48 protein-coding genes and 14 pseudogenes (2 of these 62 running past the window's edge) are annotated in these 57671 nt (G+C 67.5%); 36 read left to right on the forward strand and 26 right to left on the reverse strand.

Annotated features, from left to right (window positions below; translation table 11 throughout):
* Together OG747_RS49040 and OG747_RS49045 are read left to right on the forward strand one after the other, a co-directional pair.
* A protein-coding gene (locus tag OG747_RS49040) for a YafY family protein (RefSeq protein ID WP_331744402.1) crosses the window boundary here: on the forward strand, positions 1-374 show its end. Its footprint begins 616 nt before the window's first position; the window shows 374 of its 990 coding nt (coding positions 617-990); its start codon lies beyond the left edge, outside the window; it ends in the stop codon at positions 372-374.
* Between the two features lie 161 nt (positions 375-535).
* Complete coding sequence (locus OG747_RS49045) at positions 536-1363, forward strand: transposase family protein (RefSeq protein ID WP_331744400.1); 828 nt, start codon at positions 536-538, stop codon at positions 1361-1363.
* A 209-nt stretch (positions 1364-1572) separates the two neighbouring features.
* On the opposite strand, the gene OG747_RS49050 is transcribed toward OG747_RS49045, so the two are convergent.
* Complete coding sequence (locus OG747_RS49050) at positions 1573-3255, reverse strand: hypothetical protein (protein ID WP_331744398.1); 1683 nt, start codon at positions 3253-3255, stop codon at positions 1573-1575.
* Positions 3256-3816: 561 nt separating this feature from the next.
* Here OG747_RS49050 and OG747_RS49055 point away from each other — a divergent pair.
* Both OG747_RS49055 and OG747_RS49060 read left to right on the forward strand, forming a co-directional pair.
* A complete protein-coding gene (locus tag OG747_RS49055) occupies positions 3817-4191 on the forward strand; it encodes a hypothetical protein (RefSeq protein WP_405886266.1) in 375 nt (124 codons plus the stop codon).
* A gap of 212 nt (positions 4192-4403) precedes the next feature.
* Entirely contained in the window at positions 4404-5171 is a 768-nt protein-coding gene (locus tag OG747_RS49060; protein ID WP_405886535.1) for an NmrA family NAD(P)-binding protein, read from the forward strand.
* Positions 5172-5417: 246 nt separating this feature from the next.
* Here the strand turns inward: OG747_RS49060 and OG747_RS49065 are convergent, their stop codons facing one another.
* Positions 5418-6278, reverse strand: coding sequence for a hypothetical protein (locus OG747_RS49065; RefSeq protein WP_331744390.1), 861 nt, complete (start codon positions 6276-6278; stop codon positions 5418-5420).
* Positions 6275-6715 (reverse strand): hypothetical protein, encoded by a 441-nt coding sequence (locus OG747_RS49070; protein WP_331744387.1) that lies wholly within the window; start codon positions 6713-6715, stop codon positions 6275-6277. Before OG747_RS49070 ends, OG747_RS49065 begins: the two co-directional genes overlap by 4 nt.
* Before the next feature lie 16 nt (positions 6716-6731).
* Here OG747_RS49070 and OG747_RS49075 point away from each other — a divergent pair, with 16 nt between their 5' ends.
* A complete protein-coding gene (locus OG747_RS49075) occupies positions 6732-7568 on the forward strand; it encodes a S41 family peptidase (RefSeq protein WP_331744384.1) in 837 nt (278 codons plus the stop codon).
* 42 nt (positions 7569-7610) lie between these two features.
* Here the strand turns inward: OG747_RS49075 and OG747_RS49080 are convergent.
* Positions 7611-7850: pseudogene (locus OG747_RS49080) on the reverse strand (transposase); the annotation flags it as partial.
* Positions 7851-8041: 191 nt separating this feature from the next.
* On the opposite strand from OG747_RS49080, the gene OG747_RS49085 reads away from it, so the two are divergent.
* Positions 8042-8968, forward strand: a complete 927-nt coding sequence (locus tag OG747_RS49085) for a S41 family peptidase (protein WP_405886536.1) — start codon at positions 8042-8044, stop codon at positions 8966-8968.
* 65 nt (positions 8969-9033) lie between these two features.
* Here OG747_RS49085 and OG747_RS49090 read toward each other — a convergent pair.
* Positions 9034-9144 (reverse strand): annotated as a pseudogene (locus tag OG747_RS49090) (IS5/IS1182 family transposase); the annotation flags it as partial.
* 224 nt (positions 9145-9368) lie between these two features.
* On the opposite strand from OG747_RS49090, the gene OG747_RS49095 reads away from it, so the two are divergent.
* Positions 9369-10604, forward strand: coding sequence for an IS256 family transposase (locus OG747_RS49095; RefSeq protein WP_331744379.1), 1236 nt, complete (start codon positions 9369-9371; stop codon positions 10602-10604).
* A 34-nt stretch (positions 10605-10638) separates the two neighbouring features.
* Here the strand turns inward: OG747_RS49095 and OG747_RS49100 are convergent.
* A pseudogene (locus OG747_RS49100) lies at positions 10639-11241 on the reverse strand (transposase); the annotation flags it as partial.
* Positions 11242-11500: 259 nt separating this feature from the next.
* Between OG747_RS49100 and OG747_RS49105 the strand changes: the two are divergent.
* On the forward strand, positions 11501-11623 hold the full coding sequence (locus OG747_RS49105) for a hypothetical protein (protein WP_331744377.1): 123 nt from the start codon (positions 11501-11503) through the stop codon (positions 11621-11623).
* A gap of 126 nt (positions 11624-11749) precedes the next feature.
* Here OG747_RS49105 and OG747_RS49110 read toward each other — a convergent pair whose 3' ends face one another.
* Entirely contained in the window at positions 11750-12544 is a 795-nt protein-coding gene (locus tag OG747_RS49110; RefSeq protein ID WP_331744375.1) for a tail fiber protein, read from the reverse strand.
* Between the two features lie 128 nt (positions 12545-12672).
* Here OG747_RS49110 and OG747_RS49115 point away from each other — a divergent pair.
* Both OG747_RS49115 and OG747_RS49120 read left to right on the forward strand, forming a co-directional pair.
* A pseudogene (locus OG747_RS49115) lies at positions 12673-12951 on the forward strand (IS5/IS1182 family transposase); the annotation flags it as partial.
* A 148-nt stretch (positions 12952-13099) separates the two neighbouring features.
* Positions 13100-13338: pseudogene (locus OG747_RS49120) on the forward strand (IS30 family transposase); the annotation flags it as partial.
* 27 nt (positions 13339-13365) lie between these two features.
* Here the strand turns inward: OG747_RS49120 and OG747_RS49125 are convergent.
* The gene (locus OG747_RS49125) at positions 13366-14235 is read right to left on the reverse strand and encodes an NmrA/HSCARG family protein (RefSeq protein WP_331744372.1); all 870 of its coding nucleotides are present in this window, start codon (positions 14233-14235) and stop codon (positions 13366-13368) included.
* 54 nt (positions 14236-14289) lie between these two features.
* Between OG747_RS49125 and OG747_RS49130 the strand changes: the two genes are divergently transcribed.
* Positions 14290-14739, forward strand: a complete 450-nt coding sequence (locus tag OG747_RS49130) for a MarR family transcriptional regulator (RefSeq protein WP_331745044.1) — start codon at positions 14290-14292, stop codon at positions 14737-14739.
* 204 nt (positions 14740-14943) lie between these two features.
* Here OG747_RS49130 and OG747_RS49135 read toward each other — a convergent pair whose 3' ends face one another.
* The 3 genes and pseudogenes from OG747_RS49135 to OG747_RS49145 all read right to left on the reverse strand — a co-directional run bounded on the left by OG747_RS49135 (position 14944) and on the right by OG747_RS49145 (position 18234).
* A complete protein-coding gene (locus OG747_RS49135; RefSeq protein WP_331744368.1) occupies positions 14944-15756 on the reverse strand; it encodes a transposase in 813 nt (270 codons plus the stop codon).
* A gap of 58 nt (positions 15757-15814) precedes the next feature.
* Positions 15815-16818 (reverse strand): annotated as a pseudogene (locus OG747_RS49140) (IS5 family transposase).
* A 369-nt stretch (positions 16819-17187) separates the two neighbouring features.
* Positions 17188-18234 carry a sigma-70 family RNA polymerase sigma factor gene (locus OG747_RS49145; protein WP_331765047.1) on the reverse strand — a complete coding sequence of 349 codons (1047 nt, stop codon included), beginning with the start codon at positions 18232-18234 and terminating at the stop codon, positions 17188-17190.
* A gap of 179 nt (positions 18235-18413) precedes the next feature.
* On the opposite strand from OG747_RS49145, the gene OG747_RS49150 reads away from it, so the two are divergent.
* From OG747_RS49150 to OG747_RS49160, 3 genes are read left to right on the forward strand one after another with little or no spacing between them, the layout of a single operon-like run.
* Entirely contained in the window at positions 18414-18713 is a 300-nt protein-coding gene (locus OG747_RS49150) for a hypothetical protein (protein ID WP_331744362.1), read from the forward strand.
* Positions 18710-18880: a hypothetical protein gene (locus OG747_RS49155; RefSeq protein ID WP_405886270.1), complete on the forward strand. Its 171-nt coding sequence runs from the start codon at positions 18710-18712 to the stop codon at positions 18878-18880. Before OG747_RS49150 ends, OG747_RS49155 begins: the two co-directional genes overlap by 4 nt.
* A 31-nt stretch (positions 18881-18911) precedes the next feature.
* Positions 18912-19511 (forward strand): dihydrofolate reductase family protein, encoded by a 600-nt coding sequence (locus OG747_RS49160; protein ID WP_331744359.1) that lies wholly within the window; start codon positions 18912-18914, stop codon positions 19509-19511.
* Here the strand turns inward: OG747_RS49160 and OG747_RS49165 are convergent.
* Complete coding sequence (locus OG747_RS49165) at positions 19508-19654, reverse strand: hypothetical protein (protein WP_331744356.1); 147 nt, start codon at positions 19652-19654, stop codon at positions 19508-19510. The two genes, OG747_RS49160 and OG747_RS49165, sit on opposite strands and share 4 nt — an antisense overlap.
* Positions 19655-19852: 198 nt before the next feature.
* On the opposite strand from OG747_RS49165, the gene OG747_RS49170 reads away from it, so the two are divergent.
* The 3 genes from OG747_RS49170 to OG747_RS49180 all read left to right on the forward strand — a co-directional run bounded on the left by OG747_RS49170 (position 19853) and on the right by OG747_RS49180 (position 22295).
* Positions 19853-20164: a transposase gene (locus tag OG747_RS49170; RefSeq protein ID WP_331744353.1), complete on the forward strand. Its 312-nt coding sequence runs from the start codon at positions 19853-19855 to the stop codon at positions 20162-20164.
* 266 nt (positions 20165-20430) lie between these two features.
* Positions 20431-21828, forward strand: a complete 1398-nt coding sequence (locus OG747_RS49175; RefSeq protein ID WP_331765050.1) for an IS110 family transposase — start codon at positions 20431-20433, stop codon at positions 21826-21828.
* 2 nt (positions 21829-21830) lie between these two features.
* Entirely contained in the window at positions 21831-22295 is a 465-nt protein-coding gene (locus OG747_RS49180; RefSeq protein WP_405886273.1) for a transposase, read from the forward strand.
* Between the two features lie 221 nt (positions 22296-22516).
* Here the strand turns inward: OG747_RS49180 and OG747_RS49185 are convergent, their stop codons facing one another.
* Together OG747_RS49185 and OG747_RS49190 are read right to left on the reverse strand one after the other, a co-directional pair.
* Complete coding sequence (locus OG747_RS49185; RefSeq protein WP_331744344.1) at positions 22517-24577, reverse strand: glycosyltransferase family 39 protein; 2061 nt, start codon at positions 24575-24577, stop codon at positions 22517-22519.
* Between the two features lie 94 nt (positions 24578-24671).
* On the reverse strand, positions 24672-24926 hold the full coding sequence (locus OG747_RS49190) for a hypothetical protein (protein ID WP_405886275.1): 255 nt from the start codon (positions 24924-24926) through the stop codon (positions 24672-24674).
* A gap of 195 nt (positions 24927-25121) precedes the next feature.
* Here OG747_RS49190 and OG747_RS49195 point away from each other — a divergent pair.
* Positions 25122-25448: pseudogene (locus OG747_RS49195) on the forward strand (transposase); the annotation flags it as partial.
* Positions 25449-26051: 603 nt separating this feature from the next.
* Here the strand turns inward: OG747_RS49195 and OG747_RS49200 are convergent.
* Positions 26052-26873: an IS5 family transposase gene (locus tag OG747_RS49200; RefSeq protein ID WP_405886277.1), complete on the reverse strand. Its 822-nt coding sequence runs from the start codon at positions 26871-26873 to the stop codon at positions 26052-26054.
* Between the two features lie 453 nt (positions 26874-27326).
* On the opposite strand from OG747_RS49200, the gene OG747_RS49205 reads away from it, so the two are divergent.
* A complete protein-coding gene (locus tag OG747_RS49205; protein ID WP_316732935.1) occupies positions 27327-28091 on the forward strand; it encodes a hypothetical protein in 765 nt (254 codons plus the stop codon).
* A 253-nt stretch (positions 28092-28344) separates the two neighbouring features.
* Here OG747_RS49205 and OG747_RS49210 read toward each other — a convergent pair.
* The 3 genes and pseudogenes from OG747_RS49210 to OG747_RS49220 all read right to left on the reverse strand — a co-directional run.
* Positions 28345-28488: pseudogene (locus OG747_RS49210) on the reverse strand (transposase); the annotation flags it as partial.
* A gap of 40 nt (positions 28489-28528) precedes the next feature.
* The gene (locus OG747_RS49215; protein ID WP_405886279.1) at positions 28529-30067 is read right to left on the reverse strand and encodes a transposase; all 1539 of its coding nucleotides are present in this window, start codon (positions 30065-30067) and stop codon (positions 28529-28531) included.
* 97 nt (positions 30068-30164) lie between these two features.
* Positions 30165-31454: pseudogene (locus tag OG747_RS49220) on the reverse strand (NF041680 family putative transposase); the annotation flags it as partial.
* Positions 31455-31849: 395 nt separating this feature from the next.
* Between OG747_RS49220 and OG747_RS49225 the strand changes: the two are divergent.
* Positions 31850-33895 (forward strand): hypothetical protein, encoded by a 2046-nt coding sequence (locus OG747_RS49225; protein ID WP_331744333.1) that lies wholly within the window; start codon positions 31850-31852, stop codon positions 33893-33895.
* Positions 33892-34416, forward strand: coding sequence for a DUF6262 family protein (locus tag OG747_RS49230; RefSeq protein ID WP_405886281.1), 525 nt, complete (start codon positions 33892-33894; stop codon positions 34414-34416). The genes OG747_RS49225 and OG747_RS49230 overlap by 4 nt, the downstream gene beginning before the upstream one ends.
* 44 nt (positions 34417-34460) lie before the next feature.
* Here the strand turns inward: OG747_RS49230 and OG747_RS49235 are convergent, their stop codons facing one another.
* Positions 34461-35228 carry a MerR family transcriptional regulator gene (locus OG747_RS49235; RefSeq protein ID WP_331745040.1) on the reverse strand — a complete coding sequence of 256 codons (768 nt, stop codon included), beginning with the start codon at positions 35226-35228 and terminating at the stop codon, positions 34461-34463.
* Between the two features lie 32 nt (positions 35229-35260).
* On the opposite strand from OG747_RS49235, the gene OG747_RS49240 reads away from it, so the two are divergent.
* The 3 genes and pseudogenes from OG747_RS49240 to OG747_RS49250 all read left to right on the forward strand — a co-directional run bounded on the left by OG747_RS49240 (position 35261) and on the right by OG747_RS49250 (position 37046).
* Entirely contained in the window at positions 35261-35728 is a 468-nt protein-coding gene (locus OG747_RS49240) for a DUF6194 family protein (RefSeq protein ID WP_331745037.1), read from the forward strand.
* Positions 35729-35830: 102 nt separating this feature from the next.
* Positions 35831-36040: pseudogene (locus tag OG747_RS49245) on the forward strand (transposase); the annotation flags it as partial.
* Between the two features lie 361 nt (positions 36041-36401).
* Positions 36402-37046 (forward strand): dihydrofolate reductase family protein, encoded by a 645-nt coding sequence (locus OG747_RS49250; RefSeq protein WP_331744326.1) that lies wholly within the window; start codon positions 36402-36404, stop codon positions 37044-37046.
* 238 nt (positions 37047-37284) lie between these two features.
* Here OG747_RS49250 and OG747_RS49255 read toward each other — a convergent pair whose 3' ends face one another.
* Positions 37285-37536, reverse strand: coding sequence for an LPXTG cell wall anchor domain-containing protein (locus OG747_RS49255; RefSeq protein ID WP_331744324.1), 252 nt, complete (start codon positions 37534-37536; stop codon positions 37285-37287).
* 11 nt (positions 37537-37547) lie between these two features.
* Positions 37548-38504, reverse strand: coding sequence for an alkylmercury lyase family protein (locus OG747_RS49260; protein WP_331744321.1), 957 nt, complete (start codon positions 38502-38504; stop codon positions 37548-37550).
* 75 nt (positions 38505-38579) lie between these two features.
* Between OG747_RS49260 and OG747_RS49265 the strand changes: the two genes are divergently transcribed.
* Positions 38580-38978: a MerR family DNA-binding protein gene (locus tag OG747_RS49265; protein WP_331744319.1), complete on the forward strand. Its 399-nt coding sequence runs from the start codon at positions 38580-38582 to the stop codon at positions 38976-38978.
* Positions 38979-39238: 260 nt separating this feature from the next.
* Here the strand turns inward: OG747_RS49265 and OG747_RS49270 are convergent, their stop codons facing one another.
* Entirely contained in the window at positions 39239-39643 is a 405-nt protein-coding gene (locus tag OG747_RS49270; protein ID WP_331744316.1) for a hypothetical protein, read from the reverse strand.
* Between the two features lie 41 nt (positions 39644-39684).
* Positions 39685-40110 (reverse strand): DUF4259 domain-containing protein, encoded by a 426-nt coding sequence (locus OG747_RS49275; RefSeq protein WP_331744312.1) that lies wholly within the window; start codon positions 40108-40110, stop codon positions 39685-39687.
* Between the two features lie 311 nt (positions 40111-40421).
* On the opposite strand from OG747_RS49275, the gene OG747_RS49280 reads away from it, so the two are divergent.
* Complete coding sequence (locus OG747_RS49280; protein ID WP_331744308.1) at positions 40422-41528, forward strand: hypothetical protein; 1107 nt, start codon at positions 40422-40424, stop codon at positions 41526-41528.
* Positions 41529-41639: 111 nt separating this feature from the next.
* On the opposite strand, the gene OG747_RS49285 is transcribed toward OG747_RS49280, so the two are convergent.
* Complete coding sequence (locus OG747_RS49285) at positions 41640-43034, reverse strand: Mucin-2 (protein WP_331744305.1); 1395 nt, start codon at positions 43032-43034, stop codon at positions 41640-41642.
* A gap of 297 nt (positions 43035-43331) precedes the next feature.
* Between OG747_RS49285 and OG747_RS49290 the strand changes: the two are divergent.
* A pseudogene (locus tag OG747_RS49290) lies at positions 43332-43433 on the forward strand (LexA family protein); the annotation flags it as partial.
* Between the two features lie 123 nt (positions 43434-43556).
* Here the strand turns inward: OG747_RS49290 and OG747_RS49295 are convergent.
* Together OG747_RS49295 and OG747_RS49300 are read right to left on the reverse strand one after the other, a co-directional pair.
* A pseudogene (locus OG747_RS49295) lies at positions 43557-43751 on the reverse strand (MFS transporter); the annotation flags it as partial.
* A pseudogene (locus OG747_RS49300) lies at positions 43751-44110 on the reverse strand (transposase); the annotation flags it as partial. The pseudogenes OG747_RS49300 and OG747_RS49295, both read right to left, overlap by 1 nt.
* Positions 44111-44288: 178 nt before the next feature.
* Here OG747_RS49300 and OG747_RS49305 point away from each other — a divergent pair.
* The 9 genes and pseudogenes from OG747_RS49305 to OG747_RS49345 form a co-directional block, all read left to right on the forward strand.
* A complete protein-coding gene (locus OG747_RS49305; RefSeq protein WP_331744303.1) occupies positions 44289-44708 on the forward strand; it encodes a ribonuclease domain-containing protein in 420 nt (139 codons plus the stop codon).
* A 1012-nt stretch (positions 44709-45720) separates the two neighbouring features.
* Positions 45721-47421 carry a carbohydrate binding domain-containing protein gene (locus tag OG747_RS49310; RefSeq protein ID WP_331744298.1) on the forward strand — a complete coding sequence of 567 codons (1701 nt, stop codon included), beginning with the start codon at positions 45721-45723 and terminating at the stop codon, positions 47419-47421.
* 549 nt (positions 47422-47970) lie between these two features.
* On the forward strand, positions 47971-49422 hold the full coding sequence (locus OG747_RS49315) for an amidase (protein ID WP_331744296.1): 1452 nt from the start codon (positions 47971-47973) through the stop codon (positions 49420-49422).
* 456 nt (positions 49423-49878) lie between these two features.
* Positions 49879-50712 (forward strand): PIG-L family deacetylase, encoded by an 834-nt coding sequence (locus tag OG747_RS49320; RefSeq protein WP_331742995.1) that lies wholly within the window; start codon positions 49879-49881, stop codon positions 50710-50712.
* A gap of 67 nt (positions 50713-50779) precedes the next feature.
* The gene (locus OG747_RS49325) at positions 50780-51106 is read left to right on the forward strand and encodes a transposase (protein WP_405886539.1); all 327 of its coding nucleotides are present in this window, start codon (positions 50780-50782) and stop codon (positions 51104-51106) included.
* Between the two features lie 769 nt (positions 51107-51875).
* Entirely contained in the window at positions 51876-53660 is a 1785-nt protein-coding gene (locus tag OG747_RS49330; RefSeq protein ID WP_331744292.1) for a reverse transcriptase domain-containing protein, read from the forward strand.
* Between the two features lie 447 nt (positions 53661-54107).
* The gene (gene ltrA / locus OG747_RS49335; protein ID WP_331744290.1) at positions 54108-55535 is read left to right on the forward strand and encodes a group II intron reverse transcriptase/maturase; all 1428 of its coding nucleotides are present in this window, start codon (positions 54108-54110) and stop codon (positions 55533-55535) included.
* A 138-nt stretch (positions 55536-55673) separates the two neighbouring features.
* Positions 55674-56498, forward strand: a complete 825-nt coding sequence (locus tag OG747_RS49340; RefSeq protein ID WP_331744288.1) for an IS3 family transposase — start codon at positions 55674-55676, stop codon at positions 56496-56498.
* A gap of 74 nt (positions 56499-56572) precedes the next feature.
* Positions 56573-57671: pseudogene (locus OG747_RS49345) on the forward strand (IS30 family transposase) (it continues 103 nt past the right edge of the window).

Here is a 57671-nt window from a genome sequence, read left to right on the forward strand (position 1 = left end):
TCACTGACGCACGGACCCTGCCCGGCTCATTCGAGGCGCCCGTGGGTCCCGATCCGGCACAGCGCGTGTTGTCAGGGTTCGCCACGGCTGAGTACCGGCACGAGGTGACCTTGCGGATCCACGGGACAGTTGAGCAGATCCGCGCCCACCTTCCCGCCAGCGTCGCGAGCCTGGAGGAGCACGCGCCCACGGCAGACAAGGACCGGGCGACCGAGCGCTGGCTGCGCGTCCAGCTACGGGCGGAGCGGCTCGACTGGTTGCCTCCGCTACTCGCCTCACTCGACCGGCCGTTCGTCATCGAGCGCCCCGATGAACTGCACGACCTCGTCACCGCGCTCGCCGATCGCCTCGCGTCCTACGCCCGCCAAGCCTGACAGCGAGGAACCAATGAGATCTTCTCGGCAACGTGACGGCTGCGGTGCGTGACAGTGCGAGGGGTTGGTGTCCCGCAGGGTGACCTGGCGTCAGATAGACGGGAAACCCCTGGTAGGAACAGGTCTGCCAAGATCAAGTTCCGTACAACCAGAGGCTCCACGTGCCTTCCAGTATCACCTACACCGCTGTACTCGATGTCCGCAGGGAGACCGCCGAGACGCCGGCCCGGCTCCTGCGCGAGCACCGCGGCCGACTCGGAACCCGCAAGAACACCCGCTCTCCGGGCGTCTTCAAGCAGGCCGTGCTCGTGCTGCGATGGTTCATCGACGGCGCGCGACTGTCCCAACTCGCCCGGGACAACGGGATATCGCTCCCCACTGCCTACCGCTACCTCCACAAGGGGCTGACCACACTGGCCGATCACGCCCCGGACCTGTCCACCGTGCTGGAGCGTGCCACTGCCGCCGGATACACCCATCTCAACCTCGACGGCACCATCATCCGCACCGACCGTGTCGCCGCACCCGGCCCCAACGGCGCCGACCTCTGGTGGTCCGGAAAACACAAACACCACGGCGGCAACGTCCAGGTCATCTCCGCGCCGGACGGCTGGCCGCTGTGGGTCTCGCCCGTCCGCCCCGGCCGCGAACACGACACCACCTGCGCACGCACCCACGGACTGCTCGCCGCACTCAACCGCCTCGCGACCATCCTGGACATCCCCACCCTGACCGACCTCGGCCACGAGAACGCCGGCCCCGGCTTCCGGCACCCGGTCAAGAAGCCCCGAGGCCGCGAACTCACCACCAGGCACAAGACGTTCAACCAGGTCATCCGCGGCATCCACGGCGCCGCCGAACGAGCCAACGACCTGCTCAAGGCCACCTTCAAGGCCCTGCGCCGGGTCAGCCTCGACCCTGGCAGCATCACACGCATCGCCCGCGCGGCCCTCGTCCTGCTCCAGCTCGAAACCGGACGCACCACCTGAACGAAGATCACGAACCGTCACGAGACGTTGCCGAGAAGGGTTCACTGGGTGGCGCCACTTCTTCCTCGTTTCCTTGTTCAGGACAACCCTATTGGGTGCCTGTCCGGAAACTTCGTGGCCCCTCACCGGTTGAGCGTGGCGGATGACAGCCGCCGCGTCTGCCGACGCGGTTCAGCCGTAGTCCGGGGATTCCGGGCTGCGTCGTATGGTCATCGCACGTCGACGTAGTCCGAGACCAGGGGGCTCTTCAGATACTGGTCGCCTATGTTGCGGTTCAAGGCAACTGCCCAAGTGCCGTCCTGGGTGTCATTGAGGATGATGTTGTAGATCCGGCCCTTGGAGTCGGTGCTCAGGTCACTGATGTAGCGGTAGGCGGAGGCTCCGCGAGGCCGGAAGTACAGGGCGGGGTCGGCGTGGGCGAGCGGCTTCCAGGTGGTACCTGTGTAGTACTGGAGCGTGCCCTTGAGGTGGATGAGGCCGTTCTTGCGGATCGGTTCGGGGGAGACGTCGAACCCGGTGATCCGTGTGGGGTAGCGGCGCAGGTGGACGGGCTTGGTGGTGCTGCTTGCGAGGTCGGGGTTGCCGTTGAAGCGGGCACGCCAGTAGGCGTCGTTCGGCGCGGTGAACGACGTGCTGAAGTCCTCTTGGAAGTAGGGCTTGTTGTAGCGGATCTTCACCGGGATCGTGGAGGCGGACTTCCAGCCGGTCTTGCCGTCCTTGGAGTATTCGATGCTGACTGCGGTGTTGGACGGCCAGTGGGCACGGGGATCGCTGTACAACATCTGTCCCGAAACGCGGAGCCGGGAGTCGTCGCCGAGCGTGGCGTCCATGGTCAGGTCGGTCGTGTATGCCACGTGGAGGGTGAAGGGCTGAGTGGCAGGCTGCAGGAACGGTGTGTCACCGAGGACGAGTTGGCCGGTCGGCAACGGATTCTCCCCGGGGACGCGCAGGGTGTAGAACCCGTTGTCGTCCGTGGTGGTCGTCCCCCCGAGGACGCCCTGCGAAGAGCCGGTGCCCACGAGGCTGAGTGATGTGTGCGGCAGCGGCTGCCAGCCGTCGGCCGTCTGGATCTCCGCACGGCCGGTGACCGTGCCCGTCGTTCCCTGGCGCAGGTTGAGGGCGTGTGTGCTCGCCGTGAACCGGGTCGGAGCCTGCACGGGGTTCATCTGCTGCTTGGGCGAGGCCAGGAGGATCGCCCCAGGATAGGCGCTGGAGGCTTGTGGCCACGCCGTCATGTCGGCCCAGTACAAGGTGGGGACGAAAGAGAAGGTGAAGCGGCCGTCGGCGCCGGTCTGCGTGTTGAACCTGCCGTACGGGGAGGTGCCCTGGGAGGTGATCAAGACCGGCGCGTTCGCGACCGGAACCGGACTGTCGGGCGTCCGTGGGTCTTCAGCGAGTTCGGTACCGCTGACGGTCACCTTCTGATGGAAGTAGTCCGGCCTGGTCGGCGTCACCGTGAGGTCCGGGATCGTGAGAATGGTCTGGTACTTCAGTGTCCACTGTGACACGGCGCCGGTGACCGTGGCGCCGGAGGAGTCCTGCAGATCGACGGTGATGCGGTACTCGCCGAGTTCCGCCAGGTGGACCGGTGCCCTCCAGACTCCGGACCGGCCGTCCGTGCCGGACTGCTGGGTGAAGTCATCGGTGGAACCAGCCTCGGGCGCGCCATCCTGGGCACCGACGGGGGTGAAGTGGGCGGTGATGTGGGTGATCGGATCGTCCGAGTGCGCGGTGATGAAGACCATTCCGGGATAGTCATACCAGGCGTCTGCGACATCCAGGACAGGTCCACCGCCTGGGGCAGCGTCGGCACGGGCCAGCGCGGAGCCGGTGAACATCGAGACGGCCAGCGCCGTGGCAGTGGCAGCCGAAAGCAGAGCAGAGCGTCGCACGGTGGTATCCCCCCACAGGATCACATGGCCCCAGCTCAGGAGGCCTTTCCGGTACCCGGCCCGACGTCCCCGTTCGTCCGGTGCGGATCGTGACCGAGTGATCAATGAATATAGCAACTGGATCGAACGCCTGGTCACCGAGAAGGCATGGGAGGCCACGCGGCGCATCACAACCGGTCTGGCAACCGAGAGAACAAGCCTCCTGCGGCCACTGAGCACATACCGGCCAACCGAAGCACTCACTGGTGTGACTGAGCATTTGATTTGGCGAGTTGAGCTCGCTACCGGTACAGCCCGGTTGTTGATGTTGTTTTGGGTCTTTCCCGCGTACGGCTCGGGCTCTGCGGTGTGCTCTCGCCATGGGTGACGTACAGGTCGTCGATGTTCCGGCAGGTCCGGTGTGGTCCCACGTCTGTCGCCTGGACGACCTCGCGTTGCCGTACGCGCTGCCCGAGCGGGCCACCGGGTGCCTGGATCTGGGGCCGGGGTGGCCGCGTACGTGGACGGTGACGTGGAAGGTCGCCGGACTTCCTCGTGCTCGCGGCGGGAGCCTCGTGGCTGGTGGACGTGCGTCCTGGGGGCCTGATCGGCGAGGAGGACGAGGTGCGGTTCGCGGCGGCCGCGCAGGTGGCGGCCGCCGCGGGCTGGCGCTACATGGTGCTGACCGGCTGGCGTCGGCAGGTGCTGGCGGGGATCGACGCGTTGTCGGTGCGGCGCCGTCCGATGGCCGATCCTCTGGGGCTTGAGCGGCAGCTGCTGGCCGCGGTTGGCCGGCGTCCGTGGCTGTTCGCCGAGCTGGTGGATCAGACGCAGGTTCCGGCGGTGGCCCGCACGCACGCGGTCCATCTCCTCTGGCACCGGCGGATGGCTGTCGACCTGGCTCTGCCGTTCGGGGATGAGACCTGGGTCTATCCGGTGGGAGGCCGTGATGAATGACAAGCAGCAGCCCGCGCGGTTCGAGGACCTGAAGGACGATGACCAGAAGCGGCTCCGGCTGAGGATGGCCCACTTCCTGGAGGCCGAGAGCGGCTTCCGCAGTGGCAGTCGGCACTGGGCCCAGGAGGGGGAATCCCGGCCTGAGTACGACCCGGAGCGGACCACGCTGACCGAGCGCCGGCTCGCCAAGGTGGCCGAGCTGAAGGCTCTGCATCCGGACGACGCCCGCCAGCGCCGAGCAGTTGCGCCGGCTCGGCGCGGAGGTGGCGTACGCCGACTTCGACGACCGCGTCGGCCTGGATGCCGCGCTCGCCGGGGCCGACGCACTGTTCGCGATGTCCACGCCCCTCGGCACCGACATCGACGCCGAGGTGCGGCAGGCAGTCGCGCTGCTCGACGCCGCCGCGAGCGGGACCGTCCGGCACATCGTGTTCACCTCGGCCGCCAACGCGGACCGCGGCACCGGCATCCCCCACTTCGACAGCAAGCACCGCATCGAGCTCCACCTGCGGAGCCTGGGCATCCCCTGGACGGTCATCGCCCCGGGCGTCTTCATGGACAACCACACCGGCGAGTGGACGATGAGCGGCCTGCGCGAGGGCCGGTTCGCCCTGCCTCTGCCCGCCGACCTGCGGCTGCCGTTCATCTCGGCCGCCGACATCGGCGCGTTCGCGGCGCTCGCCCTCCGGCATCCCGAGGAGTTCGCCGGGCGGCGCATCGACCTCGCCTCCGATCGCGTGACGTGCTCCGAGATCGCCGAGACCCTCGCCACCGCCTGCGGTCGTCCGATCGAATTCGCGCCGGTCCCCCTCGCCGAGATCGAGGTGTACTCCGCCGATCTGGCCACCATGTTCCGCTACTTCGCCGGTACCGGTCTCGACGTGGACGTCGAAGGGCTGCGGCGCGACCACCCAGAGGTGGGCTGGCGGAGCTTCGCCGACTGGGCAGCCGACCAGCACTGGGATCTGAAGGCCCGGTGAAGGCGAAGGGCCCGATCGCCGCAGAGACGGCGATGGGCCCCTTCTGATGCTGAGAGATCAGCTGCTGAACTCTTCCAGGCTCTTCAGCACCTGGTCGAGCAGGGACTGACGGCCCGCTGGCTCGGCCTCCAGCTTGGCGACCATCGAAAGGGTGATGCCACCGGCCACCGGAGGCCTTGGCCGAGTTGCCCCTCGCCACCCTCACCAAGTTACTGGCGGGCTACTTGCCACCTGGTTCGCTGCTCGTTAACGCCGCCCCTTAAGGCCCGCGGGTTCAGGGAAACTGAAGGCTCTTGAGTGGGAACCCGAGGGTCCGTTGCCGGGATTCTCGGGGTTGTCCCCTTGGGTTCGCGGTGATGTTGCGGGGGCGCTCTCCAGGGGCCGCTCCAGGATCTGGCGGGCGGAGTTCGCATAGCGGATGGCGGTCTTCTCGTCGAGGCCGAAGACCTCGGCGAGGTGGAGCGGGTCGGGGCCGTGGGTGAGGGCTTCCTCAAGCTGACGGTCCATACGCAGTCGCTCCAGCGTCGCGGTCTGGCCGCGGAGGGCCTCGGTGATCCACATACCGCTGACCGGGCGCGTGTCCATGGCCGTGTGCTGGCTGACGATCAGGTGCGGGTTTACGGTGTTGGGCCACCGCTGGCGGCGGTAGTCGAGCCAGGCGAGGATCGCCTGGCGGGTGAGGTCGTCGAGTGGGCGAGCGCGGCCGGCCAGGACCAGGCGGCGATTACCCAGGTCCACGTCGTCGAGCTGGAGTTCGCGCACTGCCTTCGGCCGGGCTGCGTGGACGGCGGCCAGGGCCAGGGCGAGCCGTGCGGCCGGCGTGGTCGCCGCGTCGACGGCGGCACGGACCTCGCCTGGTTCGAGGGGAAGAAGGACCCGGTAGTCCTGGCGGCCGACGCGGACCCGGGCGGCGGGGTCGCGGAAGATGGTGCCCTTCTTCTTGCAGTGCCGGAACAGCGACCGCAGCACGCTGATGGTGTGGTGCCGCTTCGAGCCCTCCAACTGGTCGCGGATGGCCAGGATGTCGGTGCGCGTGACCTCGCGCAGGTGGTCGAGCCGGCCGGACCAGTCCAGCAGCACCGGGCGGATCTCGGTCAGGTACTTCATGGCGGTGCCCTGCTCGCGGGGCTGGCTGCGGGGACCGCCGTCACGCAGGGTTCGCAGCCAGTCCTCGACGTCGCGGCGGATCCCGTCGGCGAGACCGTCGACAGCTGGGACAGCCAGGACTCGAAGACCGGGACGCGGTCGTCGTTGAGGAGGTCGAGCTGGTCGAGGATCTCGGCGGTGCGCTTGGTGGTGAGGCCGAAGTGCCGAAGGCCGTCGGACATCTGCGAGTACGAGATCTTGTCGCCTGTCTGGTGCTCGGACAGGAGGATGACCAGGGCGCGGTCGACTTCCCGGGCGACCCACCTGGTCCAGCCGTAGGCCTCGCCGATCGCGCCGGCCCGGTGTCTGGCCTGGTCCAGGGTGGGATTGGTCAGGTCCCGGCGGTGGTGGACGAACCGGCTGAAGTCCTGGGGGGCCTCGGTCAGTCGTGGCTGCACCCATGGTGACTCAGACTTGCGGAGCAGGGCGTTCTCGCAGGCGCGCGGCGCGCAGAAGACGGCGGGCACGTACGGGGCGATCGACTCGGCTCTGTATGCGCTGGGCGACGGGCACAGTTTGTTCTGGGAGCCGGATGAAGCGAAGGAGCGTTACGGAGCCTCCGTAGTCAACTTCGATGGCTTAGCAGGCCGTTCTCTGAAAAGCGGTGTGGGCTATATTTCCCTGCCTGGTGTGCAGGGGTCTCAAGAGGCGTACGACCAGTATGTGCGACAGGGCCGGAGTGCCGTGGCGAAGGCCGGCGCGGGTGAAGCCTGCGGCTGGGTGGTGGATCTGCGCTCGGACACCGGGGGCGACATGTGGCCGATGCTTGAGGTGGTAGGTCCGATCCTGGGCGATGGCACGGTCGGTGCGTTCGTGGATGTCGACGGCAGCAAGTCCGTTTGGTCGATCAAGCACAGCAGTCCATACGAAGACGGCAAGTTGGTCGGTTGGGGCGATGGCCGACCGTTCGCCAAGAGCGCCCCGCCGGTCGCGGTCCTGACCGGTAAGCGAACAGGCAGTTCGGGTGAAGCGGTCGTGGTGGCCTTCCGGGGACGTCCTGACACCCGGTTCTTCGGCGAGCCGACCTACGGCGTCCCCACGGGAAACAAGCTGTACCACCTAGCCGACGGAGCTGTGCTGGCCCTCACGGAAGTCAAGGACGCGGACCGAACGGGCCGTGCATATGACGCGCCGATTCCACCTGCCGTGGAGATTGTCAAAGACCCACGCCCGGTGGCACGTAACCGGGACGAGGTCCTGCAGGCAGCACAGAGCTGGCTCCTCAAACAGGCTGCCTGTCGTCGACCGTGAAATGCTCCGGAGGTTTCCTCGGCCAGCTGGGGGTCCCCCCTTCCGTGCGAGACGCCTGGTCATGAGGGTGATGGCGGCCCAGGTGATCAGCGTCTCGGAGTGCTGGATGAGCCGTTCGTAGTCCCTCGCATGGCGGCGGGCGTGCATCATCCACGCGAGCGACCTCTCGACGACCCAGCGGCGGGGCAGCACGACGAAGCCGGAGGCGTCCTTGGGACGGCTGACAGGCTTGACCGTGAGGTTGAGGTGCTGTTTCGCCCAGTCCACGAGCTTCCCGGCGTAAGTACCTGTTTCTCATCTGTGAGCTCGTCAGCGGGTGATCGTTAACGTTAGGGTTGCCTCCTGTGACGAGAGCCTGGGGACGGATGGGTCGGGGACGTTCACTGCGCATGCCAGCATGTGCGGCACTGGCCGGAGTTGTCGTAGCGGCGACGGGATGCACGAGCGGTGCGCAGGACTCGGCGGGCGGCGACATGGCGCCCGCGGCGCGGACGTACTTGTCGAAGGCGCTGAGCATCATGGAAGAGCACTCTTTGCTCCGTCACCAGATCGACTGGGACAACCTCCGAAGCAAGGCGTTCTCACAGGCTCGCGGGGCGCAGAAGCCCGCGGACACCTACGGGGCGATCGAGTCGGCATTGGGGGCTCTGGGCGATCGGCACAGCACCTTCTGGGATCCGGGGCAGGCCAAGGAGGGCATCGAGGCGTCGACCTCCTCTTTCGATGGTCTGGAAGGCCGTTCCCTGAAGAACGGCATCGAGTACGTTTCCCTGCCTCGGGTGAGCGGTTCCCAGAAGACGTACGACGCGTACGTACGGCAGGGCCGGGACGCCGTGACGAAGGCGGACGGGGCGGGAGCCTGCGGCTGGGTGGTGGACCTGAGGCCGGAGAGCGGTGGTGGCATGTGGCCGGTGCTCGCCGTGGCCGGGCCGATTCTGGGTGACGGCACGGTGGGCATGTTCGTCGATGCGGACGGCAAGAAATTCGTGTGGTCGATCAAGAACGGTGCCCCGTACCTGGACGGCAAGCCGCAGGCCGGGGGCGCCGGCCGGCCCCTGGGCCGAAGCAGGCCGCCGGTCGCCGTGCTGACCGGCCGGCAGACAGCCAGTGCGGGTGAGGCGGTCGTGGTGGCCTTCCGCGGACGCCCGGACACCCGGTTCTTCGGCGAACAGACCCGCGGTGTCCCAACGGGGAACGACGCGCACCGCCTGTCCGACGGCGCCATGCTCATCCTCACCGAAGTCAAGGACGCGGACCGCACGGGCCGCACCTACGACGAGTCGATCCCGCCGGACGAGGAAGTCATCAAGGACCCCCGCCCGGTGGCCCGCCACCAGGACGCCGTGCTGGACGCAGCCCAGAACTGGCTGAACAAGCAGGCCGCCTGCCGACGACGGTGAATCACTAGGTCACTCCGAAGGTTCGTGGCTGAGAGCCAGGCCCTCCGGGGCAGTCAGCCGTCGACAGCGGCCGGTTTCCTCGGCCAGCTGGGGGTCGAGCCTTTCCGTGCGAGACGCCTGGTCATGAGGGTGATGGCGGCCCAGGTGATCAGCGTCTCGGAGTGCTGGATGAGCCGTCTCGCGTTTGAACGTCGGTCGCAGCAACTCCGCGCCCCGGAAGGCCAGATCGGCCTCGAACTCCTTGGAGGCGAAGATGGTGTCCCGCTGGTTGGTGCAGCCGATCTTGGTCAGGGCGTGCGCCCGGGGGCGCATGCGCGCGTAGGCTCCGCTCCCTGCTCATCAGACGGGCCACCGTGCAATTCTCCCTGGTAAACGGCGTGTTCAGCCCGGGAGGTGCACGATGGCCCTGACCCAGCATGACTTACTCCGCCTGCTTGAGTCACTACGTTCAGCGGACGGCCTCGAACTGGTCCGCTCAGTGGCCGAGCGGATGCTGCAGGAGCTGATCGAGGCCGAGGCGAGTGCGAAGATCGGCGCGGAGTGGAACGAGCACGCCGATACCCGCACCGCCTACCGCAGTGGCCACCGCGAGCGGACGCTGACCAGCCAGGCCGGCGACCTGGACCTGGCCATCCCCAAGCTGCGGTCGGGCAGCTTCTTCCCGAGCCTGCTGGAGCGGCGGCGCCGGATCGACCAGGCCCTGTACGCGGTCATCATGGAGGCGTACGTGCACGGCGTGTCCACCCGGTCGGTCGACGACCTGGTCAAGGCCCTCGGCGCGGACACCGGGATCTCCAAGAGCGAGGTCTCCCGGATCTGCGGCGACCTGGACGTCCAGCTGACCGCGTTCCGCAACCGGCCTCTGGACCACGTGCGCTTCCCGTACATGTACCTGGACGCGACCTACTGCAAGGCCAGGGTCGAGCACCAGATCGTGTCCCGGGCCGTGGTGATCGCCACCGGGATCACCGAGGACGGCGGCCGCGAGGTGCTGGGGGTGATGGTCGGCGACAGCGAGACCGAGGTGTTCTGGACCCAGTTCCTGCGTTCCCTGCGCGAACGCGGCCTGAGCGGGGTCCGGCTCGTGATCGGCGACCATCATTCGGGACTGGTCAAGGCCATCCGGAAGGTCATGCTCGGGGCCGCCTACCAGCGTTGTCGTGTTCACTTCCTGCGCAATGTCTTCGGCGTGATCAGCAAGGAGTCGGCCGAGATGGTCGCCGCGACGATCCGCACGATCTTCGCCCAGCCCACCGGCGAGACGGTCCGTGCCCAACTCGACACCGTTGCCGACATGCTCGGCGGCCAGTTCCCCAAGGTCAAGGCGATGCTCCTGGAAGCGAAGGAGGACCTGACCGCGTTCGCGGTCTTCCCCGAACGCCACTGGAAGAAGATTCAGTCCACCAATCCACTGGAGCGGGTCAACCGCGAGGTCAAGCGCCGCGTCGACGTCGTCCAGGTCTTCCCCAACGACGACGCGCTCCTGCGACTGGTCACCGCCGTCCTGTTCGAACTGCACGACGAATGGATCGCCTTCCCCCGCCGCTACCTGCCCGAGGGAAGCATGGATCAGCTTTACCCCGCCGAGCTCCCCGACAGCGCCCCCGCGCTACCGAACACCACCAACACGCCCTGACCAAGATCGGCTGCACCAACCAGCGGGACGCCATCGAGGCGAAGCCCTTGTCCGAGATCACCAGCAGCCCTGGCCGGTCCGTGACTGTCTCCGGTTCGCGGTCAAGCATTGCGGTCAGCACTTCACGTTCGCCGATCTTCGGGTTCGCCAGGGCCCACAGGATCGGCATGCCGGTCGGAGTACACACCAGGAACAGGCGCAGGCCCCGGAAGAACCGGGAGTGCGAGGCGCAGTACCCGTATCCGGCCCAGCCGGCCATGTCCGACCGCTTCACCGTCGGCCGCGAGCGACCGCACTCCACCGGCGTGGAGTCGACGATCCAGTGGTTGTCGAACCAAAAGTCCGTATCGACCGCAAGCAGCCATATTGCCTTTTTGACCAGCGGCAACGCTGCCCGCAGTCGTTTGTTCCAGCCCGGCTGCCTGGGCACGTACGGGAACATCGCTCCCAGTCGGGAGTCCACGAACCGCAGCCAGCGCGACTCCGAGGTGAAGCCCAGCAGAGCCTGCGCGACGGCAAGGGTGACCAGCTCGGAATCGGTCAGCTGCGGCGGCCGACCCAGCCATCGGGTACCTCCGATCTCGTCATCGATCTTCACGTACAGTGCGGTCAGCAGGGCGTCCAGGTTGTTCGTCACACAACGATCTTGGACGCCCTGTCTGCGTTCCCGGACACACCGTCAGCATTCGGAATGACTCGTCTAGGAGCAGCAGATCGACATCGTTGCCCAGGGCCTGCTGCGTGCCCAGCGCCACGCCGATCTGATCAACGCCCGCCTCGCCGACCTCAGCATCGAGCCGATCGCGGCCGCCGGCGTCGACGACCGCGGCAACCTGACGCCCGCCCGGCTCACCGAGCCCGAATTCGAGCCGTACGCCTATTACGAGGTGCGCGCGGTGTGGAGCGAGGACGACAAGGAAGTCGCCCTGCACACCGCGGACTGGGAGGACGACCGTCCGGTCTTCGGCCGCGTCCGACTTCTGACGTCGCTCGCCGACGTCGCCGCCGCCCGCCGGTAGACCCCCAGGTTCCCCGCTCCGGCACGCGACCACCGCTCAGAGGTGTCCACCACTCGGGGACAGGTCCCATGATCTGGCTCGAAGACCTCTTGCGAGCAGCCGATTGATCACGACATCACACAGGCCCTAGTCCGCCGAGGGGAAGATTCCGGCGACGCAGATCACGTAGGTCAGCCCGTTCGGCGCGGCACTCCGCAGGTCGGGCAGTTGGAACGACGTCGTTCCATTGCCGCCGTACATGGTGCCGAGCAGCGAGAACAGCGCCTGATACTGGCTGATGGGCAGCAGTTGCCCCCTTGCCGGGACCCCGCCCGCCCGGGCTCCGGCCGCCAGCCACACCGTGCCCATCGTGCACTCCGTCCCGTGTCCCGACGCCGCCGACGTGGTCTCGGTCCCGAACCGCGAGTCCGGCCCGGGGTCGCCCTTGTCCCCCTTCGGTCCGGCGGGCCCGGCGGCACCGGTCGGCCCGGTGGCGCCAACGGGCCCGGTCGCTCCGGTGGCTCCCTTGTCGCCCTGCGCGCCGGCGGGCCCCGTGGCGCCGGTCGCGCCCGTGTCCCCCTTCGCGCCCGTGGCCCCGGTGGGCCCGGCCGGGCCGGTGAGCCCCGTCGCGCCGACGGGACCGACGGGGCCGGCCGCACCGGTTGCACCGGCCGGGCCGGTGGCGCCGGTGGCTCCCTTGGCGCCCGCAGCGCCCTTGGCTCCCTGCGGTCCGGTGATGTTCCAGGAGACGACGCGTTCGGCCCCGGTGCAGGACTGGTGGCGGGCGGGGTCGATGATCCGCACCGTCAGCTGTGTCTTGTTGACGCACGCGTGGACCTTGTTGTCCGACGCCGCCACCGTGGCTATGGGCGACGCCGCGACGGCGGTACCGGAAAGGGCGACGACCAGGGCGGCGCCGAGCACGGCGGTTCGGCGCGTCATGGGCACGGAGAGTTTCAGCGGGGCCTCACAGGCAGATCGGGGTTTGTGGTCCCGATGGTGGACTCGTGAAGGAACGGTGCTGATGATGCAGCGTCAGCTCAGCCTGCACAAGTTTCCGGAACAGCGAACGCGCCCACCTGCGCAAACGCCGTATCAAGGCGGTCATCCCGGAGAAGAAGGACCAAGCCGCCAACCGCAAGAAGAAGGGCAGCCGGGGCGGCCGTCCCGTCACTCACGACGCCGATCTTTACCGTGATCGCAACACCGTCGAGCGACTGATCAACCGACTCAAGGACCGGCGCGGCATCGCCACACGCTTCGACAAGACCCCCGAGAGCTACCTCGCCGGCCTCGAACGCCGTGCCTCGATGATCTGGATCAATGACCTCTTGCAAGGAGCCAATTGATCACGACATCACACAGGCCCTAGTTCAGAGAAGCCTGCTTCCGTTCTAGTGGTCGTTGCAACACCCCAGTTCAGGGGGTGCGATGGACTTCAAGATTCGGGAGCTGCGGACCGTAGCTCAGGGACGCAAGAAGCTGCTGCGTGAGCGGGAGTTCACGATCGCCACCGACGTCCCCGTCTACTTCTGTGATCCGGCCAGCCCTGGCAGCGCGGCTCGAACGAGAACACGAATGGCCTGCTGCGGCAGTACTTTCCCAAGAGCACCGACCTGTCCGTCCACACCCGTGAGCACCTGGCCGCTGTCGCCGCCGAACTCAACGGCCGCCCACGCAAAACGCTCGGCTGGGAAACCCCGGCCGAGCGCCTGCACAAACTGCTCGCGGCCTGAGTCCGGCTATGTGCTGACCGCGTGAAATCAGCTGACCGGCCAGGTGCGCTTGGCCGCCCAGGTGCCGAAGCGCTGCCAGCCGATCTCCGGAAAGTCGCGCCGCAGTGCGTCCACGTCCACATCGAGGCCGACCTCGGTGAAGTAGCGGAACATCGCGGCGAGATCAGCCGAGAACGCCTCGACGTGGGCGATCGGCAGCCGCTCGAAGACGATCGGCCGGCCGCACACGCCGGTCAGGGCTTCCGCGATCTCCAGGCAGGTCAGCTTGTCGGAAGCGATGTCGATGCGCCGGCCCGCGAACTCCTGCGGCCGCGCAAGAACATGGGCTGCGAAGGCGCCGATGTCCCGCGCGGGAATCAGCGTCAGCGGCCGGTCGGCCGGCATCGGCAGCACGAACCGGCCTTCACGCAGACCCTCGAGCGACCACTCGACCGTGTAGTTGTCCATGAACGCGGCCGGACCAAGGATCGTCCACGGCACACCCAGCCCTCGCAGGTGCCGCTCGATGCGGTACTTGCTCTCGAAGTGCGGAATGCCCGTGCCGCGGTCGGCGTGCGCTGCCGAGGTGAACACGATGTGCCCGACACCACGGGCGGCCTCCAGCAGGTCGATGCCCTGCCGGACCTCGGTCTCCGGGTCCGAGCCGAATGGCGTGGACATCGCAAACAATCCGTCGGCGCCCTTCAGGGCGGCCTCCAGCGACTTGCTGTCGTCGAAGTCGGCCGCGTGCACCTCGGCGCCGAAGACCCTCAGCGCGTGTGCGGCGGCTGAGTCGGGAGTGCGGGTCAGGGCCCGGACCTGGAAGCCCTGATCGAGCAGCGAGCGGGCGGCCGCGCCGCCTTGGGCGCCGGTCGCTCCGGCGACGGCCACCACGGGCCGGTAGGATTCCTTCGTCATGCGGTTACCGTACGACACAGTTACTGTGTGACGCAGATATTTAGGATGGTGTGCATGCTGATTGATGATCTCCAGCAGGAGTCCCGCCGCTACCTGGCCTCGTACGTCATGTTCAACCAGGCGGTCGCGGACCATCTCAAGCTGCACCCCACCGATGTCCAGTGCCTCAACCTGCTGACCGCCGAGCCCGGCCCGTTCACCACCGGCCGGATCGCCGAACTCACCGGCCTGACCAGCGGATCGGCGACCCGGCTGGTCGACCGTCTCGAGAAGGCCGGTTACGTTGTCCGGCACCGCGACAAGACCGACCGCCGCCGGGTCCGGGTGGAGCCTGTCCCGGAGGCGATGCGGGATCTCATGGAGCTGTGGTCCGAGCTGAGCCGGGGATGGCGGGCGATGTTCGCCGACTACACCGAGGACGAGCGCGCCCTGCTGTACCGGCACATGCAGCGCACCGTTGAACTCTCCCGGCAACAGATCGCCCGCCTGCGCGACAAGGAATGACCGCCGCCCACGCAAAACGCTCGGCCGGCAAGCCCCGGCCGAGCGCCTGCATGAACTGCTCGGGGCCTGACCAACACGACCACGTGTTGCAACGATCCCTGGAAAGCGCCCTGGACAGCACGATCCAGGTGGCGATCGGTTCTTTCCGGGAGGCGTATCGCCAGATCCAGTGTGTGATGGGGGCTCTTCGAACTTGATAGTGCTTCATCGTCGTGAGGGTCGTGGCTGGGCGTGACGGCCGCTGGTCCGGGTGGTGAGGTGGCCGCGGGCTCGTCGGGTGGTGGCGCAGCGGGAGCGGAGCCGCTGGTTGGCGGGGTTGCGGTAGCCGTAGGCGCAGCGGGCGTCGGTCTTGATCGCGCGGTTGATCCCCTCGGAGGCGGCGTTCGTGATCCCGGTGGTGATCCCGGCCAGGATCTGCGGCCACCAGGTGGAGATCGTGGTGGCCAGGCGTTCCACCTCCGGCAGCCCGCAGGCCGCGGCGGACTCGTAGAACCTGGTCAGCAAGGTACTGATCTGATGGCGGGTGGGGTTGGCGCCGTGCAGGTCCAGCGGGTCGCGCAGGTCCTCCTTGACGTTCCACGCGGCCAGGATCGGCTCGCCGATCTGTTTCGGGAGTCCTTCGAGGTCGGCGACCATCGGGTCCAGGTGGTCGGCGTGCATCCGGGACGCAGCGCGGGTCAGCCGGTTGCGCAGTTCCCACTCGCGGTTGCCCTTGCGTCCGCGCCGGCCGCGATGCTGCAGCGTGACGCGGCGGCGGACCTCGGTGACGGCGTTGTTCGCCAACTGCACGACGTGGAAGAGGTCGACGACCAGGATCGCGTGCGGCAGCGATGCGGTGACGGCAGCTTTGAACACGGTGCACATGTCGATCGCCACGACACGCACCCCAGATCGCCAGGCGCGGCTCTGGGCGTCGATCCACTCCGATACCGACGCCGAGGTGCGGCCTTCGACCTGCCCGAGCAGCCCCGCGCCGCCGGTCAGGTCGCAGAACCCGACATGCCAGCGGTCGGCCACGACCTCCCACGCGTCGGCTCCGTATTCACCGATGACTAGGGCGCGTATCTGGTTTTGATCAAGGGGTGGCCCGCGCGAGCTCCTTGATCCAGATCATCGAGCCGCGCAGGTGGACTCCGGCGAGGTAGCTCTTGGGTGTCTTGTCGTAGCGGGTGGCGATGCCTCTCCACGCCTTGAGCTTGTTGATCAGACGCTCGACTGTGTTCCGCTCTTTGTAGAGCGCGGTGTCGTGGCTGACGGGCCGGCCGCCCCGGCTGCCCTTCTTCTTGCGGTTGGCGGCCTGGTCCTTCTTCTCCGGGATGACCGCCTTGATGCGTCGTTTGCGCAGGTAGGAGCGATTGCCGCGGGACGAGTAGGCCTTGTCGCCGGCAGCAGCGTCGGGCCGGGTCCGGGGGCGGCCGACCGGCCCGGGCACCCGGACTTTCTTGAGTACCGGGATGAACTGCGGGCTGTCCGCCGCCTGGCCGGCGGTCAGGACGAAGACCAGCGGGCGGCACTTGCGGTCGGCGGCGACGTGGATCTTGCTGGTCTGCCCGCCCCTCGAGCGTCCGAGCAGGGCTGCTTTCAGGCGGGCCTTGTGCCGGCGCCGGATACGTCGCCGTTCCTCCCGCTCGGGATCAGCTAAAGCACCCTGCCCGTCTTGTCCTTCCGGACTGCCACCTTTTGGCGGGCATTCTCCTCCTCGGCGGCCGCCTTCTCCAGGGCGGCCATGACCTCTTGGCCGAGGTGCATCCCGGCAGCGTCGTGGTGAGCCCGGGCGGTGGTGGAATCCACACTGACCAGGGACAAGTCCACCTCACCCCGCTTCGCGGCCTCCGCGATCATCCCCTCCAGAAGCGCCTCGAAGACCCCGGCGTCCCGCCACTGCCGGAACCGGTTGGACACAGTCGTCCAGGCGCCGAACTCACTCGGCACCTCACGCCACTGCGCACCCGCCCTGAACCGCCAGATCACTCCCTCGAACTGCTGCCGCAGCCGCTCCGGGTACGGACCCCGCTCGCCGACCGGCAGGTACGGCTCGATCAACGCCCACTCGGCATCAGTCAGTTGCGCACGCGTCATACACGACGATCTACCGGATCCACCCCACCGCGCGGGCCAGATCCGGCAGATTGATCGAAACCAGATACGCGCCCTAGCCGGAACTTCGCCTTCCCGCGCCGGGTCTCGTCGATCCCCAGGTGCTGCACAGCCGGGGTGAGCGCCGGGAGTGTGTTCTTCGCGGCCGTGGTGAACGCCGCGTTCGCGATCGGCCAGGACACCTCGTGATCCCATGCGGCCTGCACCACCGTCCGACCACCGCTTCGGCTGTCCTGGCTCTGATTCGTCGACCGTCCCGGCGGTGCCGCCATGCATGCGGCCGGCCGGATGATCGTGACCTCAGAGTCGCTCAGTGAACAGACGCCACCGCTTGGCGCCCCCAGAAGTCTGTCAATCTGTTTCGGGGAGGGTTCGGGGTAGTCCGAAGTGCGTCATGACGTTGGTGTTGTGGAAGCCGGTGATGGCCGTGATGTGGTCGCCGGCGGTGGTGATGACCAGCAGGGTGTAAGCGCGGTAGACACCGGCGTGAGGGTCTGCAAGGTACAAGCCGAAGGCGGGCTGGCCGTTGGCGCGGGTGGGTACCACGCGGTAGGTGCGGCCGGGGCGGAAGACGACGGCGGCGAAGAGGCGCTGGGCTGATTCGATGCCGCGGTATTCCAGCATGGCCGGGGGCATGGACAGTCTCACGTCGGTGACGAGCAGTTCGATCAGGGCGTCCAGGTCGGCGCGTTCCATGGCGTCGGTGAACCGGGCGACGAGCCGGTGTTTGGCGGCGGTGTCGGGTTGCCGCGCAGGCCTGCCGCTGCCGGTGCTGCTGGAGTCGGCGAGGTGGTTGTCGACGGTGGCGCGGGCGCGTTTGAGGGCGCTGTTCACGGATTCCTGGGTGGTGTCGAGCATCTGGGCGACTTCGGCGGCGTGGTAGCCCAGGACGTCGCGGAGGACGAGCGCGGCGCGTTGGCGTGGGGGCAGCAGTTGCAGGGCGGTGATGAAGGCCAGGGAGATGGCCTCGGTGGTCTCGTAGCGGGCCTCCGGTCCGGGGCGCTGGTCGACGAGGTGGTCGAGCAGGACGTCGGGATAGGGTTCCAACCAGGGCGGGGCGTCGCCGGCGCCGGTGGGTTCTGGCAGGGTGGCCTCGGGCAGCGGGGGGGCGATGCGGGGGCGTCGGCTGTCGGCGCGCAACATGCTCAGGCACCGATTGGTCGCGATCTTGTAGAGCCAGGTCCGGAGCGAGGACCGCTGGCCGAACTCGCCGATGTTACGCCAGGCGGACACGAGGGTCTCCTGGAGTGCGTCCTCGGCGTCCTGCAGGGATCCCAGGATGCGGTAGCAGTGCACCTGCAACTCGTGGGAGTGGCCCTGGACCAGGTCGCGGAACGCGTTGTGGTCGCCGGCCCGAGCCCGGGCGATCAGGTCCGTCGTATCCATCTCCATCGGCATGCATCCTCGCTTTTCTTCTTTCCGCAGGCCGCGTTCGACTTGCTTACTGATACTGACGCCGTCGGTTCGGCGGATTGGGCGGTGTCTTCGCGCCCAATCCATGGCCGTGCCGGCGTCTACCTGTTTGGAGGCGGTCCCAGTCCGGGGCGCGCCCCGGATACAGAACAGGACCACAGATCATGGCCGAGTACGTTTTCTCCTTCCGTGTGCCCTCCGACTACGTGCCCGGCGCCGAGACGGCGGCCGAGTGGCAGGCCTGGTTCGGCGGGCTGGGCTCGGCCCTGGTGGACGTCGGCAACGCGGTGACCGATTACGCCTCGCTCGGCGAGGTCGGCGGCAGCGGCTCCCGGATGATCGGCCACTCGGTGGTGTCCGCCGAGGACATGGACTCCGCGCTCGCGCTGGCCAAGGACTGCCCGGTGATGCGGGTCGGCGGCGGGGTCGAGGTCGGCCCCGTGATGGAAGCCGCCGGGTCGTGAGCGACGCCATGACCGCATCGACGGCGCCGCCGGAGGGGTCGTTCCTGGCGACCGGGCGCGGCAAGGTCACGCTGGCGCTGCTGTGCGCGGTGACGTTCCTGGACGTCGTGGACGGCTCGATCGTGAACGTCGCGCTGCCGACCATCCGTACGCATCTAGACCAGTGATAGCCGACAACATTGTCAAAGGAGCACGGAAATGGGAAAGATCGTCATCAGCTCAAATGTCACACTCGATGGAGTGGTCCAAGACCCGGACGGCGAGGAAGGCTTCGAGCGGGGTGGCTGGTTCCACCAGTTCGTGGGGGGCAAGGACCTCGAAGACTGGGCCGCCCGCGAGACGGAGGAAGCGCTGGGTGCCGAGGCGCTACTGCTGGGCAGGCGGAGCAGTGAGTGGTTCGCGTCCCGGATGCTATCGCGCGATGGCGCGGATGTCCGCGTAAGCCGCAAGTGGGCGGACAGAATGAACAGCATCCCCAAGTACGTCGTGTCGTCGACTCTCGAAGATCCTCAGTGGAGCAACGCCACGGTCCTCAACGGCGATGCGGTAAAGGAGATTTCGGAGCTGAAGCGGAAAGTGGACGGGGAAATCCTGGTCTACGGCAGCTATCAGCTCGTGCGCATACTGATAGAAGAGAACCTGGCCGATGAACTGCGGCTGGTAGTTTTCCCGGTCGTGCTGGGAACCGGCCTGCGTATCTTCGACGAGACCAGCGACAAGAAGCCGCTGCACCTGGTCAACACACGAAAGATGGGTGACGGCCTGGTGTACTACACCTACGAATTCGTGCAAGGCTAACGGCTGTAGACGGCGACGAAGTCGCGTTCGTCGGTGTTGAAGTAGCGTCCCCCGTTTTGACGGAATTCGGGGAGAAGCTTGGTGGCGGGCGGGTTGATGGGGTCGCGGATGCGGTCGTAGGTCATGGTGGCAGCCGGAGCCATCGCGCTACGCACCTCCAACACCCGCGGCGAACCCGCCACACCAGAAACCCAACAAAACCTGGAACCCTCCTACGACCCCACATAGCACAGCACGACGAAATCCCGGGATTCTCTTTACCGTCGGGTTGAAGTTTCCCCCCCGATGTCAGGACAGCTTGATACTGGGACGTATGGGTCCCGGAGGAAGCAGTCCAGGTAGTGAGTAAGAAGAGCAACACGAGCAAGCGGTACTCGGCGGAGTTCAAGAAGGACGCCGTCGATCTCGTCCGTTCCTCCGGGCGGACGGTGACGGAGGTCGCGCGAGAGCTCGGGGTGAGTTCCGAGGGCCTGCGGGGCTGGGTCAGGCAGGCCGAGATCGATCGGGGCGAGGGGCCGGCCGGGGTGTTGACCACCGCTGAGCGGGAGGAGCTGGTCCGGCTGCGGCGCAAGGTCCGCGAGCAGGAACAGACGATCGAGGTGCTGGGAAAAGTACCCATGACTGCGCTGCGCGCCGCCACCGTGTCGGGATGAGAATCCGGGGCGCACAACGCGTGCGGGCCGGTGGCTGGTTGGCTTCCCTGCGCGGCTTGAGTGCTCTGCCGCGCCGTTCGCATGCTGGTGAGGTGCGGTCCGGGCAGACGTCGGTTGCGCTTGGTATCCACGAGTCCGGGGAAAAGTATGACGCTGGGACTTGAGGGATTGTTGACTGCTGCTGCGAGCGCGAATCTCAGACTCTTTGGATCGGTAGGCCCCTTCCGGGCGGCACGTTGATCGGTGCTGTCGCGGAGGAGGCCGGGATGCAGGTGCTGTTCGAGCGGTGCGCCGGACTGGACGTGCACCGGGACACGGTGGTGGCGACGGTCCGTTCTCCGGGACAGCGGCGGGGCTCGCGGGCGACGGAGACCCGGACGTTCAAGACCACCATGCGGGCGCTGGCCGAGCTGGGTGACTGGCTGGCCTGCGAAGGGGTGGAGCTGGTCGGCATGGAGGCGACCGGGGTGTACTGGAAGCCCGTCTTCGCCTCTTTGGAGGGGCGGTTCACCTGCTGGCTGGTGAACGCGGCGCATCTGCGCAACGTGCCCGGCCGCAAGACCGATGTCGGGGACTCGGTGTGGATCGCCCGGATCCTGGAGTGCGGGCTGGTGCGCCCGTCCTTCGTGCCGGTGCAGGAGTTTCGTGAGCTGCGGGATCCGACCCGGGCACGGACGGCGGTGTCCCAGGAGCGGGTCCGGGTGATCCAGCGACTGGAGAAGGTGCTGCAGGACGCCGGGATCAAGCTGACCTCGGTGGCCTCGCAGGTGTGGTCGAAGACCTCGCGGGCAGTGCTGGAGGCATTGCTGGACGGGGTGACCTCACCGGTGGAGCTGGCCGCGTTGGCCAAGGGACGGCTCCGCTCGAAACGCGAAGCACTGGAGGAGGCTCTCGAGCACCGCTTCCGCGTCGAGCACCACGGCGTCATCGTGCGTGGTCTCCTTGCCCATATCGACGGGCTGGAGCAGCGGCTCGTCGCCTACGACGCGGAGATCTCCGCCCGGCTCGCCCCGCACGGCGAGGTCCTGGAACTGATCCAGACCATCCCCGGGGTCGGGGCGAAAGTCGCCCAGGTGCTGGTCGCCGAGATCGGTCTGGACATGTCGGCCTTCCCGACCTCGGCCCACCTCGCCTCCTGGGCGGGGGTGTGCCCGGGCAATCATGCTTCGGGCGGCAAGCTGTCGGAGTACGGGGTTTTCTCCCCAGCCAGGTACACGCGAACGTGGCCAACTGCGTGGTCGCCACAGGGCCGGGGCCGGCCGATAGCCAGCCAGCCTCGTGACAGGGCGGGCTGTCCAGGGTGGGGCGACGCCCCATCGCGCAGCGACGCCCGAAGGGCGCCCTTGACTGGCCGTCCTGTCACGCACCCTCAGAGATCGGGCGGCCCCGGCTCTCCGCCTGCGCATGACCCTCTTCGGGTGGGGACGTATGTCTGTACCTCGGTGGCCACGTTCAGGTGTACGCCGACACAAGCGGAAGGGCGGCCGCAGCCGGCCCGGCCCGAAGTGGTTGAAGGTGGTGCTCACCGAGGCGGCGTGGGGGCGGCACCGACGCCGATCGCGCGGTGCAGGGCCGCGTCCAGCTCCATCCACGCGCTGCCCGGGCCGGTACCTACACCGCCTTCACCTCCAAGCCGAAGAAACAGCAGGTCACCGCCCGCCTGATCGTGCGCCGCGTCAAGCGCCTCAACCCCGAGGCGATCCCCGAGGGGCAGGGCACGCTTTTCGACACCTGGCGCTGTCACGGCGCGTTCACCAACTCCCCGCTCTCCCTGGCCGATGCCGAGCGTGATCACAGGCGTCACGCTGTCGTGGAGCAGGTGATCGCGGATGTGAAGAACGGCCCGTTCGCGCACGCCCCCTCGGGGCACTTCCAGGCGAACGCGGCCTGGCTCGCCCTGGCCGCCCTCGCGCACAACCTGACCCGCGCCGCCGGCACCCTGGCGTCCGCCTTCCACGCCAAGGCGACCACCGGCACGATCCGCGACCACCTGATCAACGTGCCTGCTCGGCTGGCACGTTCGGCCCGCCGCCTCACTCTCCATCTGCCCGTACGCCGGCCCTGGCGGGACGACTTCACCCAGCTCTTCGACCTCACGCACGCGCCACCACCCGCCATCGAGAAGCCCTGACCACCCCGCCCGCAAGGGCCTGAGATCTCCGGGCATGTGGAAAAGCTGGGCAGACCAGCGGGCACCCCATACCCGAATCCGCAGCTCAACCTCGGACCGCCCCCGAACCACCCGAAACGATCACACCGAAATCAAGCCGGTGGATCCGGGATGAGCGATAACGAGGCAGAGCCAGAGCAGGGGCGGCCCTCGGACCTGGCGCGGGGTGTCAACGGCACGACTCACGTACTGGACTTCGGCGCCCTGGCCCGGTCCGCCTTCCCCGCGTGACGGTGGTGCCGTGCCTGTGCCTTGTGCGGGGCGGGCGGCTTCGAGCAGTCGTAGAGATGGAACGTCTGGCTGGGTACCCGGGCACAATGGCCGCGTACCCAGGCGGCGTTGACGGTGCCGGGGTCGGTGGCGGCGCCGCCCAGGACGACGTAGCGCACCTTCCCGGTGGCGATCAGGTGGTGGAAGCCGGCGGCGGTGGGGGTCGGGACGGCGCCGGTGAAGCCGCCCATGGGGAGGACCGGGGCGCCGGCGTAGAGGATGTAGGGGGAGGCGGCGCGCCAGCTGGTCGTCGCGAAGACGAAGGTGGCGCGGCCCTGGTGGGCCCGGGTGTACTCCAGTAGACGCTGCTCCTCGCGGGTGAGCCCCTCGTGGCCGGTGCCCTTGAACGTCGAGCGGACCGGGGCGGTCTTGCCGTGGGGGGAGGACCAGGTGGCCCTGTTGCGGTACTTGCTGCCGTGCCGTACGGAGACGGGGCCGGCCGCGCCCATGCCTGAGTGGCCGTACTGGGTGGTGAGGACCGAGGACGCCCAGGCGGCGGACGGCAGCAGCATCGCGGCGATGCCGAGCCCGACGCCCAGCACCGCGGCCCGGGCCGGCATCCCGGCGCGGACGCGGGAGAGGATCAGCAGCGCGAGCGCGCCGACGCCGAGGACGAACGCGGTGGGCGCCAGCCAGGGCAGGAACGCCGGGAACTGGTAGGCGACGAACGCCGACCACACGACCGTGCTCCCGACAGCCGTCGGCAGCGCCCACAGCCGGGCCCGGTCGCCACGCCGCCAGGCCCGCCAGAACTGCACCATTCCGCCGCCGAACAGCGCGGCGATCGGAACGCCCACCACACCCATGTAGTACGTGTGCGCGCCGACCGCGCCGGCGCTGAACACCAGGAAGTAAGTGGCCAGCCACACCGTCCAGAACAGGAAGCCCGCCCGCAGCGGATCCGTGCGCGGCCGGCCGCGCAGCCACACCAGTCCGCATACGGCGGCGAGCGCGGCCATCGGATAGAGCCAGCCGATCTGGGTGGTGAGCGAGGGCCCGAACATCTTGGCCCACTCGGTGAGGGTCTGTCCGGTGTGGGGCACCGGATCGGTTCCGGCCATGCTCTGCGCCGCGACGCTTCCGGTGGACTTCGCGCTGACGCCGAGGCTGGAGAAACGGGTGAGGAAGTTGTAGCCGACGACCTGGCTGAACGCGGAGTTGTCCGTCGTACCGTCGACGAACGGCCGGTCCTGCGCCGGGGTCAGGGTCACGAGCAGCACCCAGGACGCCGACACCGCGAGGCAGGTCGCGCCCGCCGCCGCCAGATGCGCGAGGCGGCGGCGCAGTGTCACGGGGGCCGACACGGCGTAGAGCAGGCCGAACGCCGGGAGGATCGCCCAGGCCTCCAGCATCTTGGCCTGGAAGCTGAGGCCGATCCAGGCCCCGGCCGCGAGCAGCGGGCGCAGCCGGCCCTCACGGGCCGCCCGCAGGCCGGCGTTCGCGGCGAGCAGCACGCACAGGGTGAACAGCGGGTCCTCGACCTCGGTGCGGAACAGTCCGGCGATCGCCGGGGTGAGCACGAAGGCGCCCGCGGCGAGCAGGGCCGCGCTCTCCCCCGCCCAGCGGCGCACCGCGCGGTGCAGTACGACGACGCCGAGCACGCCCTCGATCACCTGGGGCAGGGTCAGCGCCCAAGGGCGGAAGCCGAAGATCCGCGCGGACAGGGCCTGCGGCCACAGGAAGCCCGGCAGCTTGTCGATGGTGATCGTGTTGCCCGGGTCGAACGAGCCGAAGAGAAAGCCCTTCCAGCTCTGCGTCATGCTGCGCGCGGTCTCCGAGTAGAACGCGTGATAGCCGCTGTTCTGGATGTCCCAGCTGAACAGCACCACCGCCGCCAGCAGGATCGCCCAGTACGCGACCCGCGCCCAGCCGGGTCGGCTCGCCGCGCCCCGTCCGCCCCCTGAGCTGCGGCTGAGCAGCCGCACGCCTATCGGCGGGGCCGAGGCGATGGTTTCCGCGGTGGTGCCGGCCATGGACAAACCCTCCCAAGTGCAACGCGCTGTCGGAATGCTAGATAACTGCGGCGGCGATCTGGATGCCTCGAAAGAGTTGTCATTTGGGTGAGAATCAGGTCGCCGCGTTGACCTGTAGGTCGGATCCGTCGGTGTCAGGTGCCTTGTCGCGGGTGCGGGACGGCAGTACGCGCACGGCCAGTACGGTGCACAGGGCAGCCATCGGGAGCTCCGCGCACACGGCCATCGCGACCGCGGTGGCCAGTTCGGGGCCGGGCTGGGAGGTCGTGACGTCGAACCAGGCGTCGACGACGAGCAGCGCGGCCGTGGCGGTGGCCGTGAGACAGCGCCGCGGGTCGCGGCGGAGCACAGGGACTTGGTCCGCTGGAGCCCCTGCACCGTCTGCCGCCGACGACGCCGAGTTATCCGCGGCGGGCAAGCACCGCACCGGTGGGCGCGGCTGGGCCACCGGCTCACGAGGGTCTGTACGGTCAACGGTGGATCTTCGAACAGGAAGTGACACCTGATGACAGACGTGATCGTCTCGGCTGAGGCCGTCGAGGAAGTGAAGCCCGCCGGGGCACCGGATGCGCTGGATGACCAGTTGATCGGTCAGCTGGTGGACCGCGCGAAGGCTGGCGGGATCAAGTTGACCGGTGAGGGCGGGCTGCTGCAGCAGCTGACGAAGAGGGTCTTGGAGTCCGCTCTCGAGGGTGAGATCACGGATCATCTCGGCCACGAGAAGCATGAGAGGGCCGCCGACGGCAACACCCGCAACGGCACTCGTTCGAAGACCGTGGTGACCGAGGTCGGGCCGGTTGAGATCGAGGTCCCCCGGGACCGGGCGGGCAGCTTCGAGCCGCAGATCGTCAGGAAGCGGCAGCGCCGGCTTCTCTGGGGGTAAGTCCGGTGTGGTGTGACGTTGTGTGGGGGCAGTAAGTTGATCTTCTGAGACTCGTTCTCGGGGGGTGTGGCTCTGTGGCGGGTTGTTGCATCAACCGTCAGATCATGGAGTTGCATTGCGTGCCTTTCCTGTGGATTTGCCGTCGGGAGTTCGGTACTGGACGGTCGTCGACGACGACTTCGAGGTGGTGTGGGTCGCGGATCAGTGGCTGCGGTTCCTGCGGTTCGGTCGGAGCCGGGCCGAGCTGACGACGAAGGCGTACGCCGAGGGCGTGGCGTTGTACCTGCTGTGGTGCTGGATCACGGGGCGACAATGGCCGCAAGCGGCCCGGGACATGGGCCTGTTCATGGTTTGGCTGAAGTACACGCCGTCGACGCCGGACGGTGAACCAGCCTCGGTGGTGCTGGGGCCAGGGGCCGAGCCGGCCCGGAGGGAACGGCGGATCAACGGGGTGCTGACTGCGGTGCGTGGGCTGCTGTCGTACGCCGTGTCGGTGGGCGAGGCGCCCCGCTCGGTGCTCGGGCAGATATACGAGCTGGCCGACAGCCGGGACCTGCCGCTGGAAGCCCAGGGTGAGGACTCCGGTCTGTCCTACCGGCTGCGGGCCGTCCACCGGGTGCAGGAGCCGGAGGCGGAGGTGGACCGGGCCTCCGACGACGAGCTTGTGGCGATGTTCGTGGAGTGCCGCAACGCCCGGGACCGGCTGATCGTGCTGCTGCTCGGCCGGGCCAGGCGGCGGCTGCGCATGAGGTGGGCGAACAGACGCTCGACGATCCACCGCTTGGGCAGCACCACGAAGCCCTTGACGTCGTCGCTGCGCTTGACGATCGCCAGCACCAGCGCGAACGTGGCCAGGCAGTGCTCGACGAGGCTGCCGGTGTAGCCGCCATCAGCCCAGACGAGGGCGAGGCGGTGGTGCGCGTCGGCCACCCGCGCCAGCAGGACCTGCGCGGAGGTGCGGTCGCCGACGTCCGCGCTGGTGACCATCACGCCGAGCAGCAGGCCGAGGGTGTCGACCACGACGTGCCGCTTGCGCCCGTTGATCTGCTTGCCGCCGTCGTAGCCGCGGCTGTCGGCGCCGACGACAGCATCCGCCTTGACCGACTGCGAGTCGATCACCCCGGCCGTCGGCTCGGGATCCTTGCCCAGCTTCTCGCGGACCCGCGCGCGCAGCCGGTCGTGGAACTCCTTGACCAGGCCATGGTCGCGCCAGCGGCGGAAGAAGGCGTATACCCGGTCCCACGGCGGGAAATCGGCCGGCATGGCGCGCCACTTGATGCCGTTGTCCACGAGGTAGCGGATCGCGTCCAATATCGCGCGGTGGCAGTACGCCTCCGGCTGCCCGCCGCGGCCTCGCATCCAGCCCGGCACCGGCAGCAGCGGCCGGACCACGACCCACTCCGCGTCCGTCATGTCCGAGGGATACCGCCGAACGCGTTCCGGCTGATCGGCCGCATTCCCGAACCGGTGAGCGACACAATCACACGTGGGTGTAGCCGAGTTGAACTCCACCGGCGCGAGCACGTACAACTGCGGCAACAGGGTCTCCCGGATCTCGGTTGGCTTCGTAACCCTGAGCTACCAAGAGGCCCTGTTCTCATGCCCGCGGCCAGCTGCGATCACCCGATCGAGACTGCCGTTCGACGCGCACCTCTCAAGATCGGAACGACAACAGCTCTCCGCGATCGGCGTGTGCTGGACGTAGGTGCCTACGGTGCTGACGCAGGTGGCGGGACCGGGATGAGCGTTTCCTTGTCGGCGGATCAGTGCCCGATAACGCAGGGCAATGGGCACCCCAGACAGCCGTGTTACCTTCTCGTGCCGCCTTCTCAGGCCGGTCACAGACTTGATCCAGAAAGAGGCAGAATGCGCCCGTTGCGGTTCCTCACCGCCACCCTTGCCTGCACCGCACTCACCGCACTCGCCACGGGGTGCGGGTCCCATACCGCGGCCTCCGCCAAAGTGGGCGGCACCCCCGCGGCGCCCTCAACGGCGCCGACTTCGCAGCTCACCGGTCTCACCGCCCAGCAGATCTCCGACAAGGCGGAGAATGCACTGAAGCATGCCTCGTCGCTGACCATAACCCTCGAATCGAAGGGAAACGGCAAAACGAGCGGCACCATGAGGATGGACCGGGTGGGCCACTGCGACAACCGGCTGAGCATGGGCGCCCAGGGCAGCTTCCACATGATCAAGTCGGACGGGCAGGTCCTGATGCAGCCCGACCAGGCCATGATCACAGCAATGGGCGTCCCCGCCGCCGCGAGGAAGCGGCTCGCGGGGAAGTGGCTCAACCTCACATCCTCGGCGGACATGAAGGACCTGGCGAAGTTCTGCGACCTGAACGCCTTCCTCAAGGAGGTAGCGACGGACGACAACGAAAACGACATCGCCAAGTCCGGCACCGCGACGATGGGCGGAGTGCCAACGGTGGTACTGAAGGGCCGTGACACCGACGGCTCGTTGATGTACCTCTACGTGGCAGCGACCGGCACGCCGTATCCGCTGAAGATCGCAAGGCCTACCGGCAAGGACGCCGGCACGGCGCTCTTTTCCCGCTACGACGACCCCGTCACCGTCCAGGCTCCGCCGAAGGACCAGATCATCGGCGTCTCACAGCTGACGAGCTGATATCCGCCGTCAGAGGGTCAGGCCGCCTCACGCGTCGTCGACACGAGGTGGACTCCGTGGCCGCGAACGCGAAACACTGCAACAGCAGGGCCTCCTGGGGCTGCTCGTGGCTTCAACAACCTTCGAGCTACCAAGAGGCCCTGCCTTCATGCGCCGCCCTGCCGAAGACCACCCAGCCGAGGAACGTCACCGGGACTCACGTTCGAGCGACAGACGCCAACATCGGTACAGCAACAGCTTCTAAACTTGGCGTTTATCCTCGGCGGGTTTTGTGTTCCTTGATCGACTCGGCGCGTTTGACGGTCTTGCCGACGTCGTGGCGCTTGGCCCGGTGCTTGTTCTTCGAGCCGGGAGGCCGTCCCGGGCCCGGCTTGGACGGTTTCGGTGCGGCCGCCGGACGGGCCGGAGGCTGTCGCACGACTTCCGCATGAGGGGAGTCAAGAGCGAGTTTCGGCTGTGTGGTTGAGGAGCTCGTTGAGGTTGTGGACTGTGCCGAGAAGCTTGATCTCGGTGTCCACTCTGTCGGTGCTCCGGTAGTTAAGGTGACGTCCGAATCGTTGGAACAGCTGGGCGAAGCCTGGCTCCACCAAGGCGCCACGCCGCTTGTAGAGAGTCCGGCCCGCAGGGGTGTCCAGCCGGTCGGCCATCTCGCGCTGGCCTGCGGGAATGGTGCTCTTGTCTTGTGGGACGGGGCCGCTGTCCGATCCTTCCCGGGCCACTGCGACGAGCAGGGGCAGGCCGGCGAGTGCTTCGAAGTTGGCGGCGGAGGCATATCCGCAGTCGGCGAGCCATGCCTGGACCTCGTTCACGATCCCGGCCGCGATGCAGTTACGCTGGATCTGCGTGACCATGGGGACGAGGGCCGTCATGTCGGAAGGGCTGTCCTGAATTTCGATCGCGAGCAGTAACTGGTTGCGTGCACAGGCGAGTTGCAGGTTGTAGCCCTGCAGGTAGCCTCCGCGTTTGCTGAGCATCAACCGCGAGTCGGGATCACTCAGGCAGGCACGGGACTCCGGTGAGGGGACCGGCCGCGGATTGCGGGCCCGCTCCAGCCAGGCCCGCGCCTTCACCAGCCTGGCCCGCTGCCGGACGAGGGCGGTCTTGTGCTCCATCGAGACCGGCGGGCGGCCGTTCGCCCCGCGGCGGCCTGCTGTCAGGTCTGCTGCCGCCCGCGCTTCGTACTTCCTCAGCTTCTCCTGGTGAGCAGCGGTCTCCGCGGCCAGGCGCTCCTTCGCCCGGGCCACCATCCGCTCCGCGGCCTCGACCTTGATCCTGATCTCGCCTGGTGAGGGCAGGGCTCGGTCATACACCTTGTCCCGGGCCGACCGGGCCCGCGTGAGCCGGTCACACAGGCGGGACAGACGAGGCCAGCCATCTGACCCGGTACCGCTCTCGGTTCCTTCGAAGTCGTCGGCCTCGACGGTTCGCGCATGCTCGAGTGCGTCCTCCAGCAGCGCGTCGATCTCGCCTTCGCACTGGGAGATGATCGCCTCAAGGCGATGCAGGCGCCGGTTGGAGTCGCGGGATGCGTTCGCGTCCATCGGTGAGCCGTCCACGGCCACTGCCGAGAGATCCACCAGACCGTGCCGGTCGCACAGCGCGAGCACCTGCACGAACATCGACTTCAAAGCAGCACGGTGGCGCCCGACGAACCGCGCGATGGTGGAGTGATCCACTCTGCGGTTCGCGGTGATGATCCGGCAGCCCACATCATCCCAACAGGATTGCTCGATACGGCGGGTGGAGCGCACTCCCTTGCTGTAGCAGTACAGGATCAGCGCGACCAGGTTCGCCGGAGGGTAGGCCGCCCCTCCCTGCCCGTCGGTGCGATAGCCGCTCTCGAACGCTGAAAGATCGAGTTCTCCAACGACGTCCAGCACCTTCCAGCACAGGTGCTCGGGAGGCAGCCACTCCCGGACATCCCGCGGCATCTCGAGGTCACGTTCACGGTCGCACAACAGGAAGTTCCGCCCCACGAGCCAAGATTCCAACACCCGCGTGAGAGCCGGAACCGAACATCAAATCGCTCTTGACTCCACCCATGTGGAAGTTGTGCGACAGCCTCGCCGCCGTCGCGCGGACGTTGCGAAACCCCCGGCGGACGCGTGCGGGAGTGAGGCGGCGGGGCTCAGCGGGTCGCTCCCAGGGACGGCGCAGGTCCTCGGCGAGGGGGCGGGCGAGGCGGAGCTGCGTGTGGGCGGCGATGACGAGCCAGGTCCACAGATCGGCGCTGTCGGCGTGGCGGACCTTCGGGGCGGTCCAGCCGAGCGTCTGCTTCAGGAGCCTGAAGGTGTGCTCAAGATCGAATCTGCGGAGGAACGACTGCCACCAGCGGTCCACGTCCGCCGGCGTCGCGGCGATGGCTGAGCACCACAGCCAGACCGGTTTCGGGTTGCGGTCGCCCGGCAGGCGCTCGACCTGTAGCCGCACCAACGTGCCGTGCAGGACGGGCAGTTCCTCCTCGGCGTGGTCCAGCCATGGGCCGCGGTGGGTGAGTCTGGGGTGCATCCGGTCCCAGGCCATCGCCTCGGCCTTGCCGTAGTGGGTGGTGTCCGTGCTGGTGGTGACGTCGGGCTGGTGCCAGCTGTCGGGCTTGGCGAAGGTGAGGACGCCGCCGTGCCGACGGGGCCGCCCGCCCTTCGGCCCGGGGCGGACCGGGCCTGGGTCGCGGAGCATGACCCGGTCCGAGCGCAGGCGCCCGACCAGCACGACCGGCAGGTCGGCCAGGGCGTGGGAGAGGTAGGTGACGTCGTAGCCGGCGTCCATCACGATCAGGATCTCCAGGTCGCCCGGCCGCCAGTGCCCGGCTTGCGTCAACTGCTCGACGATGTCGCGTAGTTGGGCGGCGGTCACGGCGGTCGCGTCGTCGGCGGGCCCCAGGCGCACGGCGTCCAGCAGCGCGACCCAGGAGGTGCGGCCGGACTCCAGTGCGGCAACGAAGGAGTACGGCCAGCCCGGCACGAACTGGTCCGTCTTGCGGTCGCCACGTCCGTAGACGTGGCAGAACAGCCGATCGTCGCTGGTCGGGGCATCGGGGCGGAGCCAGTTGCTCACGTCCACGGCCAGCACGATCCGCCCGTCGGCCGCCTTCGGCAGCGGCAGGCCGGCCAGCGTGCGGCGCAACCGCGTCGGCTCCAGCCAACCGCGGTCCAATGCCGCGTACAACGCGCCATGCCCGCGCCGGTGCTCGACCGCCAGCGACAGCTCGACCAGGGTCTTCACCGGCCCGTCCGCGCACAGCACCGCGTCCGTGAGCTCGAAGAGCGCGTCCTGGCGAGCGTAGAGGCATTCGTAGAACTCGACCCGAAAGCGGGACAAGATGCCCAATACGTCGCCTGCGGGCGCGTCGACCGGGAGACTCATACGCAGCGGCCGTTCTCTCGTGCTTCGTGACTCGACATCTCGAAGCGTGGAGGACGGCCGCCCCTGCTGTCCCGGGAAGAACCGCAGATCAGCAGGTCGGGTGACCTGCCAGGATAAACGCCAAGCTAAAGGGCACTCCGGTCAGCGAGCCGGTATGCGCGGGCTGCATGAACCGCTGGAAGCAGTCCGGGGCCGACCTCTCCTTGGAGGAGTTCACAGCCAGGGGCCGGACTGGCAGTTTTCGGAGTATCGGGCAGAAGCTGTGTGAGGTGCCGGACTGTGAACGGCCACGGCGGACGGTTGCCGTCCGTGTGTGTCCCGCACATGAATACCACTGGTCAAGATCCAGCGACCTGACGCTGGAGGACTTCCTCAAGCGCCCGAATCTGCGGCCGATGCCCAGCATCGGGCCCTGCCAGGTCGCCTCCTGCTACCGAGCGCGAGGCCGAGAGGGACGCCTCTACTGCGACGTGCACGCCACACGGCTCGGCATCGAGCGGCGCAGCGGGAACTTCAACGGTGACGAAGAGCGCTGGCGTCTGACAACGCCAGCGGTGGCCGTTGACCGCGAGGTCAGCTTGCGCGGCCTACCCGACCGGCTGGTCGCCGAACTCCTCTACTGCCTCCAAGTCCGCACCGCGCGTGACGTGAAGACTCGCGATCACCGGTTCAGGCAGATCTGCGACCGGATACGCCTCCTTCAGATCCCCAGCCTGGAGACCCTTGAAGACGCAGACCTGAAGCAAACAGGGATGACCACCGACCTCCAGATGATCATCAGGGGCGCCCGGATCGCATTGCGTCGGCTGGGATCGTCCCCGGAGACCGAACGCCTCAAGGACGTATGGGACTTGGTCATCTTCGGCCACAGCCGCACCCTCAACTTCACCAAGATCCATCAGCGGCCCCTCCGCGAAGCGGTCAAAGTCTGGGCCTATGACGAACTCCCTCGGCGGCGCGGCCGAAACGTCGCGTCCTCCATGCAGAACATGATCCGCGGGATGGAACAGCTCTCGGACAGCCTGCGGCTGCAACGCGAGGACGAAGGACAACAGCTGAGACTCCTCAGTCGTACGGACATGGTCAGTTTCTGCAACCGGATCGCGTTCCTCGCCGAGACCGGCGTCTTCGGGGCTCATCACCGGGTCAACGTGATCCGCTACGTCCGGAAGATCGTGAACCGTATCCGCGTCATGGGCCTCACCGGCGCCGGCCAGGTGATGGAGGGCCTGCCAGCCGACTTCGCGCTGTCCGTGGAGGACATCCCGGACGAGCCCGAGGACACCGAGGCCGGCCGCGACCTGCCGGACGAGGTGATGCGGGAGCTCTGCGACAACCTCGATCTGCTGGAGAAGAGCAGCAACCGCGAGTTCCGGGTCGCGACCGAGTTGTTGATCGATACTGGCAGGCGCCCCGACGAGATCAGCACGTTGCCGTTGGACTGCCTGACGAAGGATCCGGACGGCAACCTCGTCCTGCTCTACGACAACTCCAAGAACTACCGGCTGGGGCGCCGTCTGCCGATCGCGAAGGCAACTGCCGCCGTGATCACGGCCCAGCAGGAACGGGTACGCGAACGCTTCCCCAATACTCCGACCAGCAGACTCAAGCTGCTGCCGAGCCCGGTGGCCAATCTCGAGGGGACGAAGCCAATCGGCTCGATCGGCGAGGCCCACCGGGCGTGGGTCGACGGCTTGCCCGACATCATGATGCCCGTCGTGGTGGAGGCCGACGGGCAGCTGGTGACGAAGATGCTGCCGTTCGACAAGTCCAAGATCTTCCCTTACGCCTACCGGCACTCCTTCGCCCAGCGGCACGCGGACGCCAACATCGCTCCGGACGTGCTCATGGATTTGATGGACCATCGCGAACTCTCCACAACTCAGGGGTACTACCGGGTAAGCCAGGAACGACGGCGCGAGGCCGTCGACCGGGTCACCGCCCTGCAGTTCGACCGTCGAGGCAACCGCGTCTGGCGCAAAGCACAGGCAATGCTGGACTCCGAACACGTACGGCGGGCCATCGGAGAAGTCGCCACGGCCTACGGCATCTGCCTGGAACCGCACAACGTCGCAGCCGGCGGGCAGAGTTGCCCGCTTCGCTTCCGCTGCGTCGGCTGCGACCACTTCCGCACCGACGTCTCCTACCTTCCCGACCTGGAGCGCTACCTCTCTGATCTGCTCCGCAGCCGCGAGCGGCTCCTGTCGGTGTTCGAGGCCGACGACTGGGCCCGCAGTGAGGCCATACCCTCCGAAGAGGAGATCCGCCGCGTCCGACGCCTGATCAACCGGGTCAAGGCGGACCTGGACGACCTGTCAGAAGAAGAACGCGCCCAGATCGAGGAAGCCGTCGCCGTGGTCCGCCGCGGCCGCGTGGTGATGCTGGGCATGCCCCGCGTCCGCCAGCCACTTCCCGATGTCAGGCCCTGGAGGCTGCCGTGATCCCCGCCATGCGCGACGGCCGCCAGGCAGACACCGAGCGCCGCCGCCAGCGGGTGGCCACAGCGGTCAAGAACGCCGCGAAGAACGGCACCCTCATCAGCGTCTCGGCCATCGCCCGGCAAGCCGGAGTAGACCGCAGCTTCCTCTACCGCCACCGCGACCTGCTCGAAATCGTCCACGCCGCCGAACTCGAACCCGCAGCCCAAGACCCGGCCGGCGGATCGCCGGTGAGCAGAGCCTCGCTCCAGGCCGACCTCGCCAACGCCCAGGCCCGCAACACCCGCCTGACCGCCCGCATTCAGCAGCTGGAGAAGCGACTGTCGCAGGTGCTGGGAGCCCAGGCATGGCAGGAGTCAGGGCTCGGAGCCCCAGCGGACATCGACGAACTCCAACGGAAGATCACCAGGCTGGAGCAGCACAACGTCGAACTGACCTCCGCGTTGGAGGAGGCCCGATCCGATCTCGATGCCGCGAGGGAGGCCAACCGGGACCTGACCAGAGCGCTGAACCAACGAGGCTGAGGCGGTCACCGACCCGGATCGTCAGCACGCGAGGCGGTCCGGGTCTATCGGGCGATCGGCGGTTCCTGAGCGGACGTGACAACGGCTGCCAAGTCTGCGCCCGCTCGGAGTAGTGCCACGGTCCGCATGGCGATCTGGTCAAGACGTTGTTGCAGGATGCGTTGCGTTTCTCCCAGGCCGTCGAGCTGGTGCAGGGAACCCATAATGTCGCGCACTGCGGGAATGCCGTAACCGGTGCCACGGAGGGCCGCGACGATTCGGGCCGCTCTGATCGCTGCAAGCCCGTATCGACGTGCTCGCAGTGACGTCACTCGCTCGGGGATGACGAGTCCTTCCAGCTCCCAGAACCGCAGGGTTGAGGGACGGACATCGAGCGCTGCGGCCAGCTGCGTGATCGTCATCGCGTCGCTCTCCTGCTCGAACTCCGGGTTGTTCGTCTCATCCTGGATCGCACGCAACGCTTGTTGAGCACGCAGAGTTTCGTCCCGTTCCCGCGCGAGCCGAACGTGCACCGCGCTGATTGCCGAGGCTGCCGCAGCGATCGTTTCCGTCCGCAGCGCCGCGAGCATCTGCCGGGCTGCGACAGGCCCAACAGCACCGGCGAGTCCGCGATAGGCGCGAAGAGCATGCACGTGAGCTGATGTGTATGAGCGGTAACCGTTGCTCGATCGAGCGGCTGGGGGAATGACTCCCAGCCGCTCCAGGTCGCGAACCTGTTGCACCGAGTACCCCGACTCTCTGGCGACATCGACTGTTCTCAGCGGTACTCGTCGCGAACCGCTGCTGGTCTCGTCCACCGGCCAACCCCACATAAGCACTTGAAGGTAATGCTTGAACCATGGATATGGAACAGATCATCGCGACCGTGCGAGGACTCGACGGCGCGCTCGTGCTTATCCCGGAACCGGGAGGCGACTTCCCCGAACTCGCCTGGGGGGACGCGTTCTTCTACTACGCCCCCGACGGCCAGATGCCCAAGAACGTTCAGCCCTACGGGACGATCGTCACCAAGAACTACCCCGACGACGCCGCTTCCGACCTCGACCCTCCGGGCCGCTGGCGCGTGAACGTCCACGTCGACCGTGCGATGTTCCAGGAGCTCACTGGAGAGGAGCCACGCAGCATCAGCCGTCCTCGCGAGTACGCAGCTGCCGACACTGTGATGCCGCATCCGGTATACGGCGCGCTCGGCTGGATCTCCGTCGTCAATCCCGGTGAGAGGACAACGGACACGGTGGTGCAGCTACTGCGCAGCGCTCACGAGGTTGCTCGTGCGCGGTTCGCGCGGCGACACGAACCAGGACCTGCCTGATGCAGCATTGGCGCCACAGGTGTTGCACACGATACTGTCGATCACACCGGCGCTGAGCTGCACAAAGTGATCTCGACTCGCCTCGCGCCACACGGTTACCCTCAGAGAAGGCGGCTGACCGGCGTCGATGAGATGGTGCTCTCGCTGTCGGCCCGCGGCCTGACCCACGGGGAGATCTCCGCCCATCTCGCGGAGGTCTACGGCGCCGAAGTCTCCAGGACGACCATCTCCACGATCACGGACAAGGTGATCGACGGCATGAACGAATGGCAGAACCGGCCCCTCGACTCGGTCTGCCCGGTCCTGTTCATCGTCCACGTTGAGGACAAGCGAGGCTCAGCGGACCCAGCGTGAGTATCTACGCTTCACCGTCTGTGGTCGCCGGGGGCGTATCGGCTCCAGGTTCCGCCGGCCTCGGTGACCAGGCGGGTGGCGGTCTTGTCGTGGTACCTGAGGGCCTTCGCGATGACGGGGGCTGGGGCCTGGAGGACGAGCTGGCGGATCGGCGGAAGTCCTGCCGCACTACGGAGGGACGGCAATCTCGCGTAGGTGGGTCTGGATACGCCTTGGGAAAAAGTTGCGGGCCGCTGTCGATCCGGCCACGTCCCGTTCGACGTCATGATGTGCGGCGCCTCGCCACACGAGGACGCGACAGGACCTGACGAGGAAACACGTGGATCAACTGCTGAGAGTCATGAACTTCAACGTCTCGAGTGACGGAATCGGTGCCGGTGAGTACCAGAGTCTCGAGCGGCCGTTCGGCCTCGACCATCCCGAGAGGCTGTTCGCCTGGGCCGGAGCCACGGCGAGCTGGCCCATGCGCACGGATCCCGGGGGGAGCCGGGGCCTCGACGACTACTTCACGCGAGACTTCGCACGCAACATCGGCGCCGAGATCATGGGCCGTAACAAGTTCGGGCCCCAGCGCGGGCCCTGGCAGGACCATGAGTGGCGCGGCTGGTGGGGTGAGGAGCCCCCGTTCCGCACGCCGGTGTTCGTCATGACCCACCACACGCGTCCGTCGTTCACGCTCTCCGACACCACGTTCCACTTCGTCGACGGCGACCCGGCCACGGTCCTCGAACGGGCGCGGGAAGCGGCGCAGGGCAAGGACGTCCGACTCGGCGGCGGGGTCACCACCATCCGGCAGTTCCTCGATGCCGACCTCGTCGACACCATGCATGTGGCGGTCTCGCCGGTAAAGCTCGGGTCCGGACTGCGACTCTGGGAGTCCCCCGATGAACTGCTCGACCGGTTCCATCTGGAGGTCGCGCCCAGCTCGAGTGGTGTGACGCACCACCTGTTCTGGCGAAGGTGACGTGAGTGGCTGTGTCAGTTTCTGAGGGAGTCGTTTCGTCGTGACTTCGGGAGTCGTTTCTCGGGGAGCGGCGTGATCAATGTCAGTGACTTTTCGACAGCGGTTGTTCATCACTTTGGGAGGCACCCCGCGGTCGGCGTGTTCGATGTTCACGAGAATCGACAGCACCTGGGCCGGGCCCGCGGGGAGGACGAACGGCCAGTAGCGGCGCCGGTGAGCCGGGGCCCGAGCATCCTGATCATTGAGGGGGACGCGGTGGGTGGCAGGACCGTCGGCGGCGCCGTAGCCACCATGCTGCTGCCCCGGCGGTCAACAGCGCGGCGATGGTGATCGCCCACCAGTTGCCGAGCCAGGCGGCGAGTGCGCCCGAGGCTACGGCGACGATCAGAGCGGGACCCGCACAGCAGACGACGGCTGCGGCGGCGACGGCCGCGAGCAGGGCAGCCGTGCCTCTCGGGGTGGTCGGGTCGCGGCGTTGGGGCGGGTTCATGGCGGGCCGGCTTACCGTGCGGGTCCGACGAGCAGCGGGCCGAAGATGTCCGCGCCGAGGCGCTCGGCCTCGGCCTGGTCCAAGACGGCGCCGCTGATGTCTGCGTTCTTCCCAGTCCACTGCTCGGCGGTGGCACGGTCGGTGAAGAAGCGCAGGTAGCCGCAGCACACGGCGGCGGCCGGGCCGGTGCCGGGGCGGGCGCCGTAGTAGACCATCGTGGTGGCCGGCTCCCAGGTGGCTGTCCCGTCGGCGAACTCCACACGGATGGGCTCGCCGGTGACCGGGTCGGTCGAGATGATGACGGCGTCGGCGCCCAGCATGACCGGGATGCCGAGCGCGTCGATCGCGCACATCGACCACACCGTCGGCCCGTCGGCGATCTGCACAACGTGCTCGGTGGCAGTGGCGGAGAACGGGTACGCAGCCTGGATCCTGCCGGTGTCGTCCAGGGTGAGGAAGTCCTCGGCGGCCAGTTCTGCGAGCACCTGGGCGGCCGGTACGGCGAAGGGCTCGGCCGCCGCCTCCAGCTCGGACTGCTCGGGCGGGGCACCGGTGGCGGCGAAGGAGCGCAGGACAGCCCGTTGCACTGCCCGCAGGCCCCGCTCGGCCGGGGCGAGGCGGCCCCGCCCGGCTCGGCCGGCCGCCCGGTCCGCCTCGGCAGTACCGGCGGCGGTGCCGAGGACCTGCCGCAGTTCCTCGACGGACGGGGCTCCGCCGATCCGGCCGCCCGCGCCGCGGTAGAGGCGGCAGGACACGCTGGCCGCAGTACCAGGGGCGGCGAACAGGTCGCGGCCGTCGACCAGCAACGTCGGCGATCCGTGCATGCCCCGGCGTTCGGCCTCCGCTTGGTCGTCGACTACGTGCTCTGTCAGCTCAACGTCGGTACGGCCGGCCACGGCGAGCCCCAGCCGCTCCCTGAGCACCGGGCCGTTCGGGCAGTCCGGGACGATCAGCATCTCCACGCGCATCAGCGGCACCTCCAGGTCACGCGGCCCACGGTAGACCTTCCACTGCACTGGAAGGTCAAGGGCTACGGTGGAGGTATGCGCATCGGAGCCCTCGCCGCCACCACCGGCACCACCACCAAGACCCTGCGCTTCTACGAACAGGCCGGGCTGCTGGCGGACCCGCCCCGCACCGCGGGCGGCTACCGCGACTACCCGGCCCACGTCCCGGCCCGGGTGGGCTTCATCCGCTCCGCCCAGGCGGCCGGCCTCCGCCTCGCCGAGATCCGCGACGTCCTGGCGATCCGCGATGACGGCCTCCCGCCCTGCGCTCACGTCACCGAGCTCCTCGATCGGCACCTCGCCGACGTCGAGCACCGGATCGCCGAACTGGAGGCGACCCGCGCCGTGCTGCGCGAGCTGACCCACTCCGCCTCCGCAACCGACCCCGCCACCTGCACCGAGGGTGACATCTGCCGCATCCTCACTGCCGACTGAGCAGAACCGCTGCCTGCTGGTGCTGTCCGAACCCGTGAACATTTCGAATCCCGACGCGCCGGCAGCTGCCTCCCAAACTCATGGCCAGGTGCCGTCCGTTCTCAGATCAGCCGTGATCGGCCCGTCACTGAGCCACAGGGGCTGTACGTCTCCGTCGCCTTCATCGGATGTGATCATCCGACCGGACGGGAGCAGGCCCTCAAGGATCGATCGGGCTTCAGGGTGCATGGGGCGCATGCCAGTGCCGCGATCGCGAGGCATCACTGAGCGGGTCCGAACACTCGATCGCGGAACTGCTGGAAGGCGTGCCAGCCTGATAGTTGCCCCGGAGTGATCAGGTCCCCTTCCACGCAGTCGAGCACCTTGCACCGCAGCGCCTCGGCAAGACGGAAGACGGGTGCCAGCACGTCGTCGCCGGAGCCCCGGATGTGAAGCATGATCGAGTCCACCGGGTCTTCTGAGCCGATGTTGAGTTCGATGGACCAAGTGGGGCCGGAAAGTTCACCCCATGTGGGGTCCGAGAGATCAACTTCGGGAACGGCCTGGGTGACAGCCGCGAGCACGTCGTATTGCCGGCCCAACGGGGCCGGAGTGCAGTCGGCGGGAAGCTCGTGCATCGAGGTGACGTCGTCGGGCAGGCGGAGGAGGAGCACGTCCCAGCTCATGGTGGCCTTTCAGGTAGGACTCGAGAAGCGGTTGCGGTGGGTCAGATCAGGCTGGGCTGTTCTCCGGGAGGCTGTGGCAGGAGCACGTTCTGCAACTGGCGGATGTTCGCACGCCAGGGGCCGCCATCCGACTCGGCCCATAGCTCCATCAGCTCGGACGGCTCGGTCAGGACCCGGTCGAGGGCACGGAGGGCGAGATCGCGCAGGCCGGTGAGATCAGGAAGGGGCTCTTTCGGCCCATAAACGGGATCGGCAGGCTCACCTCCGGGACATTGCGCCGCAACGAGGGCGGCCGCGACCACGCCCACATCCGATTCGGACGCTTCGAGGTAGTCCGCAGTGTCGATCACACGTGTGAGAGCGCCGCGAACGATGCCCTCGCGTTCGCCTGCGGCTGCCTCGTCAAGGTCGCCGCAGAAGTCCGCTGCGGTGTCGTTGTCGAAGGGGCCGACGTCCCAAGTGCCCATAGTCTCTCCCGATCATGGTGCTGACCGAGGAATCCTGACAGAGGCCACTGACAGCGGCCGCGAGGTCCAGACCAGGATGAAGCACGCCTGGGTTCGAGAACGACTTTCAGGCATCGCCGGCCCTGGACTTGGGCGACAGCCGGTACCCGTTCGCGCTGGACCTGATGCTCCACGCCGTGGCGGCGTTCCGGCGTCGGCGTACACGCCAATTTCACATGTACGCCGACATCCGGCCCCGCGGCGGACGAAAAACACGTTGGCTGGCCGCGGCCGAGCTGCGACGATGCCCGTGTTTCCCCAGCGGAGGACATTTGTTCGTTTTCGTGTGTGCGGGGTGCGGCGCCAGGCTGACCACCCCGCTGTCCCAGGTCGCCCTGCCGGTTCACGCCCATCAGAAGTATGGGAATGGTATTCAGCTACCGGTACTCATGGAGCCGGGCACGTTCGCCGTGGACCCGGAGACCTGGGGGCCGCCGTGGCGAACGTGGGAGGAGACCGATCCGAACGAGGCGGCGGCTCGAGGCATTTATGCGCCGGTCTACGCCCTGTCAGACGGCGCGCCCGGCGCGATCGTCATCACACCCGGAGATACCCGCTGCACCGTGCTGATCCCGGAGGAGGGCGGCGGCTATTGCTGCGGCCTCGACGGGGCCGATGGCCCCAACATGGCCTGCGAGACGTGTGGCCTGCCCGTGGCGAGCCGGATCGACGACTGCTCGCTCTGGCAGGCGGTATGGCTCGCCCCAAACGCTGTGCGCCGCCGCCTCGTCGACAACGCTGACGCCGCACCGCTCTCCTGGGCGGAGCTGACGGCGGAGGGAAAGGGCACGCCACCGTTCGAGCCGATCGCCACGTGGGGATCACGGCTGGGGTCGAAGCACTGGTGGTCCTGGAGTCCGCAGTGGGAGGCGGCAGCCGGCCGGGCACTCGCCCACCTGCTGGCAGCCTCAGAAGGCCGGCCGGTGACCGTCCCGGACGGCCTGATCGCGGAAGTGTTCCAACGCGCCCTCGACGCCCTGCTGCCCGCGGCTCCGCCAGCGCGGCGCGCCGTCCTGGCCGGACCGGGACGGCCCGCCCCCGACACGGACGCCGACATCCTCCTCGTGCCGGCCCATCCGCAGACGGGGGAGACCTGGACCCCGGCCGGCCCGGCCGCATCGGCCTACTTGGTGCCGCTGCCGTTCGGGGTGTGGCTGTGGCTGGCCTCCCCCGAGCCGTACCTGCCCGTCCCCGCGGCGGGCGGCATGCCCGAGGGCGTCCTCCGCGACGACCCGCCCGCGCCACGCCCCCGTCACCTGTTCCGGGCCGACCCGGGAGTGTTCCAGCACACCCTGGTCCGGCTACCAGCCGTCCGCAGCCCGTGGCTGCGCGAGATCCTCGAGAACCTCACGCAGCACATGCGCGCCCGCCTCTTCTAGCCATCTGGCAGAAGGCACCGACACCCGATCTCCGGCCTATCCGGTGACCGTGCTGCTGCAGGTGCAGATCGGCCGCAAGCGCCTCACCCGCGTCGCTCCAGGTGCCCGCCGTCATGCGGGCACCCCGGCCTCGTCCATGACCACGGCCATCTCACCTGGGGGAAGGGCCGGGTTGGCACCCGCGCTGGAGGCCAACTCGGGCAGGGCGAGGGCCTCGAGGAGCCGGGGGTGCGGCAGGCGCGGGTCGCGGGCCGCCGCCTGACGCGTCCAGACGTCCGGGTCGTGGCTGAGCCGCTCGATCAGGTCGGGGCCGGCGGCGGGGTCGCGGACTGCCAGCTGTCGGTATTTCCCGTCCGGATGGTCCGCGAAGCGGGCGGCGAGCCCCTTGCGGGGGAAGCGGGGGTGGCCGGTCGCCATCCAAGCGGAGAACGTCCCGCCGAGCCGTGCGTACACGCTCATCAGGACCTCCTCCGGGGTGTCGGGGTGATGCACGGCCAGGTGGGTGCGCACGACGACATCCGTGTCCGCGGCCAGAAGCCGCAGGAGATCAGGCGGCAGATGGGGGCTGCGGGCCGCGGCGCGGCGCAGCAGAGGATGGGCGGAAGTCGCGGCCCGGTGCAGCACGCCCTGATCAGCGATGCCAGCCGCCACCCAGTCCACGTCACCCCGTGCGTGCAGGGCCACTGTGAAGTCGATCGCCGCGCGTTGGGCTTCGGTCAGCTCGGGCCGGAGGGAGACGGCGAACCGCACCCTGTCGTCGGGGTCGACGGCGAGACGGTCTACGAGGTCGGCCGGCAGGGACGGATTGCCGGCGAGTTCGACCAGGTGGACGCCCTCGGCGAGGAACCGCTCGGCGTCCGCGCGATTGAGAACCCCCTGGCTCAGCGCCTCAGGCAGGGCGGCGGGGTCGCGGAGCAGCGCCGCCGTGAGCCGTGCGTCGTGAGGACATGCGCACAGCGCGGCAGACCGCCGTACCTCGGGGTCGGGGTCGTCGAGCAGCGTGGTACGCCCGTCCGGCGTCAATTCGTCCCAGACGCGCAAGGCGGCATGTCGTGCGGCTGGCTCAGGATGTCGGACCAGGGAGGCGAGGAAGGACGGCGCCAAGTGGCGCGAGTGCAACAGCGCGCTCCGCACGGAAGTTTCGGGATCTTCTAGGAGACGCCCACACACGGCGTCCGGCAGCGGACGGACCTTCGTCCGGTGATCGTGGGTCCACTCGGGTCCGTTTGCGACGGCGGCCCGCACCTTGGGCGAGGGGTCGTCCGCGAGCCGGGCCCGCTGCTCGGCATCCGCCTGGCCGCTCATCGCGAACTGGACTCGCGCGTCCAGGACCGAGTGGGTGAGGACAGCCGCCACGGCCGGCTCGGGCAGCCCCGGCCGGTGGAGGGCTTGGAAGGGAGGGCCGTGGCCCTCGCCGTCGAAGGCGATCAGTCGCAGCAGCAGCGGTGTGGGAAGGGCCGGGTTGGCGGCGACTCCGTCCAGCGCGGAGGAGTAGAAAGCGACCATGTCTCAGCTCCCCCACCCGTCGCTTCGCACGCAGCCCTTTCGGACGCCTACGCGGCGTCGACCTCGCGGGGCAACGGCCGTCATCCTGCCACGGACCAGGCTGCCCCCGCACGTGATCACCGAGAGCCACACCACGTCAGGTAGATGTCTTCACCGCACGCCAGACCGACGATGCGGCCAACGGAAGAACCTTGCCCAGGACAGGCGAGCGAACCCACGCCAGACTCAACGCGATAGGGCAGAATTGCCGCCGGTTCCCAGGCAGAGTCCTCCGAGATTCGGCGAACTCGTCGGTTTCAAGTCTCCGGCGACTCCATGATCGATGCGGCGATCTGCGACGGCGACATCGTGACTGTGAGGCGGCAGGACAGCGCCGACCACGGCGACATCGTCGCTTCTAGCGGGGTCAACCGTCGTACAGCGTGATCCGCCGAGGATCGGTGCAGCTCAGCTGCAGTGCAGAGGACGCTACCGCGCGCAACAGGTGTGGCGCTATCGCTCGATTGGGTTGGAAGCGCACCATCACGTCGCTACATTCGCACTGCCTTGTGAGGCGTCTTCCTTGGAATGCGGCTTCAGGACGTCCCGCCCGCGCGTACGGTCTATCTCGCGCCATTCCGGCCGCAGTCCAGCCAGATTCGTGGTGAGGAAGTACGCGGCGCCGCAGGCGAGCAGCACCGGCACGAGTCCGACAGCGGTCACCGCCGCCCCGGCGAGCGCTGCCGCTTCCTGACGATCTGCGGCTCGAAGCTGCCCGCCCGGTCCCGGGGGACCTCGATCTCAACCGGCCCGACCTCGGTCACCACGGTCTTCGAACGAGTGCCGTTGCGGGTGTTGCCGTCGGCGGCCCTCTCATGCTTCTCGTGGCCGAGATGATCGGTGATCTCACCCTCGAGAGCGGACTCCAAGAGCCTCTTCGTCAGCTGCTGCAGCAGCCCGCCCTCACCGGTCAACTTCATCCCGCCAGCCTTCGCGCGGTCCACCAGCTGACCGATCAACTGGTCATCCAGCGCATCCGGCGCCCCGGCGGGCTTCACTTCCTCGACGGCCTCAGCCGAGACGATCACGTCTGTCATCAGGTGTCACTTCCTGTTCGAAGATCCACCGTTGACCGTACAGACCCTTCGCGGGCGTAAAGCATAATGTGCCTGCACCGCAAGGCAATTGCCCCTCCCCCGCAACCGGTGATACACCCGGTTGTCGCGTAAAGCCATCAGAGTGTCATGTCCATGTTCGCTTTACTTGGAGGGTTCCTTGCTGACTCTGCGACGTCCCCAGCTGTCCTGGGCCAAGCGGTTCGCGGTGCTGATCGCCGCCATCGCGTCCGTGCTCAGTGCGTCCGTAGTCAACAGCCCTGCCGCGAATGCGGCGGTCTACAGCTCCTGCAGCATCGACGGATGCTCCGACGCGGCCTCGGCCAGCTCGACCTGGTCCGACCTCGGCTCCCCGACCACTCGGGGCTGGTACGACTGGCCGGACGGCCAGTGCAGCTACGCGGGCGGCGAGTTCTACAACAACGACGGGCAGTTGCCTTCCGGTGACACCTTCTACGAGTACGACGTCTACCCGCGCGCCTGCGGCAACCATCGGGACGCCTACCGGATCGTAGTCGACTCCAACACCGGCGTGGTCTGGTATTCGCCCAACCACTACACCGACTTCTACCAGCTCTGATAATCCAGCAGGACTTCAACGACCGGCCTGCTCAGATGTGCGGGTGAGTGTAGTGGACTGATGTCCCATCAGGGGCGGTCCTCCTGGGACCGCCCCTCGATCATGTGCAGGCGGCCCCCTTCAAGGCCGGCACCCCGGGCACGGCCTGATCACGACATCGACGTCGAACATCCGCCCTTCCGGACCTGAGGACGGTTCTCCAGGCAAACCAGCAATCTCTGGACAGCGCCGCCCGCGAGCTGGCGAGTGCAATAGGCGAACTACCAGCGGCATCCGAACACTGCGCCCCGCTGATCGGCAACCGCGCCGAAGGCACGTAGACGGTGGCCGACCATGGCAGTAGCGGCTGACCGACGGACAAGACGGTGTTGTCGCCGTCCACGGCTGCCCCACGCCGAGCCGGCGTGGGGCCTGACGCAATGCCGCCGCAGACGGGTCGACATCCGGCATGCCCGGCGCGAGTTCGAGACCTTCTACACCTGGCATCGGCCGCACCAAGCCCTGGGGCAAGCCGCACCGCTCCGCCCCCTACGCGAACCGATCAGCGTGCCAGCGCAGATCAGGTACCTGGAGGTCCGCCGACGCGACCGACTCAGCCGAACCTTCATGAGCACCGATATGCCGCTTGACCAGGCCGGATGTTTTATCGGCACCCGCACTGCCGACGCGACCGACTCGGCGGAACCCTTCACGAGTACCAACATGCGGCCTGAGCTGCGCGGATGATTAATCGGCACCCGCAGATGCGCCCGCTCGGCCGGAACGCAGAAACCGAGGACTACAAGCGGCCTGGCGCGCAGACGATGGTGAACACCGCGGAGCGCGAGCTGTTCAACAGCCCGACCATCCTCGTCCCACGACGACGGCGGCAAGTTGAAACAACTCCGCCCTAGTTGGTCTAGTCCTCTTGACGTGGAGACGGGCCAGCTGTTTGGTATGTACCAACGTCAGGCCTGAGCGGCACCACCCCACCAGTCCACACCCAAGGGTTATCCCCGAAAGGGGTCATGACATGCACCTGGCAAGACTGGCCGCTTGTGCCTGCGCTCTCACGCTCACGACCGCCGGCGCGGTCCTCGCTTTGGCCCCCACCAGCAGCGCCGCGGCGAGCAGCGTCTATTCCGTAGCCCCTTACGTCGACATGTCGAACAGTCAGGAAGGCCTGCTTGACACCGCCATCACCGGACACCACCTGAAGGCCTACACCGCGGCCTTCGTCCTCGGCGAAGGCTGCAACCAGATCTGGGGCGACACCCTCCCCGTCGGCAACGACTCCTACACCGACCCCGAGATCGCCAAAGCGAAGTCCGAGGGCGCCTCCGTCATCATCTCGTCCGGCGGCGCGAGCGGCGAGCCGCTCGCCTGGACCTGCTCCGCCCAGAGCAGCATCGACGCCGGATACCAGGCCATCATCAACGACTACGGCGTCACCCAGCTGGACTTTGACGTCGAAGGCGCCGCCGTCGCGGACACCGCAGCCGCCGCCCGTCAGATGCAGGCGATGAAGGACCTCAAGGCGTCCAACCCCGGCCTGCAGTTCTCCATGACCCTGCCGGTGCTGACGAGCGGTCTGACCAACGACGGCGTCAACATCCTCAAGGCCGCCAAGAGTGCAGGCATCAAGATCGACGTGGTCAACATCATGGCCATGGACTACTACGCGGGCACGGGCACCGAAATGGGCCAGGGCGCCGTTGCCGCCGCCAAGGCTACGCTGGCGCAGATGCAGTCCGTCGACTCCGGCTACACCTACGCCAACCTCGGGATCACCCCGATGATCGGCAAGAACGACGACGGTTCCACGTTCACCCTGGCGGATGCCCAGACGGTCGAGAACTTCGCCGCGCAGAACGGCGTCGGGCGCCTGGCGTTCTGGTCGGTCAACCGGGACCAGCCGTGCGGATCCAACGCGAACTCCCTGTCCACGTGCAGCGAGATCAGCCAGAACAGCCTCGCGTTCACGGACGCTTTCGTGCCCTACGAGGGTACCTCGGGCGGCGGCGCGACCAGCGACTTCTCGCTGTCCCTGTCCCCAGGCTCCACGTCGGTCGCCCAGGGCGGCTCCGCCACCGCGACCGTTTCCACGGCCGTCACCTCCGGCAGCGCAGAATCCGTCAGCCTCTCCGCCTCCGGCGCGCCTTCCGGGGTCAACGTCTCCTTCAGCCCCGCTTCCCTCACTTCGGGCGGCAACTCGACGCTGACGGCGACGGTCGGCTCGTCCGTCCCCGCGGGCACCTACCCGGTCACCGTCATCGGCACCGCCTCCAACGGCAGCCACAGCGCGACGTACACGCTCACCGTCACCACCACCAGCGGTGGCGGGGGCGGAGGGGGCTCGCTGACCAACGCCGGTTTCGAAACCGGCAGCCTCAGTCCCTGGACGTGCACGGGCGGCAGCACAGTGGTCTCCAGCCCGGTCCACACCGGCAGCCACGGCCTCCAGGTGACCCCAAGCTCCAACAGCACCGGTGAATGCGACCAGACCGTCGCCCTGTCCCCCAACCACAGCTACACGCTCACCGGCTGGGTCCAGGGTCCCTACGCCTACATCGGGGTCAGCGGCGGCGCCAGCGCCAGCACCTGGTCGACCGACACGAGCTGGAACCAGCTGTCGGTCACCTTCACCACCGGCAGCAGCGGAGCCGTCACCGTCTTCATCCACGGCTGGTACGGCCAAGCCGACGTCTACGCCGACGACTTCACGCTCAGCTGAATAGACGTTCCGTTCGCAGAAGGACAACGGCAACAGGGCCTCCCGGCACCGCTCGGTTCGACCCGCATTCCCGAGCCGCTGAGGGGCCCTGCTCCCACGATGCCGGGGTGGGGGAAGTTCAATACACGCTGACGATCGACCAGCGCTGCCACGCAGAATAGTTTTCGGGGAAACACCGCAGCCCGAGGCTCCTGACTGGTCGGCGAAGGGGGCGGGTCTGCGTCCTCACCGCAGTGACCTGTGCGAGAAGGCCCGCCGGGGCTGACCGCCGGATCTGTCAGGGGTCCGGGGTCGCTCGCCGGCCCCGGGCCCGCGCATGCTCACCTGAACCACACGACCGCCCTGCCCGCCCACGTACCCGAAAGACCTTGGAGACCCCGCACCGGACGGCCACCCGGCACACCGCGCTGCCCGCACCCCGAAAGATCACCCCGAACCCGTCCGAAGGCAGTGATCAGAATTCACGCGGTGAATCCAGGTTGAGGCATCCGCCCCGTTGTGCGAAGCGGCATTTCATGGCCTCTTCCAGAGGCCGATACGGTCGGATTCATGGAGTGGAATTTTCAGACGGCCGAAAAACTCGCGGCTGCCTTGCGTGCCGGTGAAGTGACCTCGGCGGAACTGACCGACGAGGCGATCGCCCGTATCGAGCGGGACGACAAGGCGATCAACGCGATCTGTGTGCCGGACTTCGACCGTGCACGGACCGCCGCGCGCGGTGCCGACCAGGCGCGCGCCCGCGGTGAGGACCGGCCGCTGCTCGGCATTCCGGTGACGGTCAAAGAGTCCTACAACATCGCCGGGCTGCCCACGACCTGGGGCATACCGCTACACCGGAACTACATGCCGGCCGAGGACGCGGTGCAGGTGTCGCGGCTCAAGGCCGCAGGCGCGGTGGTGCTCGGAAAGACCAATGTGCCCTTGGGGCTGCAAGATGTGCAGAGCTTCAACGAGATCTACGGCACCACCAATAACCCGTGGGATCACGGTCGCACGCCGGGTGGATCCTCCGGCGGATCAGCGGCGGCCCTGGCGTCCGGATTCGGCACGCTGTCCATCGGCTCCGACATCGCCGGTTCGTTGCGCACCCCCGCACATTTCTGCGGTGTCTACGCACACAAGCCGACACTCGGGCTGGCGGCAACCCGCGGTATGGTCCCGCCGCCCGCGCCGGCATTGCCGGCTGACCCTGACCTCGCCGTCGTCGGTCCGATGGCGCGCACTGCCCGCGACCTCACGCTCCTGCTCGAGGTCATGGCCGGACCGGACCCGCTGACGCTCGGTGTGGCGCACGACTTGACGCTGCCGCCCGCGCGCCACGAGCGGCTCTGCGACTTCCGGGTCTTGGTCCTCGACGAGCATCCGCTGATTCCGACCGGGTCCGCTGTGCGGGTGGGCGTGAACCGGGTGGCCGACGCGCTTGTCGACGGCGGTGCCCGCGTCGAGCGGCACAGTCCGCTGCTGCCCGATCTGGCCGAAGCCGCGATGCTCTACACGCAGTTGCTGTTTTCGAGCTCCGTTGCACGTTTTCCCGTCGAAGCGTACGAGCAGCTGCGGACCCGCGCCGCCGGACTGAGCGCAGACGAGCAGAGTCTCGATGCGGCGCGGCTGCGCGGCATGGTGTTCAGCCACCGCGACTGGATCGAGGCGAACAGCCGTCGCGAGCTCCACCGCCACGGCTGGCGGCAGCTCTTCGCCGAGTTCGACGCCGTGGTGTGTCCCATCACGCCCACTCCCGCGTTCCCGCACGACCACAACCCCGATCCGAGGGAACGCCGGATCGACATCGACGGCGTCGAGTACCCGTACTTCGACCAGCTCGTCTGGGCCGGTCTGGCCACCATGCCCGGCCTACCCGCCACCGCCATACCAGCGGGCCGGTCCCCCAAGGGTCTACCGGTGGGAGTGCAGCTCATCGGTCCGATGTTCGAGGACCGCACCCCGCTGCGGCTGGCCGAACTGCTCGAGCAGAAGATCGGCGGCTTCCAGGCACCGAAGTAGGGCGTACTACCTGGGTGGCCGTCGAGGGCGAGGTGCGGATCACGACGAGATCCTCCGAATGCGCGCAGTCGCTGCCCGGAACGCGCAGGTCAGCGGCGTGTGCTCTCGTCGGTGGCCTGGCGAACCACGGGGAAGGCCAACTGTAGGGTCTCAAATTTCGTGTCGGAATCTCACGGCTGGTGCCGGATGGAAGTCGGATCCGACGTGGCGCTGAGACGTGCAGGTCGCGCCTGTACCTCGTTCGCGTTGAAAACGCCGACGCCTGGGAGGTCAAGCGGCCGTGCCGGGAACAGCCGGTCCGGCCGGCACTGTTGCATCGGCCGAGGGACCGGCGCCGCACGGGCGGGGAATCCGGAGACCACAAGGTCGTCCGCCCCGACAGGTTCCGGGCCCTGGGATCGCGGTACGCCCGCCGCGCACTCGGACCAAGACGTATCTCTGCAGGAGGACTGTTTCATGACTGACCGGCCCTTGACGCTCATGGCAGTGCACGCCCACCCCGACGACGAGGCCACCGGAACCGGAGGGGTCCTCGCGCGGTACGCGGCGGAAGGCATCCGCACGGTTCTCGTGACGTGTACCGACGGCGGTTGCGGTGACGGACCGGGGGGTGTCAAGCCGGGCGATCCCGGGCACGATCCGGCGGCTGTCGCCTTGATGCGCCGTCAAGAACTTGAGGCGAGCTGCGACGTCCTGAAGGTCAGCGATCTGGAGATGCTGGACTATGCCGACTCCGGGATGACGGGCTGGCCGAGCAACGACGCCCCCGGATCCTTCTGGCAGACCCCAGTGCAGGAAGGCGCGGCCCGACTCGCGGAACTCATGCGGCACTACCGACCTGATGTGGTCGTCACCTACGACGAGAACGGCTTCTACGGCCACCCCGACCACATCCAGGCCCACCGCATCACGATGGCGGCGCTGGAGATGACCGCGCTGACACCGAAGGTGTACTGGACCACGATGCCCCGCTCGATGATGCAGCGATTCGGGGAAATCGTGCGCGAGTTTCATGAGGACATGCCGGAGCCGGATCCTGCCGAGGCCGCCGCGATGGCCGAGATCGGCCTCCCCGACGATGAGATCACCACGTGGGTGGACACCACCGCGTTCAGCGGTCAGAAGTTCGACGCGCTGGCCGCGCACGCCAGTCAGGGCGAGAACATCTTCTTCCTCAAGATGGGCAAGGAGAGGTTCGGCGAGTTGATGGGCATGGAGACCTTCGTACGCGTCAAGGACGCTACCGGCGCGGCCATACCCGAGAACGATCTCTTCGCCGGACTGCGCTGATCCGCCCGTCCCTCCCCTCATAGCGTGGAGTCCGTGATTGCAGGGGAAGTTGGGGTTTATGGGGTCCATGCAACGGACGTACACGCCTGAGTTTCGTGAGGGTGCTGTACGCATCGTGATCGAGACGGGCAGGTCGGTCCCGGAGGTCGCCGAGGAGCTCGGCGTGCACTCCGGCACACTGCACGGCTGGGTGTCGCGGTGGCGGCGCAACGGGTCGGCGTCGTCCGACCGGCCGGCCGAGCCCGCGCCGGGGGGACGGATGCGCGAGGCCGAGCGCGCCGAGCTGGAGCGGCTGCGGCGGGAGATGAACGAGAAGAACAAGCGGATACGCGAGCTGGAGATGGAGCGTGATGTCCTCAAGCGGTGCATGGGTGCGCCACGAAGTTCTGTGTGACCGAGTGGTGGTGCAAGACCGCCACCGCCGGGCCGTCGCAGCGGTCCGGTAGAAGCTGGGGGCAGTCTGACCTGGGGGACGCCGGGGAGGGCGGGAAGCAGCCCCGACAACGACGGGACGCGCCGGTACTGCCAGACGGTGTGGGTCCGGCAAGCGAGGCCAGAAGGTGTACGCGAGGAACCTGCGGTTAAAGCTCCGTAAGCGTTGTACCGGCTCCAACCTGGTGGATCTGGGCCGCTGCGCCACGAGGCGCTCTGTCATATTCCCGACGTAGTCGGGAGAAACTTGGAAGGACGTTTCTAGGTCCGATGCCTAACCTGGATCCGAAAGGAAAAGGGAAAAACAGCATGGCAGAAAATCAACGGTCGTGTCCAGGCGTATGGAGCGGCGCGTTGAGGGACCTGCGCGATACGGTGAAAGCTGAATTGCCTGAAGCTCAATCTCCAGAAGACGCAAGATCCCGTCCGCCGGAAAAACGCCTGAAACCGGCGCCGCGCCCTGTCTTAGTATCCCGGCCCTACCGAGACAACTTCCAGAGTGCGGAGCGATGTCCAGTGAGGGCATTCAAGGAGATGAATGAGTCACCTAAGTCGCGCTATTCCGTATGACAGAGACGAACGTGGGATCACCTAAGGGGTGCGAACCCTAAGGTGACAGAGTGCTCGTAGTAGTCGCAGGGGTAACGTCCTGCCAGGGAGGACGGGAAAGCCGTTCCACAGGGCCAAGGAGCACAGGTGATCGGATACCAAGAAACCGGGAGGTCTGCGTAATGCAAAACGCCGAAACGGTGATGGGTGTCCTCCGTGAACGCGGTAGGTCTGGCCTGCCGTGCAACGAACTTTATCGACAATTATTCAACCCCGATCTGTATCTAATGGCCTACGGGCGTCTTTACTCCAACCACGGAGCGATGACTCCCGGGGTCGATGGGGAGACCGTGGATGGCATGTCGCTTGAGAAGATCGAGCGCACTATCGACGCACTGCGCCACGAGCGCTACCGATTCCAACCTGCGAAGCGGACTTACATCCCGAAGAAAAATGGGAAGAAAAGACCGTTAGGCTTGCCGTCATGGTCAGATAAGCTCGTCGGCGAAGTTATCCGCCTCCTCCTGGAGGCGTATTACGAACCACGATTCTCTGACAGTTCACACGGTTTCCGCCCTGGCCGAGGGTGCCATACGGCACTGACAGAAGTTGTCAATACCTGGGCTGGGGCAAACTGGTTCATCGAAGGGGATATCTCCGATTGTTTCGGATCGCTCGATCACGACGTCATGCTCGGGATTCTGGGTGAGAAGATTCACGATAACCGGTTCCTTCGGCTGTTGCGTCACATGCTGAAAGCCGGATACCTGGAGGACTGGATATGGAACGCCACGCTTAGCGGAGCCCCGCAAGGCGGAGTGGCGTCCCCAGTCCTATCCAATATCTATTTGGATCGGTTGGATAAATTTGTCGAGACCGTTCTGATACCGGAATACACCCGAGGGGCAGTCCGGAAGAACAATCCGGCCTACCGTCAGTTGATCAACGCAATCGCGCGTGCCCGCTACCGAGGCGACCGGGCCACGGTCCGGGAGCTGCGTAAGCAGCTACGCAGCCTGCCTAGCAAGGATCTTCACGATTCCGGCTACCGACGGCTGCGCTACGTAAGGTACGCAGACGATCATTTGCTCGGGTTCGTCGGACCGAAGGCCGAAGCAGAGGAAATCAAAGCACGCCTCGCGGCGTTCCTGCGTGATGATCTCAAGCTGGAACTCTCCGAGGACAAGACGCTTATTACCCATGGGCGGACCGGAGCGGCAAGATTCCTCGGCTACGAGATCACCGTCCAGCACAATCAGCAAAGGTTCACCGGTGGCCGCAGAGCGGTCAACGGCGTAATCGGTCTGCGTGTGCCCAAGGCGGCGATAAAGGCCAAGTGCGCCTCGTACATCGAGCGGGGACAGCCCGCGCGTCGGACCCAGATGGTAAACCTCGATGATCACTCAATCATCAGCAGGTATGGGGCCGAGTACAGAGGATACGTCCAGTTCTACCTGATGGCTGGCGACGTCCACCGACTGAACCGGCTCCTATGGGTCGCCCAGACCTCGATGCTCAAAACGCTTGCATGCAAGTACGACTCGACCGTGGCGAAGATGGCAGCCAAATACAAGGCCACCATCGACACTCCGCACGGTCCACGCGTGTGCATACAAGTGAGCACCGACCGAGGCGACGGCAGGAAACCACTGGTCGCACGTTTCGGCGGAATTCCTCTTAAGCGGCAGAAGAAAACGGTCCTTGATGACCGTCGGCCAGGCCCGGCTACCACCCACCGCAAGGAGCTGATCTTGCGGCTCCAGGCGCGGCGATGCGAACTATGCGAGCAACGGGCGGACGTCCACGTGCACCACGTCCGTAAGCTCGCTGACCTCGCAACCCCGGGACAGCCGCAGCCCGCATGGGCGCAAATCATGGCGAAAAAGCGACGAAAGACGCTTGTAGTCTGCGCCGCTTGCCACGACGAAATCCATGTGCGGCAACTAACCGCTGAATTCACGGAATAGTCACTGGAGAGCCGGATACTCGGAAACGGGTCCGTCCGGTTCGGAAGGGGGGCACTGGAAAAGGACCTGCTGAGCAGGCACCTCGCCAGTGTCCTACCTTGTGGATGCAGTACGCGGCTGCCCTACATGCGGGCCGCCGACTCCGGAATCCGAGAAATCTTCGGGTCCGGTGGCCGTGCCGAAGGACTGCGGCGTAGGCACGGCGAGGCTGCCGGGGCAAAGCAGGGCACCCATCCTGGCCGATCGGCACACAGGGAACGTGGGAACCATCCGAGACCGCCCCCGCACCGTCCTTCCAGGCCGGGAGCGGGGGCAAGCCCGTCGCCGGCTGGCGGTCTCGTGGTGGGGCGGAGGCCCAGTAGTAGTCCGAGCGCGCGAAAGGCGCGTACATGGCGAAGGGGGCCAGCAATTCGGCAGTGCGGAAGCTGGAATGCCAGGAGGTCGTTGGTGAATACCGACGAGCTGGAGGAGGTCGCGTATGTGGCCGAACGCCGGGTACTGAAGATCCAGGCCAAGCTGCACCGTTGGGCGGCGGAGGATCCTCTCCGCCGGTTTGATGACCTGCACAATCTCGTCTGCGACCCGGCCTTCCTGCTTGCAGGGTGGATGCGGGTGCGGAGCAACAAGGGTGCGCGCACGGCCGGAGTGGACGGCGTGACTGCCCATTACATCGAGGACGTGCGCGGACTGGAGGGCTTCCTTACGGAGTTGCGGGCCGAGTTGAAGGCCCGCACCTTCCGGCCCTTGCCGGTGCGGCAGCGTGGGATTCCCAAGGAGGGCGGCAAGGTCCGCTACCTGGGGATCAACACGATCCGCGACCGGGTAGTCCAGGCGTCCTTGAAACTGGTCCTGGAGCCGATCTTCGAGGCGGACTTCCTCCCGTGTTCCTACGGGTTCCGTCCCGGGCGCCGGGCCCATGACGCGATCGCCGAGAGTCACTATCTGACCTCCCGCTCCTACGAGTGGGTGGTTGAGGGCGATATTGAGGCGTGCTTCGACAACATCGGGCATGCACCCGTTCTGCGACGGATGCGGGCCCGGGTCGGGGACAAGCGCGTGATGGATCTGGTGAAGGCGTTCCTCAAGGCCGGGATCCTCACAGAGGACTCCGGGCTGAAGGAGTCGAGGGCCGGTGCACCGCAAGGCGGGATCTTGTCACCCGTGATCTCCAACATCGCCCTGTCCGTACTGGACGAGGCGATCGCGGCGGGACCGGGAGGACCAGGAGCCACCCGCAGTCGCAGGGCCCACCGGCGGGCAACGGGCAAGGCCAACTACCGGATCTGCCGGTACGCGGACGACTTTCTCGTGCTCGTCGCCGGGACCCGCAAGGATGCGATCAGCATCCGGGACTGGGTGGCCGAGGTGCTCTCCCCGATGGGCCTGCGCCTGTCACCGGAGAAGACGAAGATCACGCACATCGACGAGGGCCTGGACTTCCTCGGCTGGCGTCTCCAGCGCCACCGGAAGAAGGGCACCAATCGGCACTATGTCTACACCTACCCGTCCAAGAAGGCGCTCGCGTCGGTCAAGGACAAGGTGCGCAACGTGTGCCGACAGGACACCAATCTGCCGCTGGAAGTCCTGCTGCACCGCCTCAACCGGGTGCTGCGGGGCTGGACCGCCTACTTCCGTTTTGGCGTCTCGCACGCCACCTTCCGATACCTGCGCCATTTCGTCTGGCAGCGGGTCATCAAGTGGCTGCGAAGGAAGTTCCGCCGGAGCACCTGGAAGGACCTGCGCCGCCGCTATTGCGGGGGCCGCTGGTGGCCCGTCACGGACGAGGTGCGGCTGTTCGACCCCGCCAGGGTGAAGACCATCCGCTACCTCTACCGGGGAACGAAGATCCCCACCCCGTGGCCCAGCACCGGCTGAAGAACACCGCCCAATCGGGGCTTGTGGAGCGCCCGTTGCTCGGGAACGGGCACGGCGGGTGCGGAGGGCGGCCCGGGGAAACGGGCTGGTCGCAAGGCCAGCACCGCGCCCTGGGCCGACCCTACTCCTCTGGGTGAAGTGACCGAGACGGACCCGGCCGCCCTGGCCGCGTTCATCGGTAACCAGAAGACCGAGCACCGTGTCCCGCACCGTCTGGCCTGCCAGGTCCTGGAAGTGTCGGAGTCCTGGTTCTACAAGTGGCGCGACAAACCCAACACCGCGCGGGAGGTCCGGCGCGGACAGCTGGCCGACGCGATCCGGCAGATCTTCGAGAGCTCCGGCGCTACCTACGGTTCCCCCAAGGTCTGGCTCATCCTGGTCCGCGAGGGCTGGAGGGTCTCGGTGAACACCATCGCCCGCCTGATGTCCGAACTCGGCCTGGCCGGACGGAAGATCCGCCGCCGGCGCGGGCTGACCCGGCCCGGCAAACGGTCGGCGGCCCCGGACTTCGTGCGGCGGGACTTCACCGCGGACGCTCCGGACCAGGTGTGGTGCGGCGATATGACCGAGATCACCACCGGTGAGGGCAAGCTCTACCTGGCCACCGTCATCGACCTGTTCTCGCGTCGGCTGCTCGGCTACGCGATGGGGGCACGCCATGACGCCGAACTGGTCGTGGCGTCCTTGAATATGGCCGCGGCCACCCGCGGCGGTGACGTGCAGGGCGTGATTTTCCACAGCGACCGCGGCAGCGAAGGCGGATTCAACTGGTCGTCGCAACACCTTGATCACGGAGGTGCGCGATGGGGCGAGATGAGAAGAAGGTGCCGAAGTTGCCTGCGGGTGCGCGACGGCAGTGGGCGGCGGATCGGGCGTTGCGACCGTCGATGCGTTCGCCAGGCCGACCGGAGCCGTCTCGTGCGGTGCAGCGGGACTTCTGGCGGCGGATCGCGTCGGGAGTGACGACGGCAGAGGCCGCGGTGGCTGTTGGCGTTTCATGGCCGGTCGGATCCCGGTGGTTCCGTCACGCTGGCGGCATGCCGCCGATCAGCCTGGATGAGCCCACGGGCCGCTACCTGTCGTTCGCCGAGCGTGAGGAGATCGCGCTGCTGCGCGCCCAGGAGATCGGCGTGCGCGAGATCGCCCGCAGGATCGGACGCGACCCGGGCACGATCTCACGCGAGCTGCGCCGCAACGCGGCGACCCGGAGTGGCAAGTCGGTTTACCGGGCTCTGGTGGCGCAGTGGAAGGCGCAGCAGGCCGCGAAGCGTCCGAAGACCGCGAAACTCGTAGGCAACGACAGGTTGCGTGAGTACGTGCAGGATCGGCTCGCCGGCAGTGTCCGTCGACCCGACGGCACGATCGTCACCGGGCCTGAGACCCGCGCGCCTGGAAGGGCTTGAACAAGCCGCATCGGCAGGACAGGCGATGGGCGATGGCGTGGAGCCCGGAACAGATCTCGCACCGACTTGGTGCCGACTTCCCCGATGATGAGTCCATGCGCATCAGCCACGAAGCGATCTATCAGTCGCTGTTCATTGAGGGCCGTGGCGCGCTCAAGCGGGAACTGGTCGCATGTCTGCGCACTGGCCGGGCGCTGCGGACTCCCCGTTCCCGGTCGCAGAACAAGCCGCAGGGGCATGTCACCGCGGAGGTCGTCCTCAGTGAACGCCCCGCCGAGGCTGCGGACCGTGCGGTCCCCGGACACTGGGAAGGAGATTTGATCATCGGGACGGGACGATCCGCGATCGGCACGCTTGTCGAGCGCAGCAGCCGCTCCACGCTCCTCGTGCACCTGCCTCGGCTCGAGGGCTGGGGCGAGAATCCGCCCGTGAAGAACGGTCCCTCGCTCGGGGGCTATGGCGCCATCGCGATGAACACGGCGCTTACGGCATCGATGGCGCAGTTGCCCGAGCAGCTGCGCAAAACCCTCACCTGGGACCGCGGAAAGGAACTCTCGGGCCACGCCCAGTTCGCCGTCGAAACCGGGACGAAGGTGTTCTTCGCCGATCCGCACTCGCCCTGGCAACGACCGACGAACGAGAACACGAACGGGCTGCTGCGTCAGTACTTCCCGAAGGGCACCGATCTGTCCCGGTGGTCGTCCGCAGACCTCGAAGCCGTCGCCCTGGCGAT

Source organism: Streptomyces sp. NBC_01384 (assembly GCF_045040035.1).
Classification (GTDB): domain Bacteria; phylum Actinomycetota; class Actinomycetes; order Streptomycetales; family Streptomycetaceae; genus Streptomyces.

Bases quoted from the DNA above. Each gene is read 5' to 3' on its own strand.
- OG747_RS49265 (WP_331744319.1), top strand. From the start codon at position 38,580: ATGCGCATCGGAGCCCTCGCCGCCACCACCGGCACCACCACCAAGACC.
- OG747_RS49330 (WP_331744292.1), top strand. From the start codon at position 51,876: ATGCAAAACGCCGAAACGGTGATGGGTGTCCTCCGTGAACGCGGTAGG.
- OG747_RS49270 (WP_331744316.1), bottom strand. From the start codon at position 39,643: ATGAGCTGGGACGTGCTCCTCCTCCGCCTGCCCGACGACGTCACCTCG.
- OG747_RS49130 (WP_331745044.1), top strand. From the start codon at position 14,290: ATGCTGATTGATGATCTCCAGCAGGAGTCCCGCCGCTACCTGGCCTCG.
- OG747_RS49315 (WP_331744296.1), top strand. From the start codon at position 47,971: ATGGAGTGGAATTTTCAGACGGCCGAAAAACTCGCGGCTGCCTTGCGT.
- OG747_RS49240 (WP_331745037.1), top strand. From the start codon at position 35,261: ATGGAACAGATCATCGCGACCGTGCGAGGACTCGACGGCGCGCTCGTG.
- OG747_RS49205 (WP_316732935.1), top strand. From the start codon at position 27,327: ATGCGCCCGTTGCGGTTCCTCACCGCCACCCTTGCCTGCACCGCACTC.
- OG747_RS49165 (WP_331744356.1), bottom strand. From the start codon at position 19,654: ATGGCTCCGGCTGCCACCATGACCTACGACCGCATCCGCGACCCCATC.
- OG747_RS49085 (WP_405886536.1), top strand. From the start codon at position 8,042: ATGGCGCCCGCGGCGCGGACGTACTTGTCGAAGGCGCTGAGCATCATG.
- OG747_RS49145 (WP_331765047.1), bottom strand. From the start codon at position 18,234: ATGCCGATGGAGATGGATACGACGGACCTGATCGCCCGGGCTCGGGCC.
- OG747_RS49255 (WP_331744324.1), bottom strand. From the start codon at position 37,536: ATGAACCCGCCCCAACGCCGCGACCCGACCACCCCGAGAGGCACGGCT.
- OG747_RS49095 (WP_331744379.1), top strand. From the start codon at position 9,369: ATGGCCCTGACCCAGCATGACTTACTCCGCCTGCTTGAGTCACTACGT.
- OG747_RS49065 (WP_331744390.1), bottom strand. From the start codon at position 6,278: ATGAAGTACCTGACCGAGATCCGCCCGGTGCTGCTGGACTGGTCCGGC.
- OG747_RS49125 (WP_331744372.1), bottom strand. From the start codon at position 14,235: ATGACGAAGGAATCCTACCGGCCCGTGGTGGCCGTCGCCGGAGCGACC.
- OG747_RS49200 (WP_405886277.1), bottom strand. From the start codon at position 26,873: ATGACGGACGCGGAGTGGGTCGTGGTCCGGCCGCTGCTGCCGGTGCCG.
- OG747_RS49260 (WP_331744321.1), bottom strand. From the start codon at position 38,504: ATGCGCGTGGAGATGCTGATCGTCCCGGACTGCCCGAACGGCCCGGTG.
- OG747_RS49285 (WP_331744305.1), bottom strand. From the start codon at position 43,034: ATGGTCGCTTTCTACTCCTCCGCGCTGGACGGAGTCGCCGCCAACCCG.
- OG747_RS49275 (WP_331744312.1), bottom strand. From the start codon at position 40,110: ATGGGCACTTGGGACGTCGGCCCCTTCGACAACGACACCGCAGCGGAC.
- OG747_RS49225 (WP_331744333.1), top strand. From the start codon at position 31,850: ATGCCCAGCATCGGGCCCTGCCAGGTCGCCTCCTGCTACCGAGCGCGA.
- OG747_RS49185 (WP_331744344.1), bottom strand. From the start codon at position 24,577: ATGGCCGGCACCACCGCGGAAACCATCGCCTCGGCCCCGCCGATAGGC.
- OG747_RS49150 (WP_331744362.1), top strand. From the start codon at position 18,414: ATGGCCGAGTACGTTTTCTCCTTCCGTGTGCCCTCCGACTACGTGCCC.
- OG747_RS49160 (WP_331744359.1), top strand. From the start codon at position 18,912: ATGGGAAAGATCGTCATCAGCTCAAATGTCACACTCGATGGAGTGGTC.
- OG747_RS49110 (WP_331744375.1), bottom strand. From the start codon at position 12,544: ATGACGCGCCGAACCGCCGTGCTCGGCGCCGCCCTGGTCGTCGCCCTT.
- OG747_RS49320 (WP_331742995.1), top strand. From the start codon at position 49,879: ATGACTGACCGGCCCTTGACGCTCATGGCAGTGCACGCCCACCCCGAC.
- OG747_RS49325 (WP_405886539.1), top strand. From the start codon at position 50,780: ATGCAACGGACGTACACGCCTGAGTTTCGTGAGGGTGCTGTACGCATC.
- OG747_RS49310 (WP_331744298.1), top strand. From the start codon at position 45,721: ATGCACCTGGCAAGACTGGCCGCTTGTGCCTGCGCTCTCACGCTCACG.
- OG747_RS49175 (WP_331765050.1), top strand. From the start codon at position 20,431: ATGCAGGTGCTGTTCGAGCGGTGCGCCGGACTGGACGTGCACCGGGAC.
- OG747_RS49235 (WP_331745040.1), bottom strand. From the start codon at position 35,228: ATGTGGGGTTGGCCGGTGGACGAGACCAGCAGCGGTTCGCGACGAGTA.